59 protein-coding genes, 3 pseudogenes and 1 riboswitch (1 of these 63 only partly in view) are annotated in these 55,071 nt (G+C 72.5%); of the genes and pseudogenes, 42 read left to right on the top strand and 20 right to left on the bottom strand.

Annotation, left to right across the window (positions count from 1 at the left end):
• The 3 genes from ABZU53_RS26255 to ABZU53_RS26245 all read right to left on the bottom strand — a co-directional run.
• Window positions 1–331, bottom strand: partial view of a hypothetical protein gene (locus ABZU53_RS26255; RefSeq protein ID WP_355068101.1) — the 5' portion only. Its footprint begins 146 nt before the window's first position; the window shows 331 of its 477 coding nt (coding positions 1–331); its start codon is at window positions 329–331; the stop codon falls past the left edge of the window.
• Complete coding sequence (locus ABZU53_RS26250) at window positions 328–540, bottom strand: phosphatidylethanolamine-binding protein (protein ID WP_088948250.1); 213 nt, start codon at window positions 538–540, stop codon at window positions 328–330. Before ABZU53_RS26250 ends, ABZU53_RS26255 begins: the two co-directional genes overlap by 4 nt.
• Before the next feature lie 72 nt (window positions 541–612).
• The gene (locus ABZU53_RS26245) at window positions 613–1,494 is read right to left on the bottom strand and encodes a universal stress protein (RefSeq protein ID WP_355068099.1); all 882 of its coding nucleotides are present in this window, start codon (window positions 1,492–1,494) and stop codon (window positions 613–615) included.
• Between the two features lie 115 nt (window positions 1,495–1,609).
• On the opposite strand from ABZU53_RS26245, the gene ABZU53_RS26240 reads away from it, so the two are divergent.
• From ABZU53_RS26240 to ABZU53_RS26170, 15 genes are all read left to right on the top strand, one after another.
• On the top strand, window positions 1,610–2,356 hold the full coding sequence (locus ABZU53_RS26240) for an SAM-dependent methyltransferase (protein ID WP_355068097.1): 747 nt from the start codon (window positions 1,610–1,612) through the stop codon (window positions 2,354–2,356).
• A 75-nt stretch (window positions 2,357–2,431) separates the two neighbouring features.
• Window positions 2,432–3,610: a PP2C family protein-serine/threonine phosphatase gene (locus tag ABZU53_RS26235; protein WP_354855317.1), complete on the top strand. Its 1,179-nt coding sequence runs from the start codon at window positions 2,432–2,434 to the stop codon at window positions 3,608–3,610.
• Between the two features lie 56 nt (window positions 3,611–3,666).
• Entirely contained in the window at window positions 3,667–4,131 is a 465-nt protein-coding gene (locus ABZU53_RS26230; RefSeq protein ID WP_354855316.1) for a MarR family transcriptional regulator, read from the top strand.
• A gap of 294 nt (window positions 4,132–4,425) precedes the next feature.
• Window positions 4,426–5,058 (top strand): CDP-alcohol phosphatidyltransferase family protein, encoded by a 633-nt coding sequence (locus tag ABZU53_RS26225; RefSeq protein WP_355068096.1) that lies wholly within the window; start codon window positions 4,426–4,428, stop codon window positions 5,056–5,058.
• On the top strand, window positions 5,055–5,993 hold the full coding sequence (locus ABZU53_RS26220; RefSeq protein WP_355068094.1) for a DUF881 domain-containing protein: 939 nt from the start codon (window positions 5,055–5,057) through the stop codon (window positions 5,991–5,993). The genes ABZU53_RS26225 and ABZU53_RS26220 overlap by 4 nt, the downstream gene beginning before the upstream one ends.
• On the top strand, window positions 5,990–6,322 hold the full coding sequence (locus ABZU53_RS26215) for a small basic family protein (RefSeq protein WP_007460356.1): 333 nt from the start codon (window positions 5,990–5,992) through the stop codon (window positions 6,320–6,322). The genes ABZU53_RS26220 and ABZU53_RS26215 overlap by 4 nt, the downstream gene beginning before the upstream one ends.
• Window positions 6,323–6,333: 11 nt before the next feature.
• The gene (locus ABZU53_RS26210; RefSeq protein ID WP_355068093.1) at window positions 6,334–7,299 is read left to right on the top strand and encodes a DUF881 domain-containing protein; all 966 of its coding nucleotides are present in this window, start codon (window positions 6,334–6,336) and stop codon (window positions 7,297–7,299) included.
• 83 nt (window positions 7,300–7,382) lie between these two features.
• Entirely contained in the window at window positions 7,383–7,763 is a 381-nt protein-coding gene (gene gcvH, locus ABZU53_RS26205; protein ID WP_007460354.1) for a glycine cleavage system protein GcvH, read from the top strand.
• A 217-nt stretch (window positions 7,764–7,980) separates the two neighbouring features.
• On the top strand, window positions 7,981–8,433 hold the full coding sequence (locus tag ABZU53_RS26200) for an FHA domain-containing protein (RefSeq protein WP_007071101.1): 453 nt from the start codon (window positions 7,981–7,983) through the stop codon (window positions 8,431–8,433).
• 50 nt (window positions 8,434–8,483) lie between these two features.
• Entirely contained in the window at window positions 8,484–9,185 is a 702-nt protein-coding gene (locus tag ABZU53_RS26195; protein ID WP_193376631.1) for a MerR family transcriptional regulator, read from the top strand.
• A 185-nt stretch (window positions 9,186–9,370) separates the two neighbouring features.
• Entirely contained in the window at window positions 9,371–9,835 is a 465-nt protein-coding gene (locus tag ABZU53_RS26190; protein WP_007460347.1) for a bifunctional nuclease family protein, read from the top strand.
• Between the two features lie 190 nt (window positions 9,836–10,025).
• The gene (locus ABZU53_RS26185; RefSeq protein ID WP_354855312.1) at window positions 10,026–10,622 is read left to right on the top strand and encodes a MerR family transcriptional regulator; all 597 of its coding nucleotides are present in this window, start codon (window positions 10,026–10,028) and stop codon (window positions 10,620–10,622) included.
• Between the two features lie 365 nt (window positions 10,623–10,987).
• Complete coding sequence (locus ABZU53_RS26180) at window positions 10,988–11,386, top strand: group 1 truncated hemoglobin (protein WP_355068091.1); 399 nt, start codon at window positions 10,988–10,990, stop codon at window positions 11,384–11,386.
• A gap of 2 nt (window positions 11,387–11,388) precedes the next feature.
• The gene (locus ABZU53_RS26175) at window positions 11,389–12,555 is read left to right on the top strand and encodes a globin domain-containing protein (RefSeq protein WP_354855310.1); all 1,167 of its coding nucleotides are present in this window, start codon (window positions 11,389–11,391) and stop codon (window positions 12,553–12,555) included.
• Window positions 12,552–13,247, top strand: coding sequence for a DivIVA domain-containing protein (locus tag ABZU53_RS26170; protein WP_355068089.1), 696 nt, complete (start codon window positions 12,552–12,554; stop codon window positions 13,245–13,247). The genes ABZU53_RS26175 and ABZU53_RS26170 overlap by 4 nt, the downstream gene beginning before the upstream one ends.
• Before the next feature lie 43 nt (window positions 13,248–13,290).
• Here ABZU53_RS26170 and ABZU53_RS26165 read toward each other — a convergent pair whose 3' ends face one another.
• Complete coding sequence (locus tag ABZU53_RS26165; protein WP_355068087.1) at window positions 13,291–13,947, bottom strand: NAD(P)-binding oxidoreductase; 657 nt, start codon at window positions 13,945–13,947, stop codon at window positions 13,291–13,293.
• 107 nt (window positions 13,948–14,054) lie between these two features.
• On the opposite strand from ABZU53_RS26165, the gene ABZU53_RS26160 reads away from it, so the two are divergent.
• From ABZU53_RS26160 to gcvP, 3 genes are all read left to right on the top strand, one after another.
• A complete protein-coding gene (locus ABZU53_RS26160; protein ID WP_355068085.1) occupies window positions 14,055–15,122 on the top strand; it encodes a MerR family transcriptional regulator in 1,068 nt (355 codons plus the stop codon).
• Window positions 15,123–15,218: 96 nt separating this feature from the next.
• Entirely contained in the window at window positions 15,219–16,079 is an 861-nt protein-coding gene (locus ABZU53_RS26155; protein ID WP_355068083.1) for an NAD-dependent protein deacetylase, read from the top strand.
• A gap of 60 nt (window positions 16,080–16,139) precedes the next feature.
• Window positions 16,140–16,238: riboswitch (glycine riboswitch) on the top strand.
• A gap of 71 nt (window positions 16,239–16,309) precedes the next feature.
• A complete protein-coding gene (gene gcvP / locus ABZU53_RS26150; protein WP_355068081.1) occupies window positions 16,310–19,132 on the top strand; it encodes an aminomethyl-transferring glycine dehydrogenase in 2,823 nt (940 codons plus the stop codon).
• 123 nt (window positions 19,133–19,255) lie between these two features.
• On the opposite strand, the gene ABZU53_RS26145 is transcribed toward gcvP, so the two are convergent.
• Complete coding sequence (locus ABZU53_RS26145; protein ID WP_234586185.1) at window positions 19,256–19,456, bottom strand: DUF5999 family protein; 201 nt, start codon at window positions 19,454–19,456, stop codon at window positions 19,256–19,258.
• 96 nt (window positions 19,457–19,552) lie between these two features.
• Here ABZU53_RS26145 and ABZU53_RS26140 point away from each other — a divergent pair, with 96 nt between their 5' ends.
• Window positions 19,553–20,773, top strand: coding sequence for a chorismate-binding protein (locus tag ABZU53_RS26140; RefSeq protein WP_355068113.1), 1,221 nt, complete (start codon window positions 19,553–19,555; stop codon window positions 20,771–20,773).
• A gap of 31 nt (window positions 20,774–20,804) precedes the next feature.
• Entirely contained in the window at window positions 20,805–21,314 is a 510-nt protein-coding gene (gene def / locus ABZU53_RS26135) for a peptide deformylase (RefSeq protein WP_354855305.1), read from the top strand.
• A 20-nt stretch (window positions 21,315–21,334) separates the two neighbouring features.
• Here the strand turns inward: def and ABZU53_RS26130 are convergent, their stop codons facing one another.
• Window positions 21,335–22,108 carry a TSUP family transporter gene (locus ABZU53_RS26130; protein WP_355068079.1) on the bottom strand — a complete coding sequence of 258 codons (774 nt, stop codon included), beginning with the start codon at window positions 22,106–22,108 and terminating at the stop codon, window positions 21,335–21,337.
• 183 nt (window positions 22,109–22,291) lie between these two features.
• Here ABZU53_RS26130 and ABZU53_RS26125 point away from each other — a divergent pair, with 183 nt between their 5' ends.
• The 3 genes from ABZU53_RS26125 to ABZU53_RS26115 all read left to right on the top strand — a co-directional run bounded on the left by ABZU53_RS26125 (window position 22,292) and on the right by ABZU53_RS26115 (window position 26,038).
• Window positions 22,292–23,071, top strand: coding sequence for an endonuclease/exonuclease/phosphatase family protein (locus tag ABZU53_RS26125; RefSeq protein ID WP_354855303.1), 780 nt, complete (start codon window positions 22,292–22,294; stop codon window positions 23,069–23,071).
• A 123-nt stretch (window positions 23,072–23,194) separates the two neighbouring features.
• A complete protein-coding gene (locus ABZU53_RS26120) occupies window positions 23,195–25,303 on the top strand; it encodes a M14 family zinc carboxypeptidase (protein ID WP_355068077.1) in 2,109 nt (702 codons plus the stop codon).
• A 75-nt stretch (window positions 25,304–25,378) separates the two neighbouring features.
• Window positions 25,379–26,038, top strand: a complete 660-nt coding sequence (locus tag ABZU53_RS26115; RefSeq protein ID WP_355068075.1) for a fasciclin domain-containing protein — start codon at window positions 25,379–25,381, stop codon at window positions 26,036–26,038.
• Window positions 26,039–26,044: 6 nt separating this feature from the next.
• Here ABZU53_RS26115 and ABZU53_RS26110 read toward each other — a convergent pair whose 3' ends face one another.
• Window positions 26,045–27,046, bottom strand: coding sequence for a tyrosine-type recombinase/integrase (locus ABZU53_RS26110; RefSeq protein ID WP_355068073.1), 1,002 nt, complete (start codon window positions 27,044–27,046; stop codon window positions 26,045–26,047).
• A 10-nt stretch (window positions 27,047–27,056) separates the two neighbouring features.
• Here ABZU53_RS26110 and ABZU53_RS26105 point away from each other — a divergent pair.
• Window positions 27,057–27,260, top strand: a pseudogene (locus tag ABZU53_RS26105) (AAA family ATPase); the annotation flags it as partial.
• A 369-nt stretch (window positions 27,261–27,629) separates the two neighbouring features.
• A pseudogene (locus tag ABZU53_RS26100) lies at window positions 27,630–28,458 on the top strand (hypothetical protein).
• Between the two features lie 126 nt (window positions 28,459–28,584).
• Here the strand turns inward: ABZU53_RS26100 and ABZU53_RS26095 are convergent.
• A complete protein-coding gene (locus ABZU53_RS26095; protein ID WP_355068071.1) occupies window positions 28,585–29,175 on the bottom strand; it encodes a DinB family protein in 591 nt (196 codons plus the stop codon).
• On the bottom strand, window positions 29,168–30,007 hold the full coding sequence (locus tag ABZU53_RS26090) for an alpha/beta hydrolase (RefSeq protein ID WP_355068070.1): 840 nt from the start codon (window positions 30,005–30,007) through the stop codon (window positions 29,168–29,170). Before ABZU53_RS26090 ends, ABZU53_RS26095 begins: the two co-directional genes overlap by 8 nt.
• A 281-nt stretch (window positions 30,008–30,288) precedes the next feature.
• Here ABZU53_RS26090 and zwf point away from each other — a divergent pair, with 281 nt between their 5' ends.
• The 3 genes from zwf (at window position 30,289) to ABZU53_RS26075 (ending at window position 33,332) form a co-directional block, all read left to right on the top strand.
• A complete protein-coding gene (gene zwf / locus ABZU53_RS26085) occupies window positions 30,289–31,668 on the top strand; it encodes a glucose-6-phosphate dehydrogenase (RefSeq protein WP_354855297.1) in 1,380 nt (459 codons plus the stop codon).
• 129 nt (window positions 31,669–31,797) lie between these two features.
• Window positions 31,798–33,210 (top strand): OFA family MFS transporter, encoded by a 1,413-nt coding sequence (locus ABZU53_RS26080; RefSeq protein WP_355068068.1) that lies wholly within the window; start codon window positions 31,798–31,800, stop codon window positions 33,208–33,210.
• Window positions 33,207–33,332, top strand: coding sequence for a hypothetical protein (locus ABZU53_RS26075; protein WP_255473694.1), 126 nt, complete (start codon window positions 33,207–33,209; stop codon window positions 33,330–33,332). The genes ABZU53_RS26080 and ABZU53_RS26075 overlap by 4 nt, the downstream gene beginning before the upstream one ends.
• A gap of 30 nt (window positions 33,333–33,362) precedes the next feature.
• Here ABZU53_RS26075 and ABZU53_RS26070 read toward each other — a convergent pair whose 3' ends face one another.
• Window positions 33,363–34,094, bottom strand: coding sequence for an SDR family oxidoreductase (locus ABZU53_RS26070; RefSeq protein WP_355068067.1), 732 nt, complete (start codon window positions 34,092–34,094; stop codon window positions 33,363–33,365).
• A gap of 78 nt (window positions 34,095–34,172) precedes the next feature.
• Here ABZU53_RS26070 and ABZU53_RS26065 point away from each other — a divergent pair, with 78 nt between their 5' ends.
• The 3 genes from ABZU53_RS26065 to ABZU53_RS26055 all read left to right on the top strand — a co-directional run bounded on the left by ABZU53_RS26065 (window position 34,173) and on the right by ABZU53_RS26055 (window position 36,274).
• Window positions 34,173–35,006 (top strand): patatin-like phospholipase family protein, encoded by an 834-nt coding sequence (locus ABZU53_RS26065; RefSeq protein ID WP_355068065.1) that lies wholly within the window; start codon window positions 34,173–34,175, stop codon window positions 35,004–35,006.
• Window positions 35,007–35,051: 45 nt separating this feature from the next.
• Window positions 35,052–35,513: a peroxiredoxin gene (locus ABZU53_RS26060; RefSeq protein WP_355068063.1), complete on the top strand. Its 462-nt coding sequence runs from the start codon at window positions 35,052–35,054 to the stop codon at window positions 35,511–35,513.
• Window positions 35,514–35,587: 74 nt separating this feature from the next.
• A complete protein-coding gene (locus tag ABZU53_RS26055; protein WP_354855292.1) occupies window positions 35,588–36,274 on the top strand; it encodes a hypothetical protein in 687 nt (228 codons plus the stop codon).
• Between the two features lie 77 nt (window positions 36,275–36,351).
• On the opposite strand, the gene ABZU53_RS26050 is transcribed toward ABZU53_RS26055, so the two are convergent.
• Entirely contained in the window at window positions 36,352–36,804 is a 453-nt protein-coding gene (locus ABZU53_RS26050; RefSeq protein WP_355068061.1) for a MarR family winged helix-turn-helix transcriptional regulator, read from the bottom strand.
• 96 nt (window positions 36,805–36,900) lie between these two features.
• Here ABZU53_RS26050 and ABZU53_RS26045 point away from each other — a divergent pair, with 96 nt between their 5' ends.
• Entirely contained in the window at window positions 36,901–37,332 is a 432-nt protein-coding gene (locus tag ABZU53_RS26045) for a hypothetical protein (protein WP_355068059.1), read from the top strand.
• Between the two features lie 12 nt (window positions 37,333–37,344).
• Here ABZU53_RS26045 and ABZU53_RS26040 read toward each other — a convergent pair whose 3' ends face one another.
• From ABZU53_RS26040 to ABZU53_RS26020, 5 genes are all read right to left on the bottom strand, one after another.
• Window positions 37,345–37,683 (bottom strand): hypothetical protein, encoded by a 339-nt coding sequence (locus tag ABZU53_RS26040; RefSeq protein ID WP_355068057.1) that lies wholly within the window; start codon window positions 37,681–37,683, stop codon window positions 37,345–37,347.
• 117 nt (window positions 37,684–37,800) lie between these two features.
• A complete protein-coding gene (locus tag ABZU53_RS26035; protein ID WP_355068056.1) occupies window positions 37,801–38,994 on the bottom strand; it encodes a GNAT family N-acetyltransferase in 1,194 nt (397 codons plus the stop codon).
• 111 nt (window positions 38,995–39,105) lie between these two features.
• Entirely contained in the window at window positions 39,106–39,936 is an 831-nt protein-coding gene (locus tag ABZU53_RS26030; protein ID WP_355068054.1) for an arginase family protein, read from the bottom strand.
• Between the two features lie 58 nt (window positions 39,937–39,994).
• Window positions 39,995–40,993, bottom strand: coding sequence for a cytochrome d ubiquinol oxidase subunit II (cydB, locus tag ABZU53_RS26025; protein ID WP_355068053.1), 999 nt, complete (start codon window positions 40,991–40,993; stop codon window positions 39,995–39,997).
• 15 nt (window positions 40,994–41,008) lie between these two features.
• Window positions 41,009–42,424: a cytochrome ubiquinol oxidase subunit I gene (locus ABZU53_RS26020; protein ID WP_355068051.1), complete on the bottom strand. Its 1,416-nt coding sequence runs from the start codon at window positions 42,422–42,424 to the stop codon at window positions 41,009–41,011.
• A gap of 165 nt (window positions 42,425–42,589) precedes the next feature.
• On the opposite strand from ABZU53_RS26020, the gene ABZU53_RS26015 reads away from it, so the two are divergent.
• The 6 genes from ABZU53_RS26015 to ABZU53_RS25990 all read left to right on the top strand — a co-directional run bounded on the left by ABZU53_RS26015 (window position 42,590) and on the right by ABZU53_RS25990 (window position 47,908).
• Window positions 42,590–43,354 carry a lysophospholipid acyltransferase family protein gene (locus ABZU53_RS26015; protein ID WP_355068049.1) on the top strand — a complete coding sequence of 255 codons (765 nt, stop codon included), beginning with the start codon at window positions 42,590–42,592 and terminating at the stop codon, window positions 43,352–43,354.
• A 283-nt stretch (window positions 43,355–43,637) separates the two neighbouring features.
• The gene (locus ABZU53_RS26010; protein WP_354855283.1) at window positions 43,638–43,943 is read left to right on the top strand and encodes a hypothetical protein; all 306 of its coding nucleotides are present in this window, start codon (window positions 43,638–43,640) and stop codon (window positions 43,941–43,943) included.
• 100 nt (window positions 43,944–44,043) lie between these two features.
• A complete protein-coding gene (locus ABZU53_RS26005) occupies window positions 44,044–44,886 on the top strand; it encodes an SDR family NAD(P)-dependent oxidoreductase (protein WP_355068048.1) in 843 nt (280 codons plus the stop codon).
• Between the two features lie 72 nt (window positions 44,887–44,958).
• Entirely contained in the window at window positions 44,959–45,726 is a 768-nt protein-coding gene (locus tag ABZU53_RS26000) for a glycerophosphodiester phosphodiesterase (protein WP_355068046.1), read from the top strand.
• Between the two features lie 17 nt (window positions 45,727–45,743).
• Window positions 45,744–47,135, top strand: a complete 1,392-nt coding sequence (locus tag ABZU53_RS25995) for an MFS transporter (protein ID WP_354855280.1) — start codon at window positions 45,744–45,746, stop codon at window positions 47,133–47,135.
• 164 nt (window positions 47,136–47,299) lie between these two features.
• Window positions 47,300–47,908, top strand: a complete 609-nt coding sequence (locus ABZU53_RS25990; protein ID WP_244295995.1) for a thymidine kinase — start codon at window positions 47,300–47,302, stop codon at window positions 47,906–47,908.
• 48 nt (window positions 47,909–47,956) lie between these two features.
• On the opposite strand, the pseudogene ABZU53_RS25985 reads toward ABZU53_RS25990, so the two are convergent.
• Both ABZU53_RS25985 and ABZU53_RS25980 read right to left on the bottom strand, forming a co-directional pair.
• Window positions 47,957–48,382, bottom strand: a pseudogene (locus ABZU53_RS25985) (low temperature requirement protein A); the annotation flags it as partial.
• A gap of 61 nt (window positions 48,383–48,443) precedes the next feature.
• Complete coding sequence (locus ABZU53_RS25980; RefSeq protein WP_354855320.1) at window positions 48,444–48,854, bottom strand: hypothetical protein; 411 nt, start codon at window positions 48,852–48,854, stop codon at window positions 48,444–48,446.
• Between the two features lie 183 nt (window positions 48,855–49,037).
• On the opposite strand from ABZU53_RS25980, the gene ABZU53_RS25975 reads away from it, so the two are divergent.
• From ABZU53_RS25975 to ABZU53_RS25965, 3 genes are all read left to right on the top strand, one after another.
• On the top strand, window positions 49,038–50,741 hold the full coding sequence (locus ABZU53_RS25975) for an acyl-CoA dehydrogenase family protein (RefSeq protein WP_355068044.1): 1,704 nt from the start codon (window positions 49,038–49,040) through the stop codon (window positions 50,739–50,741).
• A 100-nt stretch (window positions 50,742–50,841) separates the two neighbouring features.
• Window positions 50,842–51,936 carry a hypothetical protein gene (locus tag ABZU53_RS25970; RefSeq protein WP_355068042.1) on the top strand — a complete coding sequence of 365 codons (1,095 nt, stop codon included), beginning with the start codon at window positions 50,842–50,844 and terminating at the stop codon, window positions 51,934–51,936.
• 78 nt (window positions 51,937–52,014) lie between these two features.
• Window positions 52,015–52,386 carry a VOC family protein gene (locus ABZU53_RS25965; RefSeq protein WP_354855276.1) on the top strand — a complete coding sequence of 124 codons (372 nt, stop codon included), beginning with the start codon at window positions 52,015–52,017 and terminating at the stop codon, window positions 52,384–52,386.
• Between the two features lie 22 nt (window positions 52,387–52,408).
• Here ABZU53_RS25965 and ABZU53_RS25960 read toward each other — a convergent pair whose 3' ends face one another.
• Together ABZU53_RS25960 and ABZU53_RS25955 are read right to left on the bottom strand one after the other, a co-directional pair.
• Window positions 52,409–53,254 (bottom strand): LLM class flavin-dependent oxidoreductase, encoded by an 846-nt coding sequence (locus ABZU53_RS25960; protein WP_355068040.1) that lies wholly within the window; start codon window positions 53,252–53,254, stop codon window positions 52,409–52,411.
• Between the two features lie 29 nt (window positions 53,255–53,283).
• Window positions 53,284–54,282, bottom strand: a complete 999-nt coding sequence (locus ABZU53_RS25955; RefSeq protein WP_354855274.1) for a tyrosine-type recombinase/integrase — start codon at window positions 54,280–54,282, stop codon at window positions 53,284–53,286.
• A gap of 95 nt (window positions 54,283–54,377) precedes the next feature.
• Here ABZU53_RS25955 and ABZU53_RS25950 point away from each other — a divergent pair.
• Window positions 54,378–55,071: WYL domain-containing protein (locus tag ABZU53_RS25950; protein ID WP_355068038.1), on the top strand; the 694-nt coding region annotated here is incomplete at its 3' end.

Below are 55,071 nucleotides of genomic sequence, written 5' to 3'. Positions count from 1 at the left end.
CGTCGGTCATCGCCATGACGCCGGCGCCGAGCACGCCGGTGGCCATCGGCAGTGGCTGGCGCCGACCACCGGCGTAGAGCGCGAACGCCACGCCGGCGGCGATGCCCAGCCCGTAGCCGATCAGGGGCCCGAGCCCCGAGCGGCGGTTCGCCGCCCGGGGCCCCGATCCCAGATCCACGTGCGCGATGCCGGCCAGCCGGTCGACTGTCTGCTCCGGGGTGCCGCTCGCCGGCCGTGCCCGCAGCGCCATGTCCAGGTAGCTGACCACGTTCAGCGCGGTGCTGCCGACGGCGCCCGCGATGGCGCCGTCGGCCACGTCGACCCCCCTCACTTCGGGTCGCCTGGTTCACGCTCGCTCTTGGGGCCGTAGGTGCGCTCGCCGCGTACGACGCCCCGTTGGCCGCGATCCTCCTGCAGGATCCGGTTCGCGACCTGGTTGGCCTTGCCGTCGGGCACCCGGCGTCCGGAGTCGTCGATCGCGTTGCGCAACCGCGCCCGCTGCTTGTCGTACGCGTTGCTGCCCGGCCGTGGTCCTGGCATCTGCTGCCTCCTTCGTCGCCGTTGGCGTACCGCGGCCGTCTACCCGTCTGGCGGGGGGCCAACCCCAGGGTGTCAGCGGGGGCCGCGGACCACGGCGACCGGGCAGCGGGCGTGGTGCAGCACCGACTGACTCACCGACCCCAGCAGCAAGCCGGTCACCTCGCCGCGCCCCTGCCCCCCGACGACCAACAGTTGGGCCGAACGGGACGCCTCGGCGAGCACCGCGCCGGCGCGGCCGTGCGCCGCCCGCCAGGTCAGCCGCAGCCCCGGGTGGCGGTCGGTCAGCCCGTCCAGCCAGCCGGTGAGCATCCGCTCCTGCTCGGCGTGCAACTGCGCCTCGTCGTACACCAGGGGTTGCATGTCACCGGGGCCGCTGCTGCCGGGGTGCCGGTAGGCGTGCACCGCGCGCAGCGGCACGCCGCGCGCCACCGCGGTCTCGGCGGCGAAGTCGGCGGCGAGCCGGGACGCCGCCGAGCCGTCCATCGCCACCAGCACCGGCTCGTCGGGGCGTTGGTCGCCGCGGGCGACGAGCACCGGGCAGTCGGCGTACGCGCAGACCTGCACCGCCACCGAGCCGACGACAAGCGCGGAGAAGCCGCCCAGCCCCCGGTCGCCGAGCACGATGAGCGCGGCGGTGGGGGACTCACCCACCAGCACCGCGGACGCCTCGCCGTCGATGATCTCGCCGGAGACCGTCAGCCCGGGCGCGGTCGCCTCGGCCTCGGCCACCGCGGCGGCGACCAGCTCCTCGGCCCGCTGGCGCAGTCCGGCGCCGGGCGGCGCGTCGGGAGCGGGGGAGACCGGCACGTGCAGCACCGGCCAGATGAACCCGTGCACCACCCGCAGCGGCCGGTGCCGGCGGACGGCCTCGGCGGCGGCCAGGCGCACCGCGCGCAGGGACGGCTCCGAGCCGTCCACGCCGACCACCACCGCCGCGCTGTCCGCCGAGTTCACCCGTCTCACCTCCCGCCGAGCCAGTATCGCGGGCGCGGCGGCGCGACGGAGCGATACCGCCGGTCGGGCCCGGGTCGGTACGCTGGCGGCGACCGGACGGGGAGGAGCGTCGTCGATGGATGAACCGGACGAGCCGAGCACCGCTCGCATGATCGACTTCTGGCTCGGCGGGAAACACCACTTCGACGTCGACGTGGCCGCGGCGACCGCCTTCGAGCAGGCGTACGGGCCGTGCGCGCCGGTCTTCCGGGAGTTGCGGGCGTTCCTGCGCCGGGCGGTGCGGGCGATGGTCGAGCAGGGCGTGGACGGGTTCCTGGTGTTCGGCGCGGGGGTGCCCACGATGGGCAACGTGCACGAGGTCGCCGCCGAGGCCACCGTGCTCTACACCGACGTCGACCCGGTCACCATCCGGCTGGGGCAGCGGATCCTCGCTGACAGCGACCGGGCGGGCTACGGCTACGGCGACGCCACCGACATCGGCACGATCGACCCGGCCCAGCTGCATCGATTCGTACCCGGGTGGGGGCGGCGGCCGGTGGGGGTGGTCTTCCTCGGGCTCGCCGCGTTCCTCGACGACGCCACGCTCACGCGCACCCTCGACGAGCTGTTCGCCGCCGCGGCGCCGGGCAGCCTGCTGGCCGTGGACTTCGACACCGAGGAGCTGGCCGCTCACCCGCAGGCGCTGGCGATGATGGGTCCGGAATTCCGGATGCGTCCCCCGGCGGCCTTCGCCCCACTGCTGGGCCGGTGGACGCCGACGTCGGACGGGATCGTCCCGGTCCACCGGTGGCGGCCCGCCGGCCCGCCCGCCGATGTGCCGGACGCCTTTCACGGCGTACTGGCGACACGGGACGCCGACTGACCCGCGACGACCGGCTGCCCGGTGGCGTCCGTATGATGCTTGCCCTGTAGCAAGTTTCTGGAGGGACGACCAACCATGGTGGACGCGCCGGACGGGGTGTCGCGCGCGCTGCGCGAGGCCGCGCCCGACCAGTTGGCGGAAGCGGCGGACCGGGCGATCCGGTCGGCGTTGGGCGCGTTACGCACCGACGTGTTCGTCGCCGACTACCGGATCAGCGGGCTCTGGCCGGTGCTGGATCCGGACCTGCCGGCGGCCGGAGCCCTGGCCCAGCACACCGTGGCGCAGCGCTGCTTCTCCAGCCAGCAGCCGGTGCGCGACGGGCTGGACGACGGAGTCTGCCGGCTCTACCTGCCCCTGACGGTCTGGGGGGAGCGGCTGGGTGTGCTGCTCATCGAACTGCCGACCGTCCCGGGCCCGGCGATGACCGGCCGCGCCACCGACATCGCCGGCGACCTGGCGGTGGCGATGCGGGCCGCGGACCGGGAGACCGACCGTTATCGGCGGGCCCGTCGCCGGGAGCGGCTCAGCATGGCCGCCGAGATGCAGTGGGACCTGCTGCCCGGTCGTAGCGTGGCGCACCGCGCCTTTCACCTGGCCGGGCAGTTGGAACCGGCGTACACCGTCGGTGGCGACCACTTCGACTGGTCGCTGGACGGTGACCGGCTGACCCTGACGGTGCTCAACGGCGAGGGCACGGGCCTGGCCGCGTCGCTGCTGACGGCGGTCACCGTGAACGCGATGCGCAACGCCCGCCGCTCCGGCGGTGGCCTGGTGGAGCAGGCGGAGCTGGCCTCGGACACGGTCTACTACCAGCACCGTGGCCGTCGGTACGTGGCCACGCTGCTGCTCGAGCTGGACATCCGCACCGGGCGGGTGCGGGCGGTCGACGCCGGTTCGCCGCACCTGCTGCGGATGCGTGGCGCGACGGTCGAGCCGGTGGAGCTGGAGCAGCAACTGCCGCTGGGCATGTTCGCCGAGACCCGCTACGAGCTGCAGGAGTTCCAGCTCGCGCCGGGTGACCGTGTCTTCGTCGTCAGCGACGGCGTGTGGGCGGCCGAGCCGGCGGGGCGGGAGCCGTACGGGCAGCGGATGATGGCCCGATCCCTGCGGGCCACACGGTTGCAGCCGGCGACCGAGGCGGTTGGTACGGTGATGCGCGAACTACACGCCTATCACGCGGATTCCGATTTGCGCGACGACGCCGTCGTCGTCTGCCTCGACTGGCATGGTCCGCGTGAGCGGGACGGCGGATGAGGGTTGCCGCCGCCGCGCCGGGCGGGCACCAGCGTGACGACGGCAGGGGACATCGGGTGGAGCGACCTGCGGATCTCGCCTCGGCGATCGACGCGGCCGCCGAGACGCTGATCGCCGTGCTCGACTCGGCGGCGTCGCGGCATCAGGTGCCACCGACCCAGCTGCGGGTGCTGATGCTGATCAGCGGCCGACGGGAGACCAACGTCAACGGTCTCGCGGAGCTGCTGGACGTGGTGCCCTCCTCGGCCAGCCGCCTCTGCGACCGGCTGGAGGCGACCGGTCTGTTGCGCCGGGTGGCCGACCCGCGCGACCGGCGGGAGGTGCGGTTGGTGCCGACCGCCGCCGCCCTGACCCTGCTGCGGGAGCTGGCGGAGCGGCGCCAGCGCGCGGTGCAGGCCGTGTTGGACCGGATGCCGCCCCGGATGCAGCACGATCTGTTGCTGTCGTTGCTCGCCTTCGGTCGGGCGGCCACGCAGACGGTGCCGGAGCAGCAGACCGATCAAGCGGTCCAGACGGCCTGAACCGCCGTCCCCCTTCCACTAGTATCCTAGGACGCTCTACACGTGGTGATCCACGCCACAGTGCGGCACAGCCGCACCGACAGCACGCGGCGGCGGCCGAGGAGCGCGGGGAAGCCCGATATAGTGGCAGCGCACTCAGCCGGCCCGTGATCATCGAGATCGCGGGCCGCATCAGGGCAGAGGTCCCATCCCGGGGCCGCAGGGGAGCCGGCGGTTGCCGGCCCGACAGCGCGTACGACCTCCGCCGCGCCCGATCTCGGTCTGGCGTCGGGGCGTGCGGTGGAGGAGGTTCGGGTGTCGCGTCGGCCGGCTCGGGCAGAGCATCCGCGGGACACCGGTGACCAGACTCCCGGCGACCAGGTGCTCACCCTGCCCAACCTGATCAGCTTCGGGCGCCTGCTGGGCGTACCCCTGTTCCTCTACCTGTTCCTGGTGGCCCGCGCGGACGTGGCGGCGGTGGTGGTGCTGGCTATCGGCGGCACCACCGACTGGGTCGACGGTTGGATCGCGCGCCGGCTGAGTCAGGTGAGCCGGCTCGGGGAGCTGCTCGACCCCCTCGCCGACCGGCTCTACATCCTCGCCACGCTGCTTGCCTTCACCGCCCGGGAGATCGTGCCGTGGCAGTTCACGGCGGCGCTGCTGGCCCGGGAGGCGTTGCTGCTCGGCTCACTGGCGGTGTTGCGCCGCTACGGGTACGGGCCGCCACCGGTGCACTACGTGGGCAAGACCGCCACGTTCCTGCTGCTCGCGGCGTTCCCGGTGCTGCTGTTGGCCACCGAGTGGAGTCAGGCGGCGACGGCGACGGCCGCGATCGGCTGGGGGCTGGCCTGGTGGGGGCTGGTGCTCTACTGGGTGGCCGGCGCCATGTACGTGGTGCAGGCGTCGCGGCTGGTGCGCGCGGCGCGCGACCCGGGAGCGGCCGCGTGAGCGCGACGCCGCCGGAGCGTCCCCGCCCGGATCGGGTGTACGCCCCGGACTTCCTCACCGAGCTGTTCCGCAACCCCCTGGATCCGGGGTACGCGGACGCGGCGGCCGCGCGCGAGCGGGTGGCGTCGTCGCAGGACGAGTCCCGGGGTTGGCCGGCGCGGTCGGTCAGCCTGGTCGTGGTGGTGGTGCTGGGTTTCCTGTTCGCGGTGGCGTATCGCCAGACGATGGCGGACGAGCCGGGGCGTGCTCAGGCCCGCTCCGGGTTGGTGGCGCAGATCAAGGAGCGGGAGAGCCAGACCGACCGGTTGTCGGCGCGCGCGGATCAGCTGCGGGAGGAGGTCAGCCGGCAGCGGGACGCGGCGTTGAGCGGGTCGACCGCGGCACGTCTGCGGGACCTGGAGGCGGTCACCGGGCTCGGCCGGGTGCGGGGTGACGGTGTGGTGGTGCGCCTGGCGGACGCCCCGGGCAACGCGGACGCGGTGACCGGTAAGGGCGCGGGGCCGCCGCAGGTGCTGTACAGCGATCTGCAGGGTGTGGCGAACGCGTTGTGGAGCGCCGGTGCCGAGGCGATCGCGATCAATGGGCAGCGGTTGACGTCGACGTCGACGATCCGTACGGCGGGCGAGGCGATCCTGGTGGATTTCCGGCCGGTGACGGGGCCGTACGAGGTGTCGGCGATCGGGCCGGGGTCGATGCGGCGCAAGTTCGAGGACAGTCGCAGCGCGGCGGTGATGCAGGACGTCGCGCAGAAGACCGGCCTGTCGTTCGGTGTGCGCAAGGCGGAGGACCTCACCCTGCCGGCGGCTCCGGAGCCGCAGCTACGCTACGCCAAGCCGTCGGTCAGTCCGAGCCCTTCGGGGTCGGGTGTCCGGTCCGGCAGTCCTGGGTCGTCGGGTTCGCCGGGGACCGCTAGTCCTTCCGGAGGTGGCGGATGATCGCGGTGCTGGCGTTGCTCGCCGGTGTGGTGCTGGGCGTGTGGCTTGATCCCACGGTGCCAGCGGCGTTGCAGCCGTACCTGCCGATCGCGGTGGTCGCCGCGTTGGACGCGGTGTTCGGTGGGGTCCGGGCGAAGTTGGACCGCATCTTCGACGACAAGCAGTTCGTGGTGTCGTTCATCTCGAACGTGCTGGTGGCGGGTCTGATCGTGTATCTGGGGGATCAGTTGGGGGTGGGCGGGCAGTTGTCCACCGGTGTGGTGGTCGTTCTGGGTGTGCGGATCTTCGGGAATGTGGCGGCGATCCGTCGGCACCTGTTCCGGGCGTAGGTTTGACAGCGATGAGCGACGAGCAGGCGGAGACGGGGACGGGCTGGCCGCAGCCGGCGGTGCCGGGGCGGCCGGGTGAGCCGGCGGGTGAGCCGGATCCGCGGCCGGACGCGCCGGATCCGGACGAGTTGAGTCCGTTGGCGCCGCACGGTCCGACGAAGGAGCCGGAGTCTCCGGATGCGGAGCCCGGGGTGGCCCCGGTCGATGACGGCGCGACGGTGGACCTGAGCGCGGTGGCGCGGGCAGGTGAGCCGGTGGACGAGCCGGTGGTGGAGTCGGCCCCTGCGGTGGCGGCGGGTCGGTCGCGGTTCAGCGCGGCCGGGGTGATGATCGCGGCGTTGTTGGCGTTGCTGGGGTTCACGCTTGTCGTGCAGTTGCGGACGACGTCGACGGATCCGACGTTGGGGGCGACGCGTCAGGAGGATCTGGTGCGGATCCTGTCGGATCTGGATGCGCGCGAGAACCGTCTCCAGCAGGACATTCGGGCGTTGGAGGAGAGCCAGCGGCAGTTGGCCTCGGGTGCGCAGGGTCGGCAGGCGGCGTTGGACGAGGCGACTCGTCGGGCGGACGAGCTGGGGATTCTGGCGGGCACGTTGCCGGCGGTGGGTCCGGGGTTGACGGTGCAGTTCTCCAGCAACGGGGTCAAGCCGATCACGGCGGACCGGGTGTTGGACGCGGTGCAGGAGTTGCGGGGCGCGGGCGCGGAGGCGATGCAGATCTCCGGTGGTGACCGGGCGACGGTGCGGGTGATCGCATCGACGTACTTCCTGGATGGGGACAACGGGTCGTTGATGGTGGAGGGGCGTCGGTTGACGGGGCCGTACACCATCACGGTGATCGGTGATCCGGCGACGATGCGTACGGCGTTGAACATTCCTGGTGGGGTGGTCGCGTCGGTCCGGGGTGACGGCGGTAACGTGGCGTTTGGGGAGCGTGAGGTTGCCGAGGTTTCGGCGCTGCACGCGCCGACCAAGTAGGAACACGCCCGTCCGGTCTCCTGACCGGCGCGGCCGCGCCGGGCCCGGGTGGTCCGGGGCACCGATGGATGAGGACGCGTCTGGTGATTCCCGAGGATCTGCGATACACCGCCGAGCATGAGTGGGTGGCGGGTGACGGTACCGGCTCGGTGCGGGTCGGCATTACGCACTTCGCGCAGGACGCGTTGGGTGACATCGTGTACGTGCAGTTGCCGGAGGCGGGTGCGGTAGTCGCGGCCGGTGACTCGCTGGGTGAGATCGAGTCGACCAAGAGTGTGTCGGAGATCTACGCGCCGGTCGCGGGCACGGTGGCGGCGCGCAACGACGCGCTGGGTGACACCCCTGAGCTGATCAACACGGATCCGTACGGTGCGGGTTGGCTGGTGGAGATCACTCCGAACGATCCGACGGCGACGGACGGGTTGCTGACGGCGGGCGCGTACCAGAAGATCACCGAAGGCTGAGTGTGCTTGATCCGGTGTGCGGGATGTCTGCGCGCGTCCGGTTGCCCTGCATTTCGGCGCTGGCTAGGCTCGCCCAGTCGACCGAGAAGAATCCATTAGTTGAGCGTTGTGGAATTGCCTTCCCGGGCACGGGGAGCCAGCCGCCGGGTGGACGAGCGCCCGGCGGCCAGACCCGCCATTACCCGACGCCGACCGAACAGATCCGTGAGGTGGTCCCATGACGCGCCCAGACGACGAGTTCCCCCCACTCGACGTCACCTCGACGCTCAATCTCGGCTCGCTCGACGAAGTGCTGGAAGGGCCGGACACCGATGTGGTGCCGAGCCGGATGTCCGGTTCGTTGCCGCCGGGTATGGCGCTGCTGGTGGTTCGTCGCGGCCCGAATGCGGGTGCCCGGTTCCTGTTGGACCACGATGTGACGACCAGTGGCCGGCACCCGGACAGTGACATCTTCCTCGACGATGTGACGGTGTCGCGCCGGCACGCGGAGTTCCACCGTGATGGTGGGACGTTCACGGTGCGGGACGTGGGTAGCCTGAACGGCACGTACGTGAATCGTGAGCGGGTCGAGGCGGCCACGTTGAGCAATGGTGACGAGGTACAGATCGGTAAGTTCCGGGTGGTGTTCATCGCCGGTCCGCGCCCGGAGGAGGAGGCCGGCCGGGGGTGAACGAGCCTGCGGCCTCCACGCCACCCGGGGCGGCCCGGTCCCAGCCGCTGATGAGCATCGGTGAGGTGCTGGGGCAGTTGCGGGTGGATTTCCCGGACACGACGATTTCGAAGCTGCGGTTCCTTGAGGCCGAGGGGCTGGTTGAGCCGCAGCGGACGGCGGCGGGTTACCGGAAGTACAGCTGGGACGATGTGGCGCGGTTGCGGTTCGTGCTGACCGCGCAGCGGGACCGGTACCTGCCGTTGCGGGTGATCCGTGAGCAGTTGGCCCAGTGGGATTCGTCTGGCGAGCAGCCGGAGCGGTCGCGGCCGGCGTTGGTCGCGGTGGGGCCCGATGGTGCGGTGCCGGGTCGGGAGTCGGCGGAGCCGGCCGAGTCGTCGCAGGTGCGGCTCGGCCGGGCTGAGCTGGTGGCTCGCAGTGGGATCGACGAGTCGACGCTTGTGGAGTTGGAGCGGCTCGGTGTGCTGGTGTCGGATCCGCCGGGGTGGTACGACGCGGATGCGTTGATCATCGCGTCGGCGGTGGCGGGTTTGGCGGCGTACGGGTTGGAGCCGCGGCATCTGCGGGGTTACCGGAGCGCGGCCGATCGTGAGGTCGGGTTGTTCGCGCAGTTGGTGGCGCCGTTGGCGCGGCAGAGTGATCCGGCGGCGCGGGCGCGGGCGGCGGAGACGGCGCGGGAGTTGGTGGCGTTGTCGGAGCAGTTGCACGCGGCGTTGGTGCGGGTGGGGCTTCGGTCGACGTTGGGTCGGTGAGGGTGCCCGGCAGGCGGCGGTGGAGCGGAAAGATCTCTTCTCCGAAGCGTGCCGTAGGCTTGCCGGGGTAACCCCTCTCTGGCGCGGGCGTGGTGCTGTAGCGCATCGGACGACCGTGTTGCGGTCCGTGTACCGTGCAGGGAAGGGCGCGGTGCGGCGTAGGTGACAACGACACGGAGGCGGCGGTGCGCGAGCTGAGCGTGGTCGGAGTTCGGGTGGAGCTGCCGAGCAACCAGCCGATCGTCCTGCTCAGGGAGGTCGAGGGCGACCGCTATCTGCCGATCTGGATCGGCGCGGTCGAGGCCACGGCTATCGCTTATGAGCAGCAGGGGGTCAAGCCGGCCCGTCCGTTGACGCATGATCTTTTGCGGGATGTGTTGGCGGCGTTGCAGGCGCCGTTGCAGGCGGTGGAGATCACCGAGCTGAAGGAGAACGTGTTCTACGCGGATCTCCTGATCGGCGATGGGGTGCGGGTGTCGGCGCGGCCGAGCGATTCGATCGCGTTGGCGTTGCGGGTCGGTGCGCCGATTCGTTGTGCGGAGCAGGTCCTCAGCGAGGCGGGGATCGTTATCCCCGACGAGCAGGAGGACGAGGTGGAGAAGTTCCGCGAGTTCCTGGAGCAGGTGCGTCCGGAGGATTTCGCGGGCTGAGTGGCTCGGTTCCGCGCTGGTGTCACGGTGGGTGACGTCGGCGTGTGGTTGGTGATCTTTCTCGGTGGCTGCGCGGCGTGTCGCGTCGGTTCCTCCGTGGTAACCCCTGAAGGTGGCGTTAGGGTTGCCGTGTCGAGGGGTGCGCGTCCCGGAAACGACGCGTCGCCGCACTGACGGGGAGGTTGTCCGGATGCACGAGCCGCAGGATCCTGATCCGGGTACACAGTTGGGTGAGCCGGGTGCGTCGTCGCCGGGTGTGGCGACTGAGGGTGACGGCTCGGTGGGCTACCGAGGTGTGACGGCGTGTCACGCGGTGGGCATCAGTTATCGGCAGTTGGATTACTGGGCGCGCACGACGCTTGTGGTCCCGAGCGTCCGGGACGCGTCGGGTTCGGGGACGCAGCGGTTGTACTCGTTCCGCGATCTGGTGGTGTTGAAGGTCGTGAAGCGGTTGTTGGACGCGGGGGTGTCCCTGCAGAACATCCGCAAGGCGATCGAGGCGTTGCGGTCGCGTGGTGTGGAGGATCTGGCGGGAATCACGCTGATCTCCGACGGGACGACGGTGTACGAGTGTCGGTCCCCGGAGGAGGTGGTCGACCTGTTGCAGGGTGGGCAGGGCGTCTTCGGGATCGCGATCGGTGGGGCGTTCAAGGAGATCCAGGGGTCGTTGTCGCATCTGCCGGCGGAGCCGGCGGCGAGCGGCCCGGCGGAGCCGGTGGTGGGGCCCTCGTCGGATCCGGTGGGTGACGAGTTGGCGGCGCGGCGGGCGCGGCGGCGGGCCGGCTGAGTCGCGCTGCGCGTCCGCTGGTGCCCGGTCCGGCGATACGGGTGACTCTTTTGGCTACGGCTGTCTGGTGACTGCGGGTCAGGTCGTGGCGTCCGGGTGACGGTTTCCCCGGGTGACGTTTTCCACAGTGGATACCGTGGGTGATCTTCTGGTTGCCGTGGGTGGATCTTCGGGGTCCACTGTGGTGACGATGCGTGTGCGTCGACTGTCGGGAAACCGATAGGGGGGCCCTGACCGGAGGTTGCGGGCACGCTATGGTCCGTCACGGTCCCCGGTGTGCCGCAGCGGCTTGACGGTGTGGCGTCGGTGGCCGTTGCCCCTGCGCGTCACCGCGCGCGCGACCTGTCACCCCGGAAGGAACGACCGTGACGGTTACGGAAGAGACCGCTCCCGCCTCGAATTACGACCGCATCGGCGGAGCGGGTTCGGTGAAGGCGGCCGTGGAGCTGTTCTACGACAAGGTGCTCGCCGATCCGGAGTTGGCGGGTTATTTCGCCACTGTGGACATGGCGGGCCAGCGTCGGCACCTGGCGTTGATGTTGACGGTGGTGCTGGGCGGCCCGAACGAGTACACCGGTCGCGGGTTGGCCGAGGCGCACCAGCCGTTGGGCATTCCGGTGGCGCACTACGCCAAGGTCGGTGAGTACCTGATCGCGACGCTGACCGAGTTGGGTGTTCCGGCCGACGTGCAGGACGACGTGCGGGCGGTGCTGGCGCAGGTGCAGGACCAGGTGGTGGCCACCGGAGAGCGTCCGGGCGTCTGAGCGTGGACGCGGCCCGACTCAAGCAGAGTTGGTCCCTCGTCGCCGGGCACGGCGACGAGGTGCCGCTCTACTTCTATTCGACGTTGTTTCTGGCGCATCCCGAGACGCGGCAGATGTTCCCCACGAACATGGCGGGGCAGCGGGACCGCCTGGTCACCGCGCTGGGCCACATCGTGTCCCACGTGGATCAGGTCGATCGGCTGGTGGGTTTCCTGCAGGACCTCGGCGCGGATCACCGTAAGTTCGCGGTCCGCGCGGAGCACTATCCGGCGGTCGGTGAGGCGCTGTTGGCGACGTTGCAGCATTTTCTCGCCGAGCAGTGGACCGATGAGCTGGCCCAGGACTGGGCGGCGGCGTACGGGCTGATCGCGCAGGTGATGACGGAGGCGGCGCAGGCCGCGGAGGCGGTGAACCCGCCGTGGTGGGTGGCGGAGATCGTGTCCCATGAGCGGCGGGCGTTCGACGTGGCGGTGTTGACGGTGCGTCCGCAGTACCTGTTGCCGTTCACGCCGGGTCAGTCGATCGGGGTGTCGCATCCGTCGGTGCGGTCGTGGCGGTACTACTCGCCGGCGAACGCGCCGCGCGCGGACGGCACGCTGGAGTTGCATGTGCGGGCCGCTCCGGGTGGCGCGGTGTCGTCGCGGCTGGTGTACGGCTCGGCGGTGGGGGACCGCGTGCATCTGGCCGCGCCGGTGGGGGAGCACCTGGCGTTGTGGGCGGCGGGTTCCAGTGACCTGTTGCTGCTGGCGTCGGGCACCGGCTGGGCGCCGGTGAAGGCGCTGGTGGAGCAGGTCGCCGCGGAGGGTTCGGGTCGTCGCGTGGATCTGTACGTGGGTGCGCGGTCGCGCAGCGAGTTCTACGACAGCGACGCGATCGACAAGTTGGCGTCGTCGTGTCCGTGGTTGACGGTGACGTACGTGGTGGGCGCGGACGCGAACCGGCCGGGTGAGTTCGTGTACGCGGTGGACCGGGCGTTGGCCGATGGTGACTGGCGTTCGCGGCACGTGTACGTGTGCGGGTCGGACGAGATGGTGTCGCACGCGGTGCAGACGTTGGCTCGGGCGGGTTACCACGAGGGTCAGGTGCATCACGAGGGTCTGGGCAAGCAGTGGTACGGCCCGGCGTGGCGTACGGCGGTCCAGCAGTCGAGTGAGGGGGGTGAGAGGTGAGCGCGACCCCGATCAGCCGGTACGACGGGATTCAGGTGTCCGGCGGTGTGCAGGTGCGGATGACCTCCGACCGGGTTCGGCGGTGGGAGTTCGGGACGGCGCCGTTCGCGCGGCGTGGCTACGACAACGCGGACGTGGACCGGTTCCGGGTGCAGGTCGCCGACGAGTTGGATCTGTTGGCGACGCAGATCGCGAACCTGCGGGCGGAGAACGAGCGGCTCACCGACCGGGTGGAGTTGCACCGCCACGGGGTGATCCCGAGCACGGGCGCGGCGGTGAAGGTGCCGGCGGCCAAGGAGGTGAATCTGCTGTCGGCGGCGCAGCGGGAGGCCGAGCAGATCATCGCGCAGGCGCACGACTACGCGCGGCGGGTCGCCGAGTACGCCCGGTTGCAGTACGAGAGTTACATGCGGGCGGCGGCGGAGGAGGCGAAGCAGGAGGCCGAGCGGGCGGTGGCGGAGTACCGCAATACGGCCGGGCCGAGCTTCGACGACACGGTGGCGACCCGGGAGGCGTTGCGGATCTTCGGCGAGATGATGGTGTCGCACATGCAGGCGGCGGCGCGGCATCTCGACGACGGCAGTGAGCAGTTGGCGCGCACGATGGACCGGATCGCGAAGGAGACGCCGGGGGCGCCCTTCGTGGGTGGCGTGGTGGGGCAGGCGGCGTTGCCGCGTCACCACCAGCGTTGACCGGCCCGGGTTGGGGTCACGTACCGCGACCCCAGCCCGGGGGTCATCTCGCGGCGGCGCGGACGGCGTCGGCGATCGGTGTCGTTCCGCCGACGAGTTCCAGGGTCGTGCCGGCGGTGCGGGGTTCGTCCAGGAGCGCGGCGAGGACCAGGGCGACGTCGGCGCGGCTGATGTCGCCTCGGCCGGCGTGTCGGGTGAGGGTGACGTGCCCGGTGGGTTCGTCGTCGGTGAGCCGGCCGGGGCGCAGCACCGTCCAGGCCAGGTCGCGGGCGCGCAGGTCGTCCTCGGCGGCTCGTTTGGCGCGTAGGTAGGCGGCCCACACGTCGTCGGTGCCGGCGGCGGGTGGGTTGTCCACGCCCATGGAGGAGACCAGCAGGTAGCGGTGGACGCCGGCGCGGGTGGCGGCGTCGGCGAGCAGCGCGGCGGCGGCCCGGTCGACGGTGTCCTTGCGGGCGGCGCCGCTGCCGGGGCCGGCGCCGGCGGCGAAGACCACCGCGTCGGCGTCGCGCAGGTGCGCGGCGACCTCGTCGACGTCGGCGTGTTCGAGGTCGCAGACGACCGCGGTGGCGCCGGCGGCGCGCAGGTCGTCGGCCTGGTCGGGGTTGCGGATCAGGCCGACGGCGGTGTCGCCGCGGCCGGCGAGGTGCCGCTGGAGCAGCAGGGCGATCTTGCCGTGGCCTCCGGCGATGACAACACGCATGGGCCCAACCTACCGGCGGCGGTGTCGCCGGGCTTGACCTTGACCTGTGGGCAACCCCCAGGGTGGTGCGTGCCGGTCGCCGTGACCGGCGCGAGGAGGATGCCGACGTGGGGTTGCTGTCCATCGGGGCGTTCGCCCGGGCGGCGGGACTGACGCCGAAGGCGTTGCGCCTGTACGGACGGGTGGGGGTGCTGGCGCCGGCCGCGGTGGATCCCGAGTCGGGATACCGGCTCTACGACCCGCGGCAGGTGCCGCTGGCCCGGCTGGTGGCCCAGTTGCGTCGCATCGGCATGCCGCTGGCGCAGATCCGCGCCGTGTGCGACCTGGAGCCCGCGGCGGCGGCGGAGGCGGTCACCGCGTACTGGCGGCAGGTGTCGGTCGACACCGCGGCTCGCGCCCGGCTCGCCAGCCTCCTCGTGGATCACCTGTCCGAAGGGAGCGCCACCGTGTCGAGAACGAACCGCACAGTCGCCGTCCGCTACGCCGCCGGTTGTGACACCGGAACCGTGCGGAACACCAACGAGGACGTCGCGTACGCCAGTGACCGGTTGCTGGCCGTCGCCGACGGGGTGCGAGGGCCCGGCGGCGGGGCCGCCAGCGCCGCCGCCGTCGACGCCCTCACCGCGTTGGATCTCACCGACGGGCCGGCCGTCGACCTGCTGACGACGCTGGCGGGGGCGGTCACCGACGCCGACCGGGTCGTACGCGAATTGGCGACCGACGACCACCAGCCGGCCACCACGCTGACCGCGCTGCTGCGCAGCGGCACCCACCTGGCGCTGGTGCACGTCGGTGACACCCGGGCGTACCTCCTGCGCGACGGTGAGCTGTCCCTGTTGACGCAGGACCACACGTGGGTGCAGGCCCAGGTGGATCAGGGCCGCCTCGACCGCGACGAGGCGGGCGCGCACCCCCAGCGGGCGCTGCTGGTGCGCGCGCTGGGCGGCGGTCAGCAGGTCGAGGCCGACCTGGCGCTGCGGGCGGCGCTGCCCGGTGACCGGTACCTGCTGTGCTCCGACGGACTGTGGGCGGTCGTCGACCGGGCCGCCCTGTTCTCGACGCTGAGCGCGGCCGCCGATCCGGAACACGCGGTGCGGGACCTGGTCGCCGCGGCGCGGGACGCGGGGGCGCCGGACAACATCGCCTGCGTCGTCGCTGACGTCGTCGCGGTGTAGACGGCGACGGACTGGCCGTCGCGGGTGTGCGGCGCCGGCGGGTGCCGCATTGCCGGGTGTTCGGCGTCGGCGGGTGCGCTGAGGCAGCATGAAGGGGTGACGAAGAGCCTGGAGGCGTTGACCTCGCTGGTGGCCGGTGGTGGGGTGGTGGTGCTCAGCGGGGCGGGCCTGTCCACCGAGTCGGGTATCCCGGACTATCGGGGGCCCAGTGGGGTGGCCCGCCGGCACACCCCGATGACCTTCCAGGCGTTCACCCGGGATCCCCTCGCCCGGCGGCGGTACTGGGCGCGCAGCCACCTGGGGTGGCGGTTGATCGCGCGGGCGGCGCCGAACGCCGGGCACCGGGCGGTGGCGCGGCTGCAACGCGCCGGCCTGGTCGACGCGGTGATCACGCAGAACGTCGACGGGTTGCACGGCGTCGCGGGCAGCGACCGGGTGGTCGAGTTGCACGGCCGTCTCGACGAGGTGGTCTGCCTGGACTGCGGCAACCTGACCTCCCGGGAGGAGGTGGACCGGCGGCTGCGCGAGGCCAACCCGGACTTCGTGGCCCGCGTCGCCGCCGTCAACCCGGACGGTGATGTGGATCTCCCCGACGAGCAGGCGGCCGGGTTCCGGCCGGTGGACTGCGGGATCTGCGGGACGGGGATGCTGAAACCGGACGTGGTGTTCTTCGGCGAGACGGTGCCGCCCGAGCGGGTGGCGCGGTGTTTCGCGCTGGTGGAGCAGGCGCGGGCGGTGGTGGTGCTCGGGTCGTCGTTGACGGTCATGTCGGGGCGCCGGTTCGTGATTCGCGCCGCGAAACACGGCATTCCGGTCGCGATCGTCAACCAGGGGCCGACCCGGGGTGACGGGTACGCCACGGTGTGCGTCGACGCGCCGTTGGGGGCGCTGCTGCCGGTGCTGGCCGACCGGGTCGTCGGCGGGGCCGCGCCGCTGGCCGCGCCGGCCGGCGTGTGACGTTCAAGGGGTAGGACATCTGTCGGAAACACCGGCGCTGGTAGCGTTGACCATGCCGGTACCACCCACGTGGGAGAGACCGCCCGACAGCAGCAGGGGCGGCGCCGAAGGGGCAAATCCTCCCCGGAACCTCTCAGGCAAAAGGACCTCGTGGGCAGGCACTGTGGAGCGCTGTGCGGGCGCGACAGAGGGGGAGGCCGATCCGTCGACCTCGCCCGGGAGCGCCCCTGATGTCCGTAGAGCAGTTCGCCACCCGTCACATCGGTCCCGGCCCCGACGATGAGCGTCGGATGCTGGAGGTCGTCGGGCACGACTCGATCGATGAGCTGATGGACGCCGCGATCCCCGAGGTGATCCGCTGGCACGGCACCCTCGACCTGCCCGATCCCGCCACCGAGGCCGAGGCGATCGCCGAGCTGCGGGCCCTCGCGGCCCGCAACACCGTCGCCGTCTCCATGATCGGCCTGGGCTACCACGGCACGCACACCCCGGCGGTGATCCGCCGCAACGTCCTGGAGGACCCGGCCTGGTACACGGCGTACACGCCGTACCAGCCGGAGATCAGCCAGGGCCGCCTCGAGGCGCTGCTGAACTTCCAGACGATGGTCACCGACCTGACCGGCCTGGCCACCGCGAACGCCTCCATGCTCGACGAGGGCACCGCCGCCGCGGAGGCCATGACCCTGGCGCGGCGCGCGTCCAAGAGCAAGAGCGGGGTGTACGTCGTCGACGCCGACGCCCTGCCGCAGACCATCGCGGTGATCACCAGCCGGGCGATGCCGCTCGGCATCGACGTGCGGGTCCTCGACGTCGAGCGCGACGAGTTGCCGGCGGAGTTCTTCGGCCTGCACCTGCAGTACCCGGGCGCGTCCGGGGCGGTGCGGGACCACGCGCGGCTCGTCGAGGCGGCCCACGCGGTCGGGGCCCTGGTGACCGTCGCCGCGGACCTGCTGGCGTTGACGCTGCTGCGCGCGCCGGGGGAGATCGGCGCGGACATCGCCGCCGGCACCACCCAGCGTTTCGGCGTACCCATGGGCTTCGGTGGGCCGCACGCCGGCTACCTGGCGGTCCGCTCGGGCCTGGAGCGGATGCTGCCGGGGCGCCTGGTCGGGGTGTCCCGCGACGCGGACGGCAACCCGGCGTACCGGCTGGCGTTGCAGACCCGCGAGCAGCACATCCGGCGGGAGAAGGCGACCAGCAACATCTGCACCGCGCAGGTGCTGCTCGCCGTGATGGCCGGCATGTACGCCGTCTACCACGGCCCGGACGGGCTGCGCGCCATCGCGGCGCGTACCCACGCCATGGCGGCGCGGCTCGCGGCCGGGCTGCGCGCCGGCGGCGTCGACGTCGCGGACGTCGCGTTCTTCGACACCGTCACCGCGCGGGTGCCGGGCGGCGCGGCGTCTGTCGTCGCGGCGGCGGCCGAGCGTGGGGTGAACCTGCGGCTGGTCGACGCCGACCGGGTGGGCATGTCCTGCGACGAGACGACCACCGACGCGCACCTGCGCGCGGTGTGGGCGGCGTTCGGTGTGGACGCGTTCGACGGCGACGCCGACGCGGCCCTGCCGGTCGACCTGGCCCGGACCTCGGACTTCCTGACCCACCCGGTGTTCCGCAGCCACCACTCGGAGACGGCGATGCTGCGCTACCTGCGGCGGCTGTCGGACTTCGACTACGCCCTGGACCGGGGCATGATCCCCCTCGGGTCGTGCACGATGAAGTTGAACGCGACCACCGAGATGGAGCCGGTCAGCTGGGCGGAGTTCGCGCACATCCACCCGTTCGCGCCGGACGACCAGACCGCCGGGTACCGGGAGATGATCGGGCAGCTGGAGTCGTGGCTGGCCGAGGTGACCGGCTACGACGCGGTCAGCGTGCAGCCCAACGCCGGCTCCCAGGGTGAGCTGGCCGGCCTGCTGGCCATCCGCTCCTACCACGCGTCGCGGGGTGAAACGCACCGCGACGTGTGCCTGATCCCGTCGTCGGCGCACGGCACGAACGCGGCCAGCGCGGTGATGGCCGGCATGCGGGTGGTCGTGGTGGCCTGCGACGACGACGGCAATGTCGACCTCGTCGACCTGGACGCGAAGATCGACAAGCACCGGGACGCGCTCGCCGCGACCATGGTGACGTACCCGTCGACGCACGGCGTGTACGAGACGGGCATCGCGTCGCTGTGCGCGAAGGTCCACGACGCCGGCGGTCAGGTGTACGTCGACGGGGCGAACCTCAACGCCCTCGTCGGGTTCGCCAAGCCGGGCACGTTCGGCGCGGACGTGTCGCACCTGAACCTGCACAAGACGTTCTGCATCCCGCACGGCGGCGGTGGCCCCGGTGTGGGTCCGGTGGCGGTGCGCGCGCACCTGGCGCCGTTCCTGCCCGGTGACCCGCTCGGCGCGCACGCCGACGCCACCCCGGCGATCTCGGCGGCGAAGTACGGGTCGGCGGGGATCCTGCCGATCCCGTGGGCGTACCTGCGGATGATGGGCGCCGAGGGCCTGACCCGGGCGACCGGCGTGGCCGTCCTCGCCGCGAACTACGTGGCGGCGCGGCTGCGCGGGCACTTCGGCGTGCTGTACGCCGGCAACAAGGGCCTGGTGGCGCACGAGTGCATCCTCGACCTGCGGCCGTTGACGAAGGCCACCGGCGTGAGCGTCGACGACGTGGCGAAGCGGCTGATCGACTACGGCTTCCACGCGCCGACGATGTCGTTCCCCGTCGCCGGGACGCTGATGGTGGAGCCGACCGAGAGCGAGGACCTGGCCGAGCTGGACCGGTTCTGCGACGCGATGATCGCGATCCGGGCGGAGATCGACCAGGTCGCCTCGGGGCAGTGGCCGGCGGGGGACAACCCCCTGGCGAACGCGCCGCACACCGCGGCGATGGTCAGCGGCGACGAGTGGCCGCACCCGTACCCGCGGTCGGTGGGCGCGTACCCGGGCGGGACCGACCGGGCGGGGAAGTACTGGCCGCCGGTGCGGCGCATCGACGGCGCCTACGGCGACCGGAACCTGGTCTGCTCGTGCCCGTCGCCGGAGGCGTTCGAGGACTGACGTCGGCGGGCCGGGGCGAACGGTTCTGGCCGCCCCGGCTGCGCCGCGACCTGGGCGGAGACGTCCCGTACCGGGGGACTAGCCTGGGTCGACGGCGGCGGTGTGGTTACGCTGGGTGGTCGTTCAGGCCACGAGAGCGTGGCGGGCGGGACCGCGGTGCGGTGCGATGCTGCTGCCGTCGGGGAGCAGCTCGCCGGTGTCCTCGAAAACGATGACACCGTTGCAGAGCAGGCTCCAGCCCTGCTCAGGGAAGCAGGCGAGGACCCGGGCGGCTTCCCGGTCGGTGGCTTCAGCTAAGGGGCAGGTCGGTTGGTGCTGGCACATCGGGTTCTCCGGACTGTGGGGGCACTGTGTCATGGTTCACATGACCAGTGACGCACAGTACCAAGCGAAAGTGTCCAGCATCGAGCAGGTGCCGGCCTGGCGTACGGGAAATCCACTGAACGGATGAGGAAGGTCGGACCATACGGCGTGGAAACGCTCCCACAGGTGCTGGTCGATGTGCCGGCCGCGCCCACCGCGTGTCGCGACACGCTCGCTGAACGCGCCCGCCTGCACTGGCGCCGCACCGACGGCGGCGACCCCGCCGTCCTCGCCGAGGAGTTCCTCGCCGCGCACGGCCTGAACCTGCGCGACCTCACCCGACCCACCCCCACCCACCACGACACCGGGGCCTGCGGCGCCGCGCTCTACCTGTCCGCCGCCGCCGGAGCACACCTGGCCGGCGCCCCCACCGCGGCGCCCGAACCCGCCCCGGCCCTGCCCGACCTCGCCGTCGTCGTCTACGACCACGGCCCCACCCGACGCGCCCCCGCCCGCGCGGCGGCACCCTGGTGGCTCGGCGACTGGACCGACAGCTGGACACCCGAGCAGCACGCCGCCGCCGTCGACGCCATCCGCGCCGCCATCGGCCGCGGCGACGTCTACCAGGCCAACCTCGTCGGCCACGCCGCCGCCCCCTACACCGGCGACCCGCTGCCCGCCCTGCTCCGCCTCGGCGCGCTGCCCGGCGCCCGCTACGGCGGCGTCCTCACCGGCGACGACTGGGCCATCGGCTGCGCCTCCCCGGAAACCCTCATCGAGGTCCGCGACGGGCACCTGATCACCCGACCCATCAAGGGCACCCGCCCCGCCACCGCCGCCGGCCGCGCCGAACTGCTCACCAGCGCCAAGGAACGCGCCGAACACATCATGATCGTCGACCTGGAACGCAACGACCTCGCCCGCATCGCCCGCACCGGCACCGTCACCGTCGACGACCTGTTCACCGTGCGCCGCTGGTGCGACCTGTGGCAGGCCGAGTCGACCGTACGGGCAGCCGCCGCCGACGGCCTCGGCCTCGCCGACCTGCTGCGCGCCACCTGCCCCGGCGGCTCCGTCACCGGCGCACCGAAACTCGCCGCCCTGACCCACATCGCCGGCCTCGAACCCGTCGGCCGCGGCGCCAGCATGGGCGCGCTGGGCTGGGTCGCACCCGGCCGCGTCGACCTCGGCCTGACCATCCGCACCGCCGCCGCCGACGGGGAGTTGCTGCACACCTGGGCCGGCGGCGGCATCACCTGGGACAGCGACCCCGCCGCCGAGGTCGCCGAAGCCGCCGCGAAGACCACCCCCATCCGCGCCACCCTGGCCGGACGCTGACCCCAGCACCGACGGCGATACGCTGACCCGCATGACCATGCGGCCCATCCGGATCATCGGCGACCCCGTCCTGCGCACCGAATGCGAGCCGGTCACCACCTTCGACGCCGAGCTACGCGCCCTGGTCACCGACCTCATGGACACCCTGCTCGGCGAGCCCGGCCGCGCCGGCGTCGCCGCACCGCAGATCGGCGTCAGCGCCCAGGTGTTCGTCTACGACGCCGACGGACACCGCGGCCACCTCATCAACCCCACCCTGGAACTGTCCGACGAACTCCAGGACGACGAGGAAGGCTGCCTGTCCATCCCCGGGCTGTACTTCCCGACCGTACGGGCCCTGCACGCCACCGCCCACGGCGTCGACCAGCACGGCGAACCGCTCACCATCAGCGGCACCGGTTTCCTCGCCCGCGCCCTGCAACACGAAACCGACCACCTGCGCGGCACCCTCTACGTCGACACCCTGCGCGGCGACACCCGCCGCCGGGCCCTGCGCGAGATCCGCGCCGGCCGCTTCGACTCACCCAGCCGCCGCGCCTAGGGCGGGCCCACCCGCCTCCGTCAGCGGGCCACCCACTGGTCGTGACCCAACTTCGCGACCAACGCCAGCACCACCACCAGCAGCACCACCCGCACGAAACCCGAACCACGGCGCAACGCCATCCGCGCACCCAGCACCGCGCCCGCGATGTTGCACACCGCCATCCCCGCGCCCAGCAACCACCACACGTGCCCGGTCACCCCGAACACCACCAACGCACCCAGGTTCGTGCCCGCGTTGACCACCTTCGCCATCGCCGACCCGTGCACGAAGTCCGCACCGATCAGCGCCGTGAACGCCAACACCAGGAACGTGCCCGTACCCGGACCGATCAACCCGTCGTACAGGGCGATGCCCAACCCGGCCACGCCGACCGCCACCGCGACCCGCGCCGGCGTGCGCCGCGCCGGCACCGCCACCACCCCCAGCCGGGGACGCAGCAGCACGAACACCGCCACCGCCACCAACACCACCAACACCACCGGCCGGTACGCCGACGCCGGCACCGCCCCGGCCAGCGCCGCACCCACCCCCGCGCTGACCACCGCCAACCCCGCCGCCGGCCCCACCACCCGCCAGTCGAGCTTCGTCCGCCGCGCGTACGTCGCCGCCGCCGTCGCCGTACCGAAGATCGCCGCCAACTTGTTCGTGCCCAACGCGGTGGCCACCGGCAACCCCGGCGCGGCCACCAGCAACGCCGGCAACAACAGCAGCCCACCACCGCCGACCACGGCGTCCACCCACCCGGCCATCGCGGCGGCGACCAGCAACGTACTCAGCGATACGGCGTCCACGGGCGGCAATTCTCCCCACCCCACCCGACCCACCGACGCCCGAAGTGGCCAGCCTCACCCGTCAACGACCCCGCGAACGCCGCAACCACACCCCCAACATGCCAACCGCCACGAACACCAGCATCGAACACAGCAGCACCTTCACCACACGGCAACCCTGCCACGGGGACGTAGGGTGCAGGAGTGCGCCTGGCCACCTTCAACCTGCTGCACGGACGATCCCTCACCGACGGGCTCGTCAACCCCGACCGACTCGCCGCCGCCGTCCGCGCCCTCGACGCCGACGTCCTCGCCCTGCAGGAGGTCGACCGCGACCAACACCGCAGCGGCAACCTCGACCTCACCGCCATCGCCGCCCGAGCCCTCGACGCGCCACACCACCGCTTCGCCGCCGCAGTCGTCGGCACCCCCGGCGAACAGTTCCGCCCCCTGCGCCACGACGACGACGGCCACGGCGAACCCTGCTACGGCATCGGCCTCATCAGCCGCCACCCCGTACGCAGCTGGCACGTCACCCGACTCAAGCCCGCCCCCGTCCGCTCACCGGTCTACGTCCCCGGCCCCGGCGGCGGCCTCATCCTGCTGCACGACGAACCCCGCGTCGTCCTCGCCGCCGTCCTCGACACCCCACACGGCCCCCTCACCGCCGCCGCGACCCACCTGTCGTTCGTGCCCGGCTGGAACGCCCGCCAACTCCGCCAGACCGTGCGCGCCCTCCGCGCGCTACCCGGCCCCCGCGTCCTGCTCGGCGACCTCAACCTGCCCGCCGGCCCGGCCCGGTTCATCTCCGGCTGGCGCCCCCTGGGCCGACTCCCCACCTACCCCTCCGGGCAGCCCCGCGTCCAACTCGACCACGTCCTCGCCGACCGGCACGCCCTCAACCAGCTCCCACCCGTACGGGCCGTCACCGCACCACCGTCCACCATCTCCGACCACCGCCCCCTGCTGGTCGACCTCGGCTGACGACCGACCCCGACCTCCACGCAGCCAGCGCCGAGCCGCAAGATTGCCTCAAGATCATTGCATCGACGAACTCCGACGATCATGCTGGGCGGGTCGCGCCACGATCAAACAGTCGGAGGCCACATGAGACGCCAGCGATCCACCCTCGTCGCCGCAGCAACCCTCATCGCTCTCACCCTCACCACCGCACCCACCCCCGCCAACGCCCAGAGCGCCGCACAACCGAACCAGGTCGCCGACCTCACCGTCCGCCAGGCCGACGGGTACGCCACCCTCGCCTGGACGCCCGTCGACGGCGCCACGGACTACCAGATCGAACGCACCGCCATCGACACCAACGGCACCCCCACCGGCGCACCGACAATCGTCGGCGTCTGGCGCCCCAACCGCCAGATCAACCAGCAGGCACCCACCTTCGCCGACTCCGGATTCAACCCCGGCGACAGCTTCCAGTGGCGCGTCCGCGCCCGCACCGGCACCACCGAACAGCCCTACTCCGACCCCGTCACCGCCACCACCACCGCACCCTGGGGCAACCCCGACACCCCCGGCCAACAACTGCGCACCCAGTGGGAGACCACCCACGCCGCGCAGTACACCAGCGACACCGACGAGTACGCCTACACCGCCGCCATCGACGCCCTCAGCGACCGGGTACGCGTCGTCGAACTCGGCCGCACCGTCCAGAACCGGCCCATCAACATGCTGGTCATCGGACACCCCACCCCGGCCGCCACCCCCGCAGCCGTCGCCGCCACCGCACCCGTGGCCATCAACTGCAACGTGCACGGCAACGAACCCGGCGACCGCGAAGCCTGCCTCATCATGGCCCGACAACTCGCCTTCAGCACCGACCCCCGCATCACCGACCTGCTCAGCCACACCACCGTCCTGATCGTCCCCACCATCAACGGAGACGGCCGCGCCGCCAACACCCGCGGCAACTCCACCGGCCAGGACCTCAACCGCGACTACTCCCTGATCCGCCAACCCGAAACCACCGCGTACATCACGATGGTCCGCGACTACCGACCCGTCGCCGGCTACGACGGCCACGAGTTCGGCAACTCCCGCGCCGGCGACCTGCCCATGCTGCCGCCCCGGCACCAGAACGTCGCCCAGCCCATCTTCGACCAGTCCCAGGACATGATCGAAGGCCACATGTACGCCAAGGGCGCCGAAGCCGGCTGGTGGCCCTGCCCCTACGGCTGCGAAGGCGGCGGCAACGTCGGCCTCAGCGAGGAAACCATCCTGCGCAACACCCTCGGCCTCAAGAACGTCACCAACTCCCTGCTGGAACTGCGCAGCTCCGGCGGCCAGACCCGACCCGACGAGGGCAACACCGCCAACAACCGGCGCCGCAAGACCTACTCCGCCCTCTGGACGTTCCAGCAGTTCCTCGACTACCACCGCACCGACCGCGGCGACATCCTCACCTCCCGCGCCGAGGCCATCGAGATCCAGGCCGCCAACACCGGCCGCCTCGTCTTCCGCGGCTCCCGCCCCATCCCCGCCCACCCCGCACCCCACCCGGGCGACAGCCCGCCGCCCCTGGACGCGCCCCCGGCCAACCTGATCCTCGACAACGCGCCGTGCGCCTACAAGCTCACCGACGCCCAGTACAACGGCCCGCGCACCGACGGACCCGGCGGCGTCGGCACCACCGTCGCCCAGCGCATCGCCGCCCACGGCTGGAAGGTCATCAAGACCACCGACGGCTGGTACGTCCCCCTCAACCAACCCGAACGCGGCCTCATCCCACTGCTGCTCGACCCGTTGGGCGTGGAGAAGCTGACCGACGGCGAACGCGTCTACCCGACCCTCACCGGCCGACGCAACGGACCCCTGGTCGTCACCGGCTTCACCTGCGCCGCCAACGCCACCGTCAACGGGCCGGTCACCGTCCGCGCCGGCGCGGCACTCGTCACCACCGGCACCACCATCAGCGGCCCGGTCACCGCCAGCGGCGCCGCCGGCGTCCTGCTCGCCGACAGCACCGTCAACGGCCCCGTCCAGATCGCCAACACCACCGACGCGGTCTCCATCATCGACGTCACCGTCGCCGGCCCGGTCAGCCTGACCGGCAACACCACCGGCACCGACATCCCACTGCTGGGCGGCTCCACCATCCGCGGCCCTCTCACCTGCACCGGCAACAACCCCACGCCGACCAACCTCGGCATCGCCAACACCGTGCACGGCCCCCGCACCACCCAGTGCGCGGCACTCTGAACGCCAACTGACCGCACCGGCGGCGCGGGCCCCACGCCCGCGCCGCCGGTCCACCCCGAACCCGTGGAGGCCGTCGTGTCGCACCCCGCCACCGCAGCGCGACACCCCCGACCGCGAAGGCTCCTCCTCCTCGCACCGACACTGCTGCTGCTCGCCGCCTGCACCGGCACCACCGCCACACCTCGCGCCCAGGACGCGTCAGCCGCCACCACACCCCAGGTCACCGGACCCCTCTGCGCCGCCCTGCCCACCGGCACCGACCCCGGCAACCCGACCTTCCTCGCCGGTCAACCCGTCGATGAGGCACTGCGCTGGATCCCCACCCTCACCACGTTCGAAGCGGCTCTGCGCACCAGCGGCGTCCTCACCGACCTCCCCGCCGGCACCGCCGTCACCGTCCTCGCACCCACCGACGACGCCTTCGCCGCCACGTTCTCCGAGGACAACTGGGACGACCTCATGACCCACCACACCGACCAGCTCCGCACCCTGCTCAAGGCCCACCTCAGCACCGGAGCCCACCCGATCGGCGACCTCGCCACCGCCGGCTCGACCACCACAATCGACGGCGCCACCATCACCGTCACCCGTACCGGAGCCACCACCCGCCTCGCCGACCGCGCCGACACCGTCTGCGCCGACTACCAGGCCACCAACGCCCGCATCCACATCATCAACGCCGTCCTCGGCCCCCTTCCCGTCACCGCCGACGGCACCGGCCACCGCGCACACTGACCCCGCTCAGTCCTGGTCCAACCCGACCAGAGCAGCCAACGCGCGATTGGTGCGGTTGGCCCGCACCGCGTCACGCTGCTGCCCGGCCGTCACCTCGATGTACGTCTGCGACGACGCCAACGACGCGTGCCCCAGCAACCGCATGATCTCCGCCGCGCTCGCCCCGTCCTCCGCCAACCGGGTCGCGAACGTGTGCCGCAACGCGTGCAGCCGCGCCCCGCGCGGCACCCGGTCACCGATGCCCGCCCGCCGATAACACGACTCCACCAGATACTGCAGACCACCGCGGCGCAGCGGCTCACCGTGCCGGTCCACCAGCAACGCCGAGTCGGGACGTACCGACCGCGACCCGAAACGGCGCCCGCGACTGTCCAGGTAGTCCCGCAGCACCCGATCCAGGTCCGCCTCGATCGGCACCACCCGTGGCCGCCCGCCCTTGCCGACCACCTCGATCCGCCGCTCACCCGGCCGACCCGCCAACGAGCCGACCCGCAGCGCCAGCAGCTCCGACAGGCGCAGCCCCGCGCACAGCGCCACCGCCAGCACCGCCACGTCCCGCTCCGGCCACGGGTCGCGCTGCCGTCCGTCGTCGCGGGCGACCGACGCGAGCAGCACCTCGGGGGTGTCCGCGCCCCGCAGCGGTTTCGGCTGGGGGAGTAGCGCCCGGGGACGGCCCACCGCCGGCATCGGATTGCCCGCCACCACCTGATCGGCGACCAGGAACGTGAAGAAACTGTTCCAGGTGGACCAGGCCCGGTGCACCGACGCGGGCGCCCGGGGCGCGGCGAACCGGGCGAACGCCGCCCGCATGACGCGGGGGGAGAGGTCGGTGATCGACAGCGCGTCCAGGGGGAGGGGAGTGGTGTCACCCTCGGCGACCAGGGCGGCCACCGTGTACAGGTCTCGCCGGTAGGCCGCCAGGGTGTGGGGGGAGGGCTTGCGGGTCGCGCGGGCGGTCAGGAACTCCTCGATCAGCACCCCGAGCGATTCGTCCTTTTTGTCATGCATAAGGGATATTATGCAGCATTTTCACGTTCCCGGGAAGCGGGGGGAGAGGAGCGAGAACATGCGCGAACCACCGCGGTATGTCCTGACCGGAGCACCCGGCGCCGGCAAGACGACCCTGCTGGAGGCACTCCGCCACAGGGGACACGTCACGGTCCGAGAGGCCGCCACCGACATCATCGCCGAGCGCCAGGCGCAGGGGTGCGCCGAGCCGTGGCACGAACCCGACTTCGCCGACGCCGTGATCGCCCTGCAGAGCCGCCGCCAGATAGACGCCACCATCGCCGCACGCCGATGCGCTGGCCTTCGCCCGCGTGTACGAGCAGGTGTACGAGGCGTACGGGCACCACCTGGTCCACGTGCCGGCCGGACCGGTGTCGCAACGAGTCGCGCTGATCGAGAGGCACGTGTCGTGCCGGGCATGACCCGCGACTGCCCGCTGTCGAGGGGGCCCCCGAATCGGCTTACTTTACATAATGTGCATTATCGAAGGTCCCTGGGCGGCACCCGGGAGTCGACCGGGTGGGCTAGCGTGTCGTCGATCTACTGGGGAGATTCCCAGCATCCTTCGGGGAAAGAAGCACACGTGTCACTGTGGAAGAAGACCGCGGTGGTGACGCTCTCGGCGATCACCGCACTCAGCCTGCGGCGTGGCGTCCGGCTCGTCCGAGGCGCCGAAGCAGCCCAGCGTCCTTGAGCTGCTCGCCAGCGACCTCAAGGGATCGCTGCAGAAGACGATGGACGTCACCGACAAGAGCGATTCGGTGACGATGACGATGACGGGCACGGTCGGCGGCGAGAAGATCTCCATGCAGGGTGTCATGGACCTGGGTGACCCGGTCAAGGCCGAGATGACGACGGCGGACCCGGACGGCGACACGACGACCATCCGGTTGATCGGCACCGTGATCTACGTCGAGGTGCCGACGAAGGACCGCGCGAGCATGGGCGGCAAGCGCTGGATGAAGATGGACATGACCAGCATCGGCCAGCAGGCGGGGATGGACTTCAGCAAGCAGTTCGAGGACATCGACCCGACCAAGCAGGTCAAGACGCTGCTCGCCGCCGAGGGCGTGACGGTCATCGGTGCGGAGACGGTGAACGGGGCGCGTACCGTCCACTACACCGTCACCACTCCGGTGGCGACGCAACTGGCTCAGGTGGACGCCAAGCTGCGGGCCGGCGTCGAGAAGCAGTTCGCCACGGCGGGCGTCAAGGAGATCGAGGTCGACCTCTGGGTCGACGAGCAGTACCGGCCGCGCCGTGCGGGCACCGTCATGGGCGCGATGGGCGACATGGTGGTCGACTACACCGACTACGGCAAGGCGGTGACCATCGAGACGCCGCCGGCGGCGGAGACCAGCGACTTCGCCGAGATGCTGCAGGGGTTGAAGAACCTGGGTGCCGGCAGCTGACCGCAGCCGCGAGAGTGCCCGGTCGGCGAGGGTTCTCGTCGGCCGGGCACTGCCCGTTTCCGCGTCGCCTCTCCCCCAGCCCGGATCGGCCATGATCGCCTGTGCGGGGGCGCCGTGCGCGGTCGGTCACTCGAAGTGGTCGGCCAGCTTTCGCAGTTTGCTGACGTAGGCCGGCCAGTCGTACCCGTCGGGGATGCTGGTGCCGTCCTGGTGCCAGCCGATTCCGCCGTCGTGCTGCTCGCGCATGATGTCCGCCTGCCCGGCGTGCCGGGCGAGGTCGCCGGTCACGTGCATGATGATCCGGTCCAGGGTCACGTCCTGGTGCCCTGGCCGCCACCAGGGCACCTGCCCGGGCGCGTCGAGCGGCAGCTGGTCGATCGTCTCGTCCGCGAACTGCGCGACCCGGCGGTACAGGTCGATCAGGCCGTCCTTCGTCTCGTCCTCGCGCGCGTACCAGTCGGCCTGCGGGTCATCGTCGAACGCCTGCAGGGGAACGAGTTCCTCGGGCGTCGGGAACTGGCGGCCGAAGGTGGGCCCGAAATAGCCGGCTTCGACGTTGAGGCAGTGTTTGACGATGCCGAGCAGGTTGTTGCCGGTCACGGTGCGGGGTGTTCTGGCCTCGCGTTCGCTCAGACCGTCGAGCTTCCAGATGAGGTCGTCGCGCGTCCGCCGCAGGTAGTAGTGCAGCGCGGCTTTCGTGTCGCTCAGGTCAGCCATGCCGGCCATTGTCGCGCAGGAGCTGCGCCGTCGTGTGCCGTGGCATGGGCGAGGTCAGCGTCCGGCGTAGCCAGTCCTGGGTGAGCGCGCGCAGCAGTGCTGGTTGTTCGAAGGGCAGGTAGTGCCCGGCGGCGTCGATCGTGGTGAAGGTGCCTCGGGGGTAGCGGCGCATGGCGTGGAACTGGTCGGTGTAGCCGACGATGCCGTCCTGGCGGCCGGTGAGGACGCTGACGGGGCCGTCGTAGGGGGTGTCGGTGGCCTCGTCGGGAAGCGCGTACCCGGGGTCGGTGCGCAGTGCCTGTTGGAAGGTGTCGTCGCCGGGGCCGCCGGCGTGCAGGGCGGCGAGGACGGTGGCGACGACGGTCGGGGTGCGGTGGCCGAGCGCGGTGTCGAGGTGGGTGCGCAGTTCGGTGGGGGCGTTGTCGAGCCAGCCGGCGGGTCCCGGGGGTGGGCGGTGGTCGGGCAGGGTGCGGCTGGCCGGTGCGATGGTGATTCCGGGGCAGACGAGGAGCAGGCCGCGGACCAGGTCGGGGCGTTGGCGGGCGATGCCGGCGGCGAGGTAGGCGCCGTAGGAGGCGCCGGCGATCAGGACCGGTGCGTCGACGTGGTGGTCGAGCCATGCGCAGACGGTGTCCAGCAGGGCCTGGGAGGTGGGTGGGCAGGTGGCGGGGCTGTCGCCGTGGCCGGGCAGGTCCAGGTATGTCTCGCGCAGGTCGGCGCCGGCGAGGGCGGGGCTGAAGGCGGTGGCCGTGGCGGTGCGGGTCATGCCGAACATCGGCAGGCACACCACCTCGGGGCCGGCTGCGGCGGATCGGTCGACTGCCAGGTTCATTCGGGGGTCCTCCCCTGTCGCGCGGAGCGTTGCTGCCCGTCTTCGGTCGTGGCGGATACGCGGGAGGGGGTGGAGCGTCGGGGTTGGCGGGCCTTAGGATGATCGAGATTCGTCGATCAGGGTTGGGTGTCGCCCGCGTCACACTCTGATCGGTGGACTTCTCAGGGTGTGCGCCGTCGCTGTCGCCGACCTCACGTGTGTCGTTGCCGGGGAATTCCTCCTGTGGGCTCGCGGTTGTCCGTTCGGAAGATCAGGTTTCCACATGATCGGATGGAAGTGCCATGCACGTGCGCTCAGACGCGGTAGTGCTGTTCGGCGTGACAGGTGATCTCGTTTCGAAGAAGCTGTTTCCGGCGCTGTACGAGTTGACCCGACGTGGTCGGCTCGACGTCCCGGTGATCGGGGTGGCCCGCTCCCCCTGGGACGATCAGCAGTTGATTGCGACCGCCCGCAAGTCGGTGGCCGAGGCGAGTGACGAGGTGGACGACGAGGCGTTCGACGCCCTGGCGGGCAACCTGTCGATGATCTCGGGCGACTACGCGGACCCGGTGACGTACGAGCGGCTGGCGGAGCGTCTGCGCGACGCCGAGCGTCCGGTCTTCTATCTGGCGATCCCGCCGATGGTGTTCGGTGCGGTCGTGCGGGGGCTGGCGGCGGTCGGGCTGGCCGATCGTGGTCGGGTGATCGTGGAGAAGCCGTTCGGGCGTGACCTGGCGTCGTCCGCGGAGTTGGATCGGACGTTGCGGGGGGCCTTCGATCCGACGCGGGTGTTCCGGATCGACCACTACCTGGGCAAGGAGGCCGTGGAGAGTCTGTACGCGTTCCGGTTCGCCAATCGGCTGTTCGAGCCGTTGTGGAACAGCGAGCACATCGACAACGTGCAGGTCACTCTGGCCGAGGGTTTTGGCACGCAGGGTCGTGCCGGGTTCTATGACACCGTGGGCGCGACCCGTGACGTGTTGCAGAACCACATTCTCCAGGTGGTCGCGTTGATCGCGATGGACGCGCCGGCGGGTGACGACATGGACGCGTTTCGTGAGGCGGAGGCCGCGGTTCTGCGGCAGATCGAGGCGTTGTCGCCGGAGTTGACGGTGCGGGGGCAGTACGCGGGCTACCGCGACGAGCCGGGTGTCGCGCCGGATTCGAACACGGAGACGTTCGTGGCGACCCGGTTGACTGTCGACTCTCCCCGGTGGGCGGGTGTGCCGTTCTATCTGCGGACGGGCAAGTCCCTGGCGGGGACGGCGACCGAGGTGGTGGTCGAGTTCAAGCAGCCGCAGCGTGCGTTGATCCCTGCCGCGGGTGGGGCGGCGGCGCCGGCGAATCTGCTGCGGTTCCGGCTGGGTCGTGGGGACGGCATCACGATGTCGATTCAGGCGAAGAGCCCGGGTGCGGAGGTGGCGAGCCGTCCGGTCGACCTGTCGGTGGACTTCGGGGCGGCGCTGGGTCGCCGTCAGGAGGCGTACGAGCGGTTGCTCGACGATGCGATGGACGGGCAGCATCTGCGGTTCGCGCGGGCGGAGACGATTCGGCAGGAGTGGCGCATCGTCGAGCCGATCCTGGATCTGGCGACCCCGGTGCGGCCGTACGACAGGGGTAGTTGGGGTCCGGCGGAGGCCGACGCGTTGGCCGGCGGCTGGCACGTGCCCGACCTGGGGTAGCCGGCAGGGAGGGGCTGAGTGACCGCTCAGCTCACCGGAGGGACCGTCCGGCGACGGTGAGGTTTGCCGCGGGCGTGGGGTGTGGGCATGTGGGGGTGTCTCACGTCCTCTTCGGAGAGGAAGCAGCGCATGCTTTCCGCACTCGATCGTCGGCACACCGTCGCGCCGCCCGGCTACAGCCGGTGGCTCATTCCCCCGGCGGCGTTGGCCATCCATCTCTGCATCGGCCAGGTTTACGCCACAAGCGTCTACAAGAACTCGTTGATCGCCCACTTCGACACCGGTCAGACCGCGATCGGGGTGATCTTCAGCATCGCGATCGTGATGCTGGGGTTGTCCGCGGCGGTGGCCGGGACGTGGGTGGAGGCGAACGGGCCGCGTAAGGCCATGTTCGTCTCGGCCTGTTTCTGGGCGACGGGCTTCCTGGTCGGGTCGCTGGGCATCGCCACGAAGCAGCTGTGGCTGCTGTACCTGGGCTACGGCCTGCTCGGCGGCATCGGTCTGGGCATCGGGTACATCTCCCCCGTCTCGACGCTGATCAAGTGGTTCCCGGACCGGCCGGGTCTGGCCACCGGTCTGGCGATCATGGGGTTCGGTGGTGGCGCGATGGTGGCCTCTCCCCTGTCGCGTCAGCTCCTGTCGTTCTACGACCCCGGTTACGACCCGTCCAACGCGGGCTCGACGGCGTCGGGCAGCGCGCTGGTGTGGCTGTTCGTGACGCTCGGCCTGGGCTACTTCGTGATCATGATGTTCGGGGTGGCGAACGTGCGGGTGCCGGCCGACGGGTGGCGTCCGGCCGGCTTCGACCCGGCGGCGGTGGCGGCGAAGCCGCTGGTGACCACGGCGAACGTGTCGGCGGCCAACGCGGTGAAGACCCGCTCGTTCTGGCTGCTGTGGGTGGTGCTGTTCTGCAACGTCACGGCCGGGATCGGCATCCTGGAGCAGGCCAGCCCGATGATTCAGGACTTCTTCCGGGAAAACGGGACGTCGGCGGTGTCGGTGGCGGCGGCCGGCGGGTTCGTGGGTCTGCTGTCGCTGTTCAACATGGCGGGCCGGTTCGTCTGGTCGTCGACGTCGGACGTGATCGGCCGCAAGCCGATCTACCTGGTGTACCTGGGTGTGGGCATGGTGCTGTACGCGCTGCTGGCCGTGTTCGGGCAGACGGCGACGGCGCTGTTCGTGCTGTTCGCGTGCGTGATCCTGTCGTTCTACGGCGGCGGGTTCGCGACCGTGCCGGCGTACCTGCGGGACCTGTTCGGGACGTACCAGGTGGGTGCGATCCACGGGCGGCTGCTGACCGCCTGGTCGGCGGCGGGGATCGCGGGGCCGCTGATCGTGAACGGGTTCCTCGACGCGCAGGGCAAGCCGGGCACGTTGACGGCGGCGGCGTACCGGCCGGCGCTGTTCACGATGGTGGGTGTCCTCGCGGTGGGCTTCGTGGCGAACCTGCTGGTGCGGCCGGTGCCGCAGCGCTACCACGAACCAGCGGCGGAGCAGGGCGTGGACGACGACACGACGGTCGAGAGGAGTGGTACGCGATGAGTGACGACGGTCGGCACGGGCAGCAGGCCCGGTTGTGGATTTCCTGGCTGGTGGTGGCGGTGCTGCTCGGCTACGGGGTCGTGCAGACGGTGATCACGGCGGCGAAGCTGTTCACTCACTGAGGTGTGAGCCGGGGCGCCGCGCGCCCCGGCTCACAGGCCGCCGGAGACGCGCAGGACGGTGCCGGTGGCGTAGGAGGCGTCCGGGCTGAGCAGCCAGGCGATGGCGGCGGCGACCTCGTCGGGTTCGCCGGCGCGACCCAATGGGATGCGGCCGGCGGCGCGGTCGGCGCGGTCGGGTACGCCGGAGTCGGCGTGGATGTCGGTGCGCACGATGCCGGGGGCGACGCCGTTGACCCGGATGCCGCGCGGGGCGAGTTCCTTGGCCAGGCCCACGGTGAGGGTGTCGGTGGCGGCCTTCACGGCGGCGTAGTGCACGTACTCCCCCGGGCTGCCGAGGGTCGCGGCGGCCGAGGACACGTTGACGATGGCGCCGCCGTCGGTGAGGCGGCGGGCGGCCTGTTGCGCGCTGAGGACGTACCCGATGAGGTTGATGTCGACGACCCGGCGCAGGTCGTCGACGCGCAGCTCGGTGAACGGGCCGATGGGGCTGGTGACGCCGGCGTTGTTGACCAGCCCGGTGAGCGGGCCGAGTTGCGCGGCGGCGTCGAACAGGGCGGCGACCTGGTCGGGGTCGGTGGTGTCGGCGCGTACCGCGATGGCCTGCGCGCCGGCGGCGTGCAGGTCGGCCAGGACGGTCTCGGCGGCGGCGTGGTCGCGGCGGTAGCACAGGGCGAGGTGGTGCCCGGCGGCGGCGAGTCGGCGGGCGGTGGCCGCGCCGATGCCGCGACCGCCGCCGGTGATGACGGTGACGGGTGGTGCCACGATGCCTCCGGGGCTGTCGGGTGGGGTGAGCCGACGCTACCGTGACCGGCGCGGGTCGATCGTCGAGAGGAGGGTCACATGCGGCGGGCGTTGGTGCTCGGCGGTGGCGGGGTGACCGGGGTGGCGTGGGAGTTGGGCCTGCTGGCCGGGTTGGCCGAGCGGGGTGCGGCCCTCACCGAGGCCGATCTGGTGGTGGGCACGTCGGCGGGTTCGGTGGTCGGCGCGCAGGTGCGCTCCGGGGTGCCGCTGCGGCGGTTGTACGAGGAGCAGTTGGCGCCGCCGACGGGTGAGCTGGCGGCGCGGCTGGGGTTTCTGGCGGTGGCGCGGCTGGTGTGGGCAGGTGGTCGTACGCGGGACGCGGTGCGGTCGAGGGCGCGTATCGGGGCGATGGCGGTGGCGGCGCGTACCCCGTCGGAGGCGTCGCGGCGGGCGGTGATCGAGGCGCGGTTGCCGGCGCGGGAGTGGCCGGCGCGGCGGCTGCTGGTGACAGCGGTCGACGCGGCGTCGGGTGAGTTCGTGGTGTTCGACGGCGCCGACGGGGTGTCGTTGGTGGACGCGGTGGGTGCGAGCTGCGCGGTGCCCGGGGTGTGGCCGCCGGTGACGATCGGGGCGCGTCGTTTCGTCGACGGTGGGATGCGCTCGTCGGTGAACGCGGACCTGGCGGCGGGCGCGCGGCGGGTGCTGGTGCTCGCGCCGACGTCGGCGGCGTTCGGGCCGATGCCACGGTTGGCGGCGCAGGTGGCCGAGCTGCGGGCGGCCGGGTCGCAGGTGGTGGTGGTGACGCCGGACGCGGCGGCGCGTACGGCGATCGGCCGCAACGTGCTGGACCCGGCGCGGCGGGCCGGCGCGGCGCGGGCCGGGTGGGCGCAGGCGGCGACGGTGGCCGACGAGGTGATGGCGCTCTGGGTGTGATCGCTTACGCTCACCGCGCGTTCGATCGGACAACGGAGGTGCGCGGTGGCGGGTGTGGGTGTCGGCGATGTGGTGCAGGACTTCGAGCTGCCGGATGAGACGGGCACGCCGCGGCGGCTGTCGGAGTTCCTGGCGACCGGGCCGGTGGTGCTGTTCTTCTACCCGGCGGCGATGACCCGGGGGTGCACGGCGGAGAGCTGTCACTTCCGGGACCTGGGCGCGGAGTTCACGGCGTTGGGCGCGTCGCGGGTGGGCATCAGCCGTGATCCGGTGGCGAAGCAGGCGGAGTTCTCGACGCTGCACGGTTTCGATTATCCGTTGCTGTCGGATGCCGACGGGACGGTGGCGCAGGCGTTCGGGGTCAAGCGGCGGGTGCCGCTGGGGCCGCTGAGCACGAAGCGGATGACGTTCGTCATCGGCGCCGACCGGCGGGTCATCGAGGTGATCCACAGTGAGGTCAGCATGAACGACCACGCGGACCGGGCGCTGCGGGCGCTGGGCGGCTGAACCCCCTTGCGGCGGCTGTCGCAGCCGACTGGTATCAAGACAGCAATCAAACAGGTGTACGGAAGAGGGTTGTGATGGATGCCGGCCAGGGTTTGTCCACTGACGAGGTGCAGAGCATCCGGGAGGCGTTGGCGGCCGGTCGTAAGCCGCGGGTGGTGTTCACCGCGTCGGCGGGGCAGATCGCCGGTCAGGTCGGCCAGGTGGTCGAGCTGACCGATCCCGAGGTGTCCGACGAGTTCGTGGTGGTGCGTTTCGGCCGCGACGAGTTGCCGTTCTCCCCCGCCGACCTGGCGGTGGCGCCCAAGGGCGCGGGTCGTCGGGTGGCGGAGCCGAAACCGGAGCCCGAGCCGGAGCCGGCGGCGGTGGCCGCGCCGGAGTTCGTGTTGGACACGCCGCGGGTGCCCGCGCCGCGACAGGAGGAGCCGAAGGTGGAGCAGACGGAGAAGGCGACGCCGGCCCGGCGGGTGGTCAAGGCCGCCAAGCCGAAGAGCCCCGCCGGTCTCACGGTCACTCTGGCGTACGCCGACGGCGAGTGGACCGTCGCCGCGCAGCAGGGCAGCAAGGCCCTCGCGAAGCCGTACGTGGTGAAGCCGGCCGAGGCGTTGAAGATGGTGGCGCTTGTCGACGTGCCCGGTGTGCAGGAGGCGGTGGAGCAGATCCTCGGCACCGAGCGGGCCGAGGCCGAGCAGCAGGCGGAGAAGCTGCGCGCGGAGCTGGCCGAGATCGAGGCCCGGCTCGCGGAGCTGCGCGAGGCCCGCTGAGCGCTGCGCGCGTCGGGTTTTCGCTGGTCGCGGCGGGTCTGCCCCGGTGGGGTGGGCCCGCCGTGGCGGTGTCGGCGTCAGTGGCCGCTGTGGTGCTCGAGCAGTCGGGTGAGCAGGCGGGTCAGCTGGTCGCGTTCGGCGCTCGACAGGGGTGCGAGCAGGTCGTCCTGCACGCGGGCGACGGTGTCGGCCATCCGGTGGGCCTCGTCGGCGCCGGCCTCGGTGAGGCTGATGACGTTGCGGCGACGGTCGGCCGGGTCGGGGGCGCGTACCACGAGTCCCCGACCGGTCAGGTCGTTGACGGCGGCCACGACGTCGCTGCGGTCGATGGCGCAGCGACGTCCCAGGTCGGCCTGGCTCGCGGGTCCGCTCTCGGCCAGTGCGGCGAGCAGCCGGTAGTGGTAGCCGCGCAGGTCGTGCGCGGCGAAGCCGGCGCTGATGAGTCGTCCGGCGTGGGTGGCGGCCTGGTTGAGCAGCCAGCTCGGGGTGGTCCGCAGCCCGGCGGGTGACTGCGGGGCGGTGGCGTCCATGGCGGCAGCCTAACAGTAATCGTTGGCGTGACCCACAAACCGTGTTACGTTGGTTCCACCAACGTTGGTGTAGCCAACGTTTCTGAAGGAGGCATCGTGTCCACTCTCAACGGTCAGGTCATCGGTCAGGCCCACTTCGCCACCCGGGCCCTGCTCGAACGCGCCGTCGCGCCCCTGGGCGTCGACTTCGGCCAGGTCCTCACCCTCAACGCCCTCGCCGCCGGCCCCGTCGCCCGCACGCGTCTCGTGCAGCGCATCACCAGCACCCGCAAGGTCGACGAGTCGGCCGTGCACGAGATGATCACCGGCCTCGTCGCCGCCGACCTGGCGCGGCTCGACGACACCGCCGAGCCGCAGGTACGGCTCACCGACGCCGGCCACGCCACCCAGGCCCACATCGCCGACGCCGTCGAGGGCATCACCGCCCGGCTGTACGGAGACATCCCGCCCGCCGAGGCCGACGCGGCCGCCCGCGTCCTCTCGCTCATCACCGAGCGGGCCAACAACGAACTGGCGGGCGTCGCCTGAACCGACAGGGGCTCAGGTGAGTCGGTTCGTGGCCGCCCGGATCTTCAGCCAGGACGGGTCGGTCGCGGAGGTTTCACTGACCGCGTTCAGGTCGCCCGACTGCCAGACCCGCGTCCCGTCGGTGAGGTCGAGTTGGTCCATGTCGACAACCGACGCCTCGGCGGTGCCGGCGGAGGGTGTCCGCTCGAACCGTTCATAGCCGATGTCCTCGGCGTAGACGGCCGAACCCACGCCGAGGGCTCCGCACTCCCGCAGATGTCCGTCCCCGTATTCCCAGATCCGGATCGCCGGACGGTCGTCGTCCCAAGCCGCCACCAACGGAAGGCGCGGATGGGACAGCAGCCGCTGCACCGTCGCTCCAGACCGGACACGAGCCAGGATTTGCACCGGCACACCTTAGCGGCGAGGCGGACGGCCACCCGTCCCCGCCGGGGACGGTCCTTGCCCGAGCGCACGCCGCACGGGCCGTCAGAAGTAGTCGAGCAGTTGTGCCGGGCCGCCGGCGCCCAACAGGTCCAGGGCGGACGGGTCCGCGTCACCGGCACAGTCCAGCAGGCCGGCCTGCGCGACCGAGCGGGCGCGGGCCGCCCCGGCGTAGAGCAGCGCGAAACCGCGCACGTCCAGCCGCAGGTCCGCCTCGCCGCTGATCCGGGTCAACTCGGCGGCGCCGTCGGCGACAGCCAACCGCCAGGCGCCGGTGTTCCAGTCGGCGAGCGGATCGGTGAGGTGGAAGTCGACGGCGCCCCGGGCGTGGACAGGCCAGCCACGCGCGCCCACCGCCCGGGCCACGTCCACCGGCCGGTGCATCCACAGGTCCCGCGCGTGGTCGCGGGCCGCCTCCAGCGGCAGGTGGGCGCTGACGGTGTCGCCGTCGAGCGGGCACAGCCGCAGCGTCGGCGCGACGCTGGCCCAACTGCCCAGCACGCCGACGAGTTCCCGGGCCGCGTCGGCGGTGACGGCCAGCACCTCGTCGACGGTGAGCACCGAATCGGCGCCGTAGCCGCGGCCCCGCTGCCAGGTGGCGTAGCCGACCAGGTCGCCGTCGGCCTCGACGAGGGTGAGACCGTCGCCGGGCAGGTCTCCCTTGGCGTTGAAGTGGTCGAACAGCGCGCCCTGGCGGGTGAGCATGCCGTTGCGGTGGCGGGAGACCCGCTCGTACAGGTCGGCGACGGCGTCCAGGTCGGCGGGCGTGCCGGCCCGTACGCTCAGGTGCGCGGCGGGCCGGCGCCGGGGCAGCGCGACGGTGCTCAGGTCGACGGTGCGCAGCACACCGGCGGCCTCCCAGCCGCAGGAGCGGTAGGGGGCGGCGACGGTCGGGTACAGGGCGCTGACCGCCGCGCCGCGCTCGTGGGCGCCGCCCAGCAGAGCGGTGAGCAGGGCACGGGCCACCCCCCGGCCGCGGGACTCGGGTGCGACCGCCACACCGCCGACGTCGGCCGCCGGGACCGCCCGCCCGGACCACCACTGGTCGTGGTGCAGGTCGACGGCCTTGCCGACGAGCCGACCGCTGCCGTCGAACGCGCCGTAGCGGATCATGCCGGGCACCTCGACGCTCGCGTGCGCGGGCCGCTGCGGGTTGGAGCCGAACGCGAACCGCCCCAACTCCCAGGCGGCGTCGAGGTCGTCGGTGGTGAGCTCACGAACGTGCACGGCGTCGGGCATCGGCACACCCTAGCGGGCCGGATCCGCGCCGACCGCCGATTTCTGGCGGGTGCGATGCCGGCTGGCCGGGGCCGCGTGTTCGGTGTCCGAGCCGTGCCCGCGTGGACCGGATCAGGTAAGCGCATCGGTCAGCCCGAGTGCGTCCAGCACCTCGATGAGCGCCTGCCGGTCGTGCGCGAGCTGCGGAACGTACTCGGTGATTCCCACTCCGACCACCTCGTGGTGGGCGCGCAGCGCGGTCAGCGACCGCGCCAGCGCGGCGGCTGTCACGCCACCGGGGGTGGGGACGGCCACGGCCGGCAACGCGGACGGGTCCAGCACGTCCAGGTCGAGGTGCACGTACACCGCGGCGCCGGGCGGGGGCAGCGCGGCCAGCCGGGTCGGCTGCGCGCCCAGCGTCGGGACGTCCAGGACCGTCAGGTCGTGCCGGTGCACGTACTCGACCTCGGCGGGGTCGAGGTCCTGGACCCCCACCAGGGCGACCTGCCCCGGCGAGAGGCAGCGGGGCGCCGGCAGTACGCCCTGCGCGTCGTCGTCGAGCAGCAGCCGCAGGGGCATGCCGTGCGCGGTTGCGCTCGGCGAGCTCGCGGGCGTGTTGAGGTCGGCGTGCGCGTCGATCCACAGCACGAACAGCCGTTGCGCGTACCGACCCGCGAGGTGGGCCACCGACGCGACCTCGACCGCGCAGTCCCCACCCAAGGTCAGCAGCCGCCGCGGACGGTGCCGCGCGAGCACGTCACGATGCGCGCGGTGGGCGTCGACGACCGCAGCCCGGTGCCGGACACCGCCCTCGCGCTCCGATCCGCCGGCCGGGACCGGCACCGTGACCCGCCGCGTCCCCGGCACGGTGAGGGCGGCCAGCGCGGCCGGGCCCTCGCGCACCCGGAGGTCATCCGCGCCCTGCCACATCGGCACCAGTACGTCGAGATCCCGGCTCCACATGGCGACGATCTTTCCAGCGGCCTCTCGCTCCTGGGCACCGTGCGACCCCGCCCGCCGGTCAGTGCTGCGGGATGTTGGCCACGCCGATGCGCTTGCGGAACACCCAGTACGTCCACCCCTGGTAGGCAAGCACCACCGGCGTGAAGATCACCGCCACCCACGTCATGATCTTCAGGGTGTACGGGGTGGAGGCGGCGTTGGTGGCCGTCAGCGTGCCGGCCGCGTCCAGGGTGGACGGCAGCACGTTCGGAAACAGCGCCGCGAACAGGGTCGCCACGGCCAGGCCGATCGCCACGGCGGTGCCGGTGAACGCCCAGCCCTCCCGGCGTACCCGGGCGGCGGCCAGGCCGCCGAGCAGGGCGAGGGCCGCGCCGACGGCGAGCACGACGGCGGCCGCGCTGGAGCGGATGCTCAACGTCCAGGTCAGGAACCCGACCGCGAGCACGGCGGCGCCGACACCCAGGCGCACCGCGAGGGCGCCCGCGCGCTCGCGGATGTCGCCGGTGGTCTTCAGGGCGAGGAACACCGCGCCGTGGGTGAGGAACAGCGCGAGGGTGGTCGCGCCTCCGAGCAGGGCGTACGGGTTGAGCAGGTCCAGCAGGCCGCCGACGTACTCGTGGTCGGCGTCCAGCGGCACGCCGCGCAGGATGTTGGCGAAGGCGACGCCCCACAGGATCGCCGGCAGCAGCGAGCCGACCACGATCGCGGCGTCCCAGCGGCGTTTCCAGGACGCCTCGGGACGCTTGTGCCGGTACTCGAAGGCCACCCCGCGGGCGATCAGGGCCAGCAGGATCAGCAGCAGCGGCAGGTAGAACCCGGAGAACAGGGTGGCGTACCACTCGGGGAACGCGGCGAACATGGCGCCGCCGGCGGTGATCAGCCAGACCTCGTTGCCGTCCCAGACCGGGCCGATGGTGTTGATCAGGACGCGGCGTTCCCGGTCGTCGCGGCCGAGCACGGGCAGCAGCATGCCGACGCCGAAGTCGAAGCCCTCCAGGATGAAGTAGCCGGTGAACAGCACGGCGACGAGGAGAAACCAGATGGTGGTCAGGTCCACGATGGGCTCCGGGGATCAGTAGGCGAAGGCGAGCGGGCGCTCGGCGTCGTCAGTGGTGTCGTCGATGGGGTGCTCGTCGCTGACGTCGGGCACGCCGGCCCTGGCGTAGCGCAGCAGCAGCTTGACCTCGATCACGGCGAGGGTGGCGTAGATCAGCGTGAAAGCGGTGAACGAGGTGAGCACCTCGGCCAGCGAGACGCTGCGGGACACGCCGTTGCGGGTGAGCATCTCGCCGAAGACGATCCACGGCTGACGACCCATCTCGGTGAAAATCCAGCCGAAGGAGTTGGCCAGCAGCGGCAGCACCGGCATGGCCAGCCCGGCGCGCAGCAGCCATTTGCTGCGCGGGGTGCGGCCCTTGCGCTGGCTCCAGAGGACCAGCAGGGCGATCGCGGCGGCCGCCATCCCGAAGGCGATCATGAAGCGGAAGCTCCAGTAGGTGACCGGGATGATCGGGGTGTAGCTGCCCGCGCCGTACTGGGTGGCGTACTGGGCCTGCAGGTCGTTGATGCCGTGCACGGTGCCGTGCGGGTCACCGGTGCCCAGGTACGACAGCAGGTACGGGATCTTGAGGGCGAACACCTCGCGGCTGCCGTCGAGGCTGCCGATGGTGAGCACGGAGAACGAGGCGGGGCTCTCGGTGGTGTAGAGGCCCTCGGCGGCGGCCATCTTCATCGGCTGCACGTCAGTCATGATCTTGCCCTGGATGTCACCGGTGAACAGCACGGCGGCGGAGGCGACCAGGACCACCCAGGAGCCGAACTTCGTGGCGAAGCGGTACGCGCCGGCGTCGGCGGAGTCGCGGTTGCGGATGACGTGGAACAGGCCGACCGCGACGATCAGCGACCCGGCGACCAGGAACGAGCCGGCCAGGGTGTGCGGGAAGGTGATCAGGGCGACCTTGTTGGTCAGCACGGCCGGGAAGTCGGTCAGCTCGGCACGCCCGCTGTCCGGGTTGATCCGGAAGCCGACCGGGTTCTGCATGAACGAGTTGGCCGCGAGGATGAAGTACGCGGACAGGTTGGTGCCGATCGCGGCGGCCCAGATGCTGGCCAGGTGCGCCCGCTTGGGCAGCCGGTCCCAGCCGAAGATCCACAGGCCGATGAAGGTGGATTCGAGGAAGAACGCGACAAGCGCCTCGATGGCCAGGGGCGCGCCGAAGATGTCGCCGACGAAGCGGGAGTAGTCGCTCCAGTTCATGCCGAACTGGAACTCCTGCACGATGCCGGTGACCACGCCCATGGCGAAGTTGATCAGGAAGAGCTTGCCGTAGAACTTGGTGAGCTTGAGGTAGCGCTCGTTGCCGGTGCGGTGCCACATCGTCTGCAGGATGGCCACCAGCACGGACAGGCCGATGGTCAGCGGCACGAAGAGAAAGTGGTAGACGGTCGTGACACCGAACTGCCACCGGGCGACGTCCAACGCGTCCACCTGTTACCCCCAGCTATGCGTACTACGAGACGTAGTAAATACTACTGCTCGTCGTAGAGAATGCGGCAGGGCCGGGCGGCCCGAACCGGCCCGGGACCAATGACCCTGATCACTCGGGCCACTCGCCCTCGCGGCCCCGCCACTTCATGCGAGGATGGCGCGCTGATGAACACGACGACCTGGCAGCCACCACTGATCTGGCGTGCGGCCCTCGTGCTGGCCCGCGTCCTGGTCGGTCTGCTCGCCCGCCTCGAGGTCACCGGCGACGTCCCCGCGCACCTGCGCCGCGGCCCGCTCGTGCTGGCCGCCAACCACATCAGCCCGTTCGACCCCGCGGTGATGATCGCCGCCTGCCAGACCCGCGGCATCGCCCCGCGGATCATGGCGACCGCCGGGCTGTTCCGCGCCCCGGTGCTCGGAGCCGCCATGCGTCACGCCGGACACATCCGGGTCGACCGGGGCACCAGCGCCGTGCACCGGGCCCTCGACGACGCCGCCACCGCCGTGGCGGCGGGCTCGGTGATCCTCATCTACCCCGAGGGACGCATCGGCCTGGACCCCGGCATGTGGCCCGAACGCGGCAAGACCGGCGTCGCCCGACTCGCCCTGGCCTGCGGCGCCCCCGTCATCCCGGTCGCCCAGTGGGGCGCGCACGAGGTGCTGCCCTACCGGGCGCCGAAGGGAATGCTGCGCGGCATCGCCCGCGCGCTGTGGCGCCGCCCGGTGATCCGGGTGCACTTCGGGCCGCCCGTCGACCTGGGCGAGGCGAACGCCGCCAACCCCGGCGCCGCCCGCCGGGCCACCGGCCGGATCATCGACGCGCTCACCGACGCCCTCGCCCCGCTGCGCCCCGACGAACCCGACGGGCCCCGACACATCGACCCCGGCCGCCCGGCCGACCCCAGCCGCGCCCACCGCCGGTCGAGCTAGCGGACGCCGCCGACGCCGAGGTCGACCCGGCTTTCGGCAAACCGGGGCTTGCCGTGCCTCGGACGCCCCGCCTTCAAGGAAACCGAGTCGATCACCGCCGGCGTCCGTCCCTTGGCCGAGGGAGCAGGCTGGCTCGGTGGAGGGATGAGGTCGCCTCGGCCCGCGCTGATGCTGGAACGTGTCAACCGAGCAACCGACCGAGGAGGAATGGTCATGTCTGGTTCACGTGTGGCGGCGTTGGGGGTGGTGGCGGCCGTGGTGGTCGCGGCAGGGACGGGCCGACGTGACCTGTCTGCGGGTCACCGGAAACGTCGCCCTGTTGACCGCGATCGTGCCCGAGGGCGAAGGCGCGGTACGGAACCACGGCTACTACGTGAAGATCATCGACGGCGGGAGGCTGCCGGATGTGATCGTCGACGCGCAGGCGCAGAACGGGGACGAGCCGCCACCCACGCACTGCCTCGACCCCGAGACCGACCTGCCCCCGGGCAACCCCCAGCGGCCCCGGTACCCGATCCTCGCCGGCGGATACGCGGTGCATGGCGCTGAGCCGAGCCGAACGGGCACCGGACACCAGTCCCGGCCGTAACATGCGGTGACGTTCACCGCGGGTTGGGTGCGTACGGGGGCGGCCGGCGGGGACCGGCTTCCGTTCGCGCCAGCCGCCCTGGCACGAAGGGCAGGAGATCATGAGCGAGCAGACGGTGCTGATCACCGGCACGTCCTCCGGCATCGGCCTGGAGATCGCGCTCGGCTGCGCCCGCGCCGGCTGGCGAACGGTGGCCACCATGCGCGACCTCGGCCGCGCCGAACGGCTGCGCGCCGCCGCCGACATCGCGGGCGTGGCCGACCTGATCGACGTACGCCGCCTCGACGTCACCGACCCCGACTCGGTGAGCGCCTGCGTCGACGAGGTGGTCGACACCTACGGCCGGCTCGACGCGGTCGTCAACAACGCCGGCGCCGGGCACGTCGGCACCCTGGAAGTCGACAGCGTCGACGACGTCCGGGCCGTCATGGAGGTCAACTTCTTCGGCGTGCTGCACGTCAGCCGCGCCGCCCTGGCCCACCTGCGGGCCAGCCGGGGCCGCCTGATCACCATCTCCAGCGTCGGCGGGATCGTCGGGCAGCCGTTCAACGAGGCGTACTGCGCGGCGAAATTCGCCGTCGAGGGGTACATGGAATCGCTCGCCCCGCTCGCCGCGACCACCGGGGTGCGGGTCACCGTCGTCGAGCCGGGCGCGGTGGCCAGCGAGTTCGTCTCCAGCATCGGCATCGATCCCGACGCCGCCAGCGACGCCGCCGGGGTGTACGGGCCGGCTCTGCGCGCGTACCTGGCCCGCACCGGGCAGGCGTTCGCCGCCGCGCAGTCCTCCGCCGACGCCGCGGCGGTCGTGGTGGCGACGCTGATGGACCCGACGCCGCCGGTGCGGGTGCAGACCTCCGACGGGGCCCGGCAGTTCGCCGCCGTCAAGCTCGCCGACCTCGACGGCGCCGCGGTGGCCCGGCTGACCGGCGGCTGGCTGGCCTGACCCTCGCCGCCGTGCGACGAATGTTGCCGGCAGGCCACCGGGGGTCCACCAGCGGCAGGCATACTGCGTCCCGTGCTGAACCGATTCGGCTACCTGGACGCGCCCGCGCCGCTGGCGTTCGCCCACCGTGGCGGCGCGGCCGACGGCGACGAGAACACCACCGAGGCGTTCGCCCGGGCCATCGGGCTCGGCTACCGGTACGTGGAGACCGACGTGCACGCCACCGCCGACGGCGTCGCGGTGATCTTCCACGACCCGACGCTCGCGCGGCTCACCGGCGAGGCGGGACGCATCGCCGAGATGAGCTGGGCCGACCTCGCCTCGGTACGCGTCGGCGGCGCCGCCGTCGTACCCCGGCTCGACGAGGTGCTCAGCGCCTGGCCGCAGGTCCGATTCAACATCGACGTGAAGGCCGACGGCGGCGTCGCGCCGACGGTCGCGACCGTGACCCGGGTCGGCGCCGCCGACCGGGTGCTGCTCGCCTCGTTCAGCGACGCCCGACTGACCCGGCTGCGGGCGCTGACCGAGGGACGCGTCGCCACCAGCCTCGGCATGCGCGGCGTCGCCCGGCTGCGGCTCGCCTCCCTGCACGGGCGGCCACTGCGACTGCCGCCGTCGGTGGTCGCCGCGCAGGTGCCGCCGCGCTACGGGCGGATGCCGGTGGTGGACCGCCGGTTCCTCGACTACTGCCACCGACTCGGCCTGCAGGTGCACGTCTGGACGATCGACGAACCCGCCCAGATGCACGAGTTACTGGATCGTGGCGTGGATGGCATCATGACCGATCACGTCGGCGTGCTGCGCGACGTCTACCGCAGCCGCGGCCACTGGGCCGCCTGAGCGTCGAAGGACCCCCGATGGCCGAGACCGTGACCCCCACGGTGGACGACACCCCGCCTCCGGCGAGCACCCGCCGGGAGCGGCGCGGCTGGTACATCTACGACTGGGCCAACTCGGCGTTCCAGACCACGGTGATCACCGTGTTCCTGGGACCGTTCATCACCACCGTCGCCGAGCTGGCCGCCGGCTGCGAGCTGGGCGCCGACACCTGCGACGGGTACGTGCACCCGCTGGGCATCCGGGTGGCGGCCGGGTCCTACTACCCGTACCTGATCTCGCTGTCGGTGTTCCTCACCGTGTTCGTGCTGCCCGTCATCGGGGCGATCGCCGACCGGTCGGCGCACAAGAAGCGGCTGCTCGGCGGGGCCGCGTTCACCGGCGCCGGCGCGACCATCGCGATGGCCTTCGTCACCGGCGACCGCTACCTGCTCGGCGGGGCGCTGTTCCTGATCGCCAACATCTCCTTCGGCGCGGCCATCGTGGTCTACAACTCGTTCCTGCCGCAGCTCGGCGGCCCCGACGAACGCGACGGCATCTCCAGCCGCGGCTGGGCGCTGGGCTACCTCGGCGGTGGCCTGCTGCTGGCGCTCAACCTGGTCGCGGTCACCCTGCTCAGCGAGGACGACAACCCGCAGCGCACCCTGGACCTGGCCCGCTGGTCGATCGTGTCGGCCGGGGTGTGGTGGGCGGCGTTCACGCTGGTGCCGCTGCGCTGGCTGCGCGAACGCCCCAGCGCGGCGGCCCTCGCGGCGCGCGGCAACGTGCTCACCGACGGGTTCCGGCAGCTCGGCCGCACCCTGCGCGAGGTCAAGGCGTACCCGCTGACGTTGTTCTTCCTGCTCGCGTTCCTGGTCTACAACGACGGCATCCAGACCGTCATCACCCTGGCCAGCCAGTACGGCACCGAGGAGCTGCGCCTGGAGCAGAGCACCCTGATCATCACCATCCTGCTGGTGCAGTTCCTCGCCTTCGGAGGGGCGTTGAGCCTCGGCGCGCTGGCCCGGCGCATCGGCGCGTGGAAGACCGTGCTGCTCAGCCTGGTGCTGTGGACCGGTGTGATCCTCGGCGCGTTCCGGCTGCCCGCCGAGGCGCCGGTGCCGTTCATGATCCTCGGCGCGGCCATCGGCCTGGTCCTCGGCGGCAGCCAGGCGCTGAGCCGTTCCCTGTTCAGCCAGCTCATCCCGGCCGGCAAGGAGGGCGAGTACTACGGCTTCTACGAGATCAGCGACAAGGGCACCAGCTGGCTCGGCCCGCTCGCGTTCGGCCTCGTGTTCCAACTCACCGCCTCCTACCGCGTGGGCCTGGTCTCACTGCTGATCTTCTTCGTGGTCGGGTTCCTGCTCCTGGCCGCCGTGCCGATCCGTCGGGCCATCGTCGCCGCCGGCAACACGCCACCCCGGGTGCTCTGAGCACGCATCCCGCACCCGACGGATCAGGGGCGGTCGATCAGCTAGGCTGCCCGACCGTGACCGACGACGCCGCTGCCGCCCCGACCTGCCTGGCTCACCCGTTCCCCGGCCAGCCGCACGCTCCGGCGGGCTGCGCGGCCGCGCGCGGGCTCGACGGGCGTCCGGTGCACGCCGCGGCGTTGAAGTTCTTCTGGGGGCCGATGGACTGCGGCAAGTCCACCATGGCGTTGCAGATGAACTACAACCACGCCCGACAGGGTCGTCGTGGGCTGGTCACCACCCGCATCGACCGGTCGTTGGGCCCGCAGGTCACCACCCGCATCGGCCTGGCCCACGAGGCCATCGAGGTCACCGACGACCTGGACCTGCGGGCGCTGGTGCGCGGCCGCTGGGCCGACGGGGTCCGCGTCGACTACCTGATCTGCGACGAGGCCTGCTTCTACACAGTCGAACACGTCGAGCAGATGGCCGAGCTGGTCGACAGCTACGACGTGGACGTGTTCGCGTTCGGCCTCGCCACCGACTTCCGGTCCTGCCTGTTCCCCGCCGCGCAGCGCCTGTTCGAGCTGGCCGACGAGGTGGCCCGCATCCAGGTCGAGGTGCTCTGCTGGTGCGGCCGGGAGGGGCTGCTCAACGCCCGCGTCGTCGACGGCCGGGTCGTGCGCGAGGGCGCGCAGGTCGTCATCGGCGACACCGTCGACACCGCCGACGTGCGCTACCAGGTGCTCTGCCGCCGGCACTACCGCAGCGGCGACCTCGGCCCCCGCGACTGAGGCCCCCAGGAACGCCCCCGACGTCACCAGGTCCACGTGCGACGTGAGGGTGCTGCCGGTGACCAGGATCGACTCGCCGAGCGCGATCAGGACGAACGCCGCGCAGCGTTCGGCCAGGTGCCCACCCTCCACCATCCACCGCTCGGGGCGGCTGCGCTCCCGACCCGGCAGCGGGCAGCCGATCGACAGGCCAACCACCTCCAGCACGATCACCGCCGCCCACACCACCTCCCGGGCCGGCGTGTCCACCAGGCCGCCGACCACCACGAGCACCGACGTGGCGCCGATCCACGGCAGCGACTTCTGAAACCCGTCGACCAGCCACGGACTGCCCTGCGTCGCCCACAACGCGAACATGGTCCGGCCCACCTGCACGCCCGCGTAGACCACCGCGAAGAGCAGGCCGGTCCCGGCGAACGCCTGCGGGATCGCCGCCGACAACAGCAGGCTGCCCAGCGTCACCCCGATCAGCATCGCCCGCACCGGGCCCTGATCCGGTTGCAGCCAGTTGGTCACCAGGTCGACGGCCGGCGGCTCAGAACGGGTCACCGCACACCCGCCAGTCGCCGTTCTCACGGACCACCGGCAGGCGGCGTTCCTCACTGATGCCGCCGTCGCGGGTCAAGCGCACCGTCACCGTGCCACGGGGACGCCCGCCCTTGGTGGCCACCGACACGTCGGTGATCTCGTAGTCGGTCACCATCGGTGGCGTCCGCACCCAGCTGGTGAACCCGATCGCGCTCCACCGGGTACGCGCGTCCGCGCACAGCCGCTCGTACGCCTGGTCGCTGTCGCCGAGGGCCACCTCGCTGAGGAAACCGTCGGCGGTCTCCCGGATCGGGCCGGATGCCTGCCGCACCGTCTGCAGGTTCCACGCCCCCAGCCCGGCCACCCCGACGCAGCACAGCGCCATGCCGAACCCGGCGAAGGCCAGCCCGGTGCGCATCGGGCGGTGCCGCCGGGCCGGTCGGCTCCACGACTGGCCGGCACCCACGACTACCGACCGTAGAGAACGCCATCGCGGTGAGGCAGGACAAGCGGGAAATCGGGTGTGCCCGAGGCCCTGTTCGCGGCGGCGACGCATCGTCTACCGTCGGCGCACACCCCCAGCAGCGCCAGGAGTCGATCGATGAGCCGCTTCGTGCAGCCGGTACCACCCCCCGCCGACCCGTACGCCGGTGACGCCCTGCTGCGGTCCTGGCTGGAGCGTCACCTCGGCCCGGCCGGACACGCGGCCGCCAAGGGTCGCCTCGCCGAGCTGGCCGCCGAGGTCACCGGGCCGCTGCGCGCGGCGCACGCCGACGCCGAGGCGCACCCGCCAACGCTGGTCCGCTACGACCCGTGGGGCGCGCGGATCGACCGGATCGACACGTCCGCCGGCTGGCAGGCGCAGCGGGCCGCCGCCGCCCGGCACGCCGTGGTGGCGCTGCCCTACCTGCCCGACGCGCGCGGCACCTGGGGCGCCGCCGCACGGGTCGTGCAACACGCGCTGCTGCACCTGTACGGGCCGGAGTCGGCGACGTTCTCCTGCCCGGTGGCGATGGCCGACGGGGCGGCGGCGCTGCTCAGCCTCCCCGACGTCGACGCGGGTGTCCGTGACGCGTGGCTGCCCCGGCTGATCTCCACGGACCCGGCCACGGCGATCACCAGTGGGCAGTGGATGACCGAGTCGCAGGGCGGCTCCGACCTGGGCCGCTCCGGCACCGTCGGCCGTCCCGCCGCCGACGGTTCGTGGCGGCTGACCGGGGAGAAGTGGTTCTGCTCCGCGGCCGACGCGGCGATGGCGGTGGCGCTGGCCCGCCCCGAGGGCGCCGGGCGGGGCAGCCGGGTGCTCGCCCCGTTCCTCGTACCCCGCTACGCGGTCGACTCGCCGCTGGCCACCGGCGCGGCGCCGGACGCGCCCGCCCCCGGGGTCACCGTGCACCGGCTCAAGGACAAGCTCGGCACCCGGGCGCTGCCGACCGCCGAGATCGGCCTGCGCGACGCGTACGCCCTGCCGTTGGGCGACCCGGCGGTGCCCGGCCTGGTCCGGGCGATGACCCTGGTCGTGGTGACCCGGGTGCACAACGCCGCCGCCGCGGCCGGCGGGATGCGACGCGGGCTCGCGTACGCCCGCGCGTTCGCCGACGCGCGGCACGTCGCGGGCGGCGCGTTGGCGTCCTCGCCGCTGCACCGCGCGACGCTTGGCACCCTCGCGGTCGACGCGGCGGGCGCGTTCGCCCTCGCGGGGCACGCGTTCGCGCTGCTCGGGCGGGTCGAGGTCGGCGCCGACCCGGAGGCCGCCGCCGAGCTGCGCATCGTGGCACCGCTGGCGAAGCTCGCCACCGGTCGGCTCGCCGTCAGCTCCGCCAGCGAGTACGTGGAGAGCTTCGGCGGCGCCGGCTACGTGGAGGACACCGGTGTTCCCCGGCTGCTGCGCGATGCGCAGGTGCTGCCGATCTGGGAGGGCACCACCAACGTGCTGGCCCTGGACGTGCTGCGCGCGCTGACCCGGGAGGACGCCGGGACGCCGCTGCTGAGCCGGCTGACCGCCGCCGTCGACCTGGCCCGGCCACTGTCGCCCGCGCTGGCCGACACCCTCGCCGCGGCCGCCGGGCAGCTGCGCGACACCATCGCGGCGGTGACGGCCGAGCCGGGCGCGGCGGCGGTGCTCGCGGGCGCCCGTGGCCTGGCGCTGCGCCTGGCGTACGCGCTGACCGCCGCCCTGCTCGTGGAGCACGCCGCGTGGGGTGACGAGCAGGCGGAGCTGGCCGCCCGGCTGTGGGCGCGGCGGTGGCTGCGGCAGGAGGACATCGCCGAGGACGCCCACCACCACCTGGAGCTGCTCTGCTGACCGGTCGACACGAGCGGGGGTGACGGCCGGTGGACGTCCTGACCGGGGCGCTCCCCCGGCCCACCGTCGGGCGTCGGGCGCGCCGTCGCGGCGGTGGCGGGTGGCGCTGCTGCTGGCGGCGTGCGCGCTGCTCGGCGGCGCCGCCGCTCCCGTACGCCTGTCGGCGTGGGTGGGGCCGCCGGTGTCCGGCGACGCGACACTGCTGGGCGCGGGCCCGCTGCTGCTGGGCGCGGGCCCGCTGCTGCTGGTCGTGGACCCGCCGACGCTGAGCGCGTACGACGTGGCGGCGCCGCACCGCGCCCCGCCCTGGCGGGTCGCCGTACCGCCCGCCGCCGGGTGGTCCGCCGAGGCCGCCGGTGACGTGCTGCTGCTCACCGAGCGCGATCAGGTGCGTCAGGCCGTGGCGACGACCGCCCGGTCGATGCGCACCGGCGCGGCGCTGTGGCGGCGACCCGAGCGGGTGTACGCGGTCGGCGAGGCGGCGGTGGCGGTCAGCGAGGTTCGCAGCGCCGCCGAACCGGGGCGCCGGGTCGAAGGGCTGGTACGTGGCGTCGACCCGGCCACCGGCGGCACCCGCTGGACGGTACGGCTGCCATCCACGGCCGTGCTGGAGGTGCTGCCCGGCAGACCCGCGCGGGTGCTGCTCGTGCAGGACGACGGGCTGACCCGGCTGCTCGACGCGCGGGACGGCACCGTGCACGGGCAGGGGCGGCTGCCGCCGGCCGACTACGGCCCGGACAACCCGCAGGCCGTCGGCGCGTACCTGGTGCTGCGTCACCCGACCGCCACCGGTGCGGCGCTGACGGGGTACGACCTGCCCGGGCTGGCGCCGCGCTGGGAGGTGCCGGTGCAGCGGGGCGAGCTGACCCTGCGGGCCTGTCAGGGCCTGGTCTGCGCGCAGGACGAGCACGGCCGCCGGGCCCTCGATCCGGCCTCCGGCGTCATCCGCTGGACGTGGCCGGCCGGGGCGCGCTGGCACACCGTGGCGGGTACCCGGGCGGCCACCGACGCGCTGGTGCTGCTGCGGACGGCGGCGGACGGCCGGCGCACCCTGGTCGCCACGGCAGGTCGGGACGGCCCCCGCGTGCGCGGCCCGCTCCCGGCGGGGGTGACCGACTGCCGGCGGGCCGGCAGTGGCCTGGCCTGCCGCGAGAGCGCCTCGCGGGTGACGGTGTGGCCACTCGGCGCGCCCTGAGCCCGGGCGTCGTCGGTGTCGAGAAACGCCCGACGTACCTGACATCGGTTGGCAGGTACACCGGTGCAGACTGCCCGCATGACGACAACCGCCGACCTCGCGATGGTCAACCTGGACAGCTCCGACCCGGCCGCGCACGCCGCCTTCTACCACCGGGCGTTGGGCTGGGAGATCACCCACAGCCAAGCCGAGTACGCGATGATCAGCGGCGGTGGCGCGTCCATCGGCTTCGGCCTGGTCGAGGGCTACCAGCCGCCGTCCTGGCCGGACCCGGCCGGGCAGAAGCGTTACCACCTGGACCTCTACGTCGACGACCTGGCCGTGGCCGAGAAGGAGTTCGTCGCCGCCGGCGCCTCGAAGCCGGAGTTCCAACCCGGCGGCGACCGGTGGGTGGTGCTCCTCGACCCCATCGGGCAGCCGTTCTGCATCTGCCCCCGCCCGCAGGGCTGACCCGCGGGCGCGGGAGGGACGCTCAGCGCAGCGGACCTCGGGCCACCGCGGCGCGCATCGCCGCCGGGTCGCCGACCGGGACGTACTCCAGCCACCAGGTGGCCCCGGCGGCGGCCAGCTCGCGGAGGTAGGCCCGTTCGGCGCGCTCGTCCGGGCGGCGGCGTCGCCCGCCGATCGCCACGTCGAACGGCTGGCCGTCGGCCCGGGTCGGTGGCATGGCCGCTACCAGGTCGCGGACCTCGTCGGGGGTGAAGTCGGCCCAGCCGTCGGTGTCGGTGAGCTTGTACGGCACGATGCCGTCGGCGCGGGCCGCGCGGCGTCGCACCGCCCCGGCCTGGGTGCTGCCGCCGACCCAGACCGGCACCCGGGGCGACTGCACGGGCGGTGGCCGCAGCGCCACCCGGTTGGCGCGGTAGTGGGCGCCCCGGTGGTCGACCCGCTCACCACCGAGCAGGCCGGTCAGCAGGTCGAGACCCTCGTCGAGCATCGCGGCGCGCACGGCCACCTCGGTCGGCTCGCCGAACGCGGCCAGGCCACGGTCGCCGGGGTCGCCGACACCGACCGCCACGGTGGCCCGGCCCGCGCTCAGGTGGTCGAGGGTCAGCACCTCGCGGGCCAGCTTCGCCGGACGGCGGCGGGGCAGCGCCGTGACCGTGGTGCCCAGCCGCACCCGGTCGGTGCGCCCGGCGATCGCGGTGAGCACCAACCACGGGTCGTAGGTGAACGGGTCGTCGCCGCAGTGGTGGATCAGGTAATCCTCCAGGAACACCCCGTCCCATCCGGCGTTCTCGGCCAGCTCACCCAGCTCGACCAGGGTGGACACCGCGACGGCGCCGCCACCGCAGGGGATCTCCAGACCGTGTCTCATCCGCCGACCGTAGGCCGGGGGTGGGACAGTCAGCCGCGGCGACGGGACCGGGCGGCCCACACCGCGTACGCCGGGTCGCGGTCGAGGTTGTGCCGGTCCCGGTCGTAGCGGCGGGTGGTACGCGGGTCGGCGTGGCCCATGGCGTCCTGCACATCTTCGAGGGGAACACCCTCGGAGCGGGCGGTGGTGGCGAACGCGTGTCGCAGCGAGTGCGGGGACAGCCGCGCCCAGGCCGGGATGCCCGCGGCGCGGGCGAGTCGGCGGACCATCCGGAACACCGAGTGCCGGTCGAGCCGGGCGCCGCTGGCGGTGACCAGCAGGGGCCCGGTCAGGTGGGTCACCGGCACGCCGGTGGTGGCAGCCCGCTGCGCCAGGTACGCGTCCACCGCGTACGCGGTGCCCGGGGTGAGGGCGCGGCGGCGCTGCTTGCCGCCCTTGCCGACGAAGCGCACGCTGCGGTGCCCGCGTTCGGTGCCGAGATCGGTCAGGTCCAGCGAGACCAGCTCCCCGACCCGCAGGCCCAGATCGGCCAGGAGCGCGATCGTCGCCCGGTTGCGGGCCGCCGTCGGGCCGGTCTCCGCGTCGGCGGCGGTGAGCAGCGCGTCCACCTCCTCCGGGGTGAGCCCGACGGTGGCGGAGTGGTCCCGGTCGACGCGGGGCCGGTCCGCGCCGGAGACCGGGTTGGCCGGCACGCCCCCGAGCTTGACGAGGAAGTCGTACCAGCTGGACAGCGCCGACAGCCGCCGCGCCACGGTCGCCGGGGTCAACGGTCGGCCGCTGCGGACGACGAGAGTGGACTCCAGCGCGCGGGCGTACTCGTTGACGTGCAGGAAGCTGGCCCGCAGCGGATCCAGGTCGTGCCCGGCGCACCAGCTGAGCCACGCGGTGACGTCGCGCCGGTAGGCGTCGCGGGTGTGCTCGGACAGCCGGCGGTTGCGCAGCCACGCCTCGGTGACGTCGACCGGCCCGCTCGGCAGGGCCGGTCGGGCGGTCGGGCGGGCGAGCACGGGAGCGTCGGAGGACACCATGTGAAAAAGGTTCTCAGCAGCGGATGGGATTGCCACGCAGGCGCGCCGACGCCGGCCCGCGCGGCGGCGCGGACGGTGTCGGCTACGGTCGCACGGTGCGTGCCAGCCGGCTGGTCTCCCTGCTGCTGCTCCTGCAGGCCCGGGGGCGGATGACCGCCGCCGAGCTGGCCGACGCCCTGGAGGTGTCGGTTCGCACGGTGTATCGCGACGTGGAGTCGCTGGGGGCCGCCGGTGTGCCGGTGTACGCCGAGCGTGGCCCGGCCGGTGGTTACCGCCTGCTCGACGGCTACCGCACCCGGCTCACCGGCCTGACCGCCGGTGAGGCCGAGGCGTTGTTCCTGGCCGGAGTGCCCGGCCCGGCCGCCGAGCTGGGCCTGGGCTCGGTGCTGGCCACGGCGGAGCTGAAGCTGCGCGCCGCGCTGCCGGCGGACCTCGCCGACCCCGGCGGCCGGATCCGGCAGCGGTTCCACCTGGACGCGCCGAGCTGGTTTCGCGAACCCGAGCCCACACCCCACCTGGCCGCGCTGGCCACAGCGGTGTGGGAGGACCGTCGGGTCCGGGTGCGCTACCGGCGGTGGCAGGCGCCCCGGGAGGTGACCCGGACCCTCGACCCGCTCGGCGTGGTGCTCAAGGCGGGCCGCTGGTACCTGGTCGCCGCCGCGTCCGGGCAGGTGCGCACCTACCGGGTGGGCGCGATCCTGGAGTTGACCGTGCTGGACGAACCGGCCGAGCGGCCGGACGGGTTCGACCTGGCGGGCTGCTGGCAGGAGCACGCCGAGCGCTACGAGC

The organism is Micromonospora sp. NPDC005194, from assembly GCF_040608335.1.
Taxonomy (GTDB): Bacteria; Actinomycetota; Actinomycetes; order Mycobacteriales; family Micromonosporaceae; genus Micromonospora.
This window is presented reverse-complemented; position numbering and strand designations above follow the sequence as displayed.

Bases quoted from the DNA above. Each gene is read 5' to 3' on its own strand.
- ABZU53_RS26080 (WP_355068068.1), top strand. From the start codon at position 31,798: ATGCTTTCCGCACTCGATCGTCGGCACACCGTCGCGCCGCCCGGCTAC.
- ABZU53_RS26210 (WP_355068093.1), top strand. From the start codon at position 6,334: ATGAGCGACGAGCAGGCGGAGACGGGGACGGGCTGGCCGCAGCCGGCG.
- ABZU53_RS26075 (WP_255473694.1), top strand. From the start codon at position 33,207: ATGAGTGACGACGGTCGGCACGGGCAGCAGGCCCGGTTGTGGATTTCC.
- ABZU53_RS26215 (WP_007460356.1), top strand. From the start codon at position 5,990: ATGATCGCGGTGCTGGCGTTGCTCGCCGGTGTGGTGCTGGGCGTGTGG.
- ABZU53_RS26015 (WP_355068049.1), top strand. From the start codon at position 42,590: ATGAACACGACGACCTGGCAGCCACCACTGATCTGGCGTGCGGCCCTC.
- ABZU53_RS25980 (WP_354855320.1), bottom strand. From the start codon at position 48,854: ATGCGCACCGGGCTGGCCTTCGCCGGGTTCGGCATGGCGCTGTGCTGC.
- ABZU53_RS26120 (WP_355068077.1), top strand. From the start codon at position 23,195: ATGAGACGCCAGCGATCCACCCTCGTCGCCGCAGCAACCCTCATCGCT.
- ABZU53_RS26185 (WP_354855312.1), top strand. From the start codon at position 10,026: ATGCACGAGCCGCAGGATCCTGATCCGGGTACACAGTTGGGTGAGCCG.
- ABZU53_RS26195 (WP_193376631.1), top strand. From the start codon at position 8,484: ATGAGCATCGGTGAGGTGCTGGGGCAGTTGCGGGTGGATTTCCCGGAC.
- ABZU53_RS26110 (WP_355068073.1), bottom strand. From the start codon at position 27,046: ATGCATGACAAAAAGGACGAATCGCTCGGGGTGCTGATCGAGGAGTTC.
- gcvP (WP_355068081.1), top strand. From the start codon at position 16,310: ATGTCCGTAGAGCAGTTCGCCACCCGTCACATCGGTCCCGGCCCCGAC.
- ABZU53_RS26055 (WP_354855292.1), top strand. From the start codon at position 35,588: ATGGATGCCGGCCAGGGTTTGTCCACTGACGAGGTGCAGAGCATCCGG.
- def (WP_354855305.1), top strand. From the start codon at position 20,805: ATGACCATGCGGCCCATCCGGATCATCGGCGACCCCGTCCTGCGCACC.
- ABZU53_RS26065 (WP_355068065.1), top strand. From the start codon at position 34,173: ATGCGGCGGGCGTTGGTGCTCGGCGGTGGCGGGGTGACCGGGGTGGCG.
- ABZU53_RS25975 (WP_355068044.1), top strand. From the start codon at position 49,038: ATGAGCCGCTTCGTGCAGCCGGTACCACCCCCCGCCGACCCGTACGCC.
- ABZU53_RS26005 (WP_355068048.1), top strand. From the start codon at position 44,044: ATGAGCGAGCAGACGGTGCTGATCACCGGCACGTCCTCCGGCATCGGC.
- ABZU53_RS26200 (WP_007071101.1), top strand. From the start codon at position 7,981: ATGACGCGCCCAGACGACGAGTTCCCCCCACTCGACGTCACCTCGACG.
- ABZU53_RS26145 (WP_234586185.1), bottom strand. From the start codon at position 19,456: ATGTGCCAGCACCAACCGACCTGCCCCTTAGCTGAAGCCACCGACCGG.
- ABZU53_RS26235 (WP_354855317.1), top strand. From the start codon at position 2,432: ATGGTGGACGCGCCGGACGGGGTGTCGCGCGCGCTGCGCGAGGCCGCG.
- ABZU53_RS26165 (WP_355068087.1), bottom strand. From the start codon at position 13,947: ATGCGTGTTGTCATCGCCGGAGGCCACGGCAAGATCGCCCTGCTGCTC.
- ABZU53_RS25965 (WP_354855276.1), top strand. From the start codon at position 52,015: ATGACGACAACCGCCGACCTCGCGATGGTCAACCTGGACAGCTCCGAC.
- ABZU53_RS26090 (WP_355068070.1), bottom strand. From the start codon at position 30,007: ATGAACCTGGCAGTCGACCGATCCGCCGCAGCCGGCCCCGAGGTGGTG.
- ABZU53_RS26030 (WP_355068054.1), bottom strand. From the start codon at position 39,936: ATGTGGAGCCGGGATCTCGACGTACTGGTGCCGATGTGGCAGGGCGCG.
- ABZU53_RS25995 (WP_354855280.1), top strand. From the start codon at position 45,744: ATGGCCGAGACCGTGACCCCCACGGTGGACGACACCCCGCCTCCGGCG.
- ABZU53_RS26240 (WP_355068097.1), top strand. From the start codon at position 1,610: ATGGATGAACCGGACGAGCCGAGCACCGCTCGCATGATCGACTTCTGG.
- ABZU53_RS26250 (WP_088948250.1), bottom strand. From the start codon at position 540: ATGCCAGGACCACGGCCGGGCAGCAACGCGTACGACAAGCAGCGGGCG.
- zwf (WP_354855297.1), top strand. From the start codon at position 30,289: ATGCACGTGCGCTCAGACGCGGTAGTGCTGTTCGGCGTGACAGGTGAT.
- ABZU53_RS25955 (WP_354855274.1), bottom strand. From the start codon at position 54,282: ATGGTGTCCTCCGACGCTCCCGTGCTCGCCCGCCCGACCGCCCGACCG.
- ABZU53_RS26035 (WP_355068056.1), bottom strand. From the start codon at position 38,994: ATGCCCGACGCCGTGCACGTTCGTGAGCTCACCACCGACGACCTCGAC.
- ABZU53_RS26095 (WP_355068071.1), bottom strand. From the start codon at position 29,175: ATGGCTGACCTGAGCGACACGAAAGCCGCGCTGCACTACTACCTGCGG.
- ABZU53_RS26050 (WP_355068061.1), bottom strand. From the start codon at position 36,804: ATGGACGCCACCGCCCCGCAGTCACCCGCCGGGCTGCGGACCACCCCG.
- ABZU53_RS25960 (WP_355068040.1), bottom strand. From the start codon at position 53,254: ATGAGACACGGTCTGGAGATCCCCTGCGGTGGCGGCGCCGTCGCGGTG.